53 protein-coding genes and 3 tRNA genes (2 of these 56 only partly in view) are annotated in these 57,671 nt (G+C 33.7%); 35 read left to right on the forward strand and 21 right to left on the reverse strand.

Annotated elements, in window-relative coordinates; genetic code table 11:
• Both LPB88_RS07225 and LPB88_RS07230 read left to right on the forward strand, forming a co-directional pair.
• Positions 1–650, forward strand: the 3' portion of a protein-coding gene (locus LPB88_RS07225) for an aldose epimerase family protein (protein WP_230714061.1). It extends 535 nt beyond the left edge of the window; only the last 650 of its 1,185 coding nucleotides appear in the window; the start codon falls outside the window, past its left edge; it ends in the stop codon at positions 648–650.
• 255 nt (positions 651–905) lie between these two features.
• Positions 906–1,367, forward strand: coding sequence for an OsmC family protein (locus LPB88_RS07230; protein WP_230714063.1), 462 nt, complete (start codon positions 906–908; stop codon positions 1,365–1,367).
• A 117-nt stretch (positions 1,368–1,484) separates the two neighbouring features.
• Here LPB88_RS07230 and LPB88_RS07235 read toward each other — a convergent pair.
• Positions 1,485–1,564: transfer RNA gene (locus LPB88_RS07235), tRNA-Leu, on the reverse strand.
• Positions 1,565–1,868: 304 nt separating this feature from the next.
• On the opposite strand from LPB88_RS07235, the gene LPB88_RS07240 reads away from it, so the two are divergent.
• From LPB88_RS07240 to LPB88_RS07255, 4 genes are all read left to right on the forward strand, one after another.
• Entirely contained in the window at positions 1,869–2,810 is a 942-nt protein-coding gene (locus tag LPB88_RS07240) for a ribose-phosphate pyrophosphokinase (protein ID WP_099710236.1), read from the forward strand.
• 139 nt (positions 2,811–2,949) lie between these two features.
• Positions 2,950–3,561, forward strand: a complete 612-nt coding sequence (locus LPB88_RS07245; protein WP_230714065.1) for a 50S ribosomal protein L25/general stress protein Ctc — start codon at positions 2,950–2,952, stop codon at positions 3,559–3,561.
• Positions 3,562–4,092: 531 nt separating this feature from the next.
• Complete coding sequence (gene pth / locus LPB88_RS07250; RefSeq protein WP_230714067.1) at positions 4,093–4,767, forward strand: aminoacyl-tRNA hydrolase; 675 nt, start codon at positions 4,093–4,095, stop codon at positions 4,765–4,767.
• 138 nt (positions 4,768–4,905) lie between these two features.
• Complete coding sequence (locus LPB88_RS07255) at positions 4,906–5,517, forward strand: superoxide dismutase (RefSeq protein WP_089350163.1); 612 nt, start codon at positions 4,906–4,908, stop codon at positions 5,515–5,517.
• 523 nt (positions 5,518–6,040) lie between these two features.
• Here the strand turns inward: LPB88_RS07255 and LPB88_RS07260 are convergent.
• Together LPB88_RS07260 and LPB88_RS07265 are read right to left on the reverse strand one after the other, a co-directional pair.
• Entirely contained in the window at positions 6,041–7,939 is a 1,899-nt protein-coding gene (locus LPB88_RS07260; protein ID WP_230714069.1) for an amidophosphoribosyltransferase, read from the reverse strand.
• An 82-nt stretch (positions 7,940–8,021) separates the two neighbouring features.
• A complete protein-coding gene (locus LPB88_RS07265) occupies positions 8,022–8,945 on the reverse strand; it encodes a PfkB family carbohydrate kinase (RefSeq protein WP_140503744.1) in 924 nt (307 codons plus the stop codon).
• A gap of 245 nt (positions 8,946–9,190) precedes the next feature.
• Between LPB88_RS07265 and LPB88_RS07270 the strand changes: the two genes are divergently transcribed.
• Positions 9,191–9,772 (forward strand): hypothetical protein, encoded by a 582-nt coding sequence (locus LPB88_RS07270; RefSeq protein ID WP_230714071.1) that lies wholly within the window; start codon positions 9,191–9,193, stop codon positions 9,770–9,772.
• Positions 9,773–9,776: 4 nt separating this feature from the next.
• Here the strand turns inward: LPB88_RS07270 and LPB88_RS07275 are convergent, their stop codons facing one another.
• Together LPB88_RS07275 and LPB88_RS07280 are read right to left on the reverse strand one after the other, a co-directional pair.
• On the reverse strand, positions 9,777–10,172 hold the full coding sequence (locus tag LPB88_RS07275; protein WP_230714073.1) for a hypothetical protein: 396 nt from the start codon (positions 10,170–10,172) through the stop codon (positions 9,777–9,779).
• Positions 10,156–10,743: an RNA polymerase sigma factor gene (locus tag LPB88_RS07280; RefSeq protein ID WP_230714074.1), complete on the reverse strand. Its 588-nt coding sequence runs from the start codon at positions 10,741–10,743 to the stop codon at positions 10,156–10,158. Before LPB88_RS07280 ends, LPB88_RS07275 begins: the two co-directional genes overlap by 17 nt.
• A gap of 372 nt (positions 10,744–11,115) precedes the next feature.
• Between LPB88_RS07280 and LPB88_RS07285 the strand changes: the two genes are divergently transcribed.
• On the forward strand, positions 11,116–11,469 hold the full coding sequence (locus LPB88_RS07285) for a DUF6249 domain-containing protein (protein ID WP_230714076.1): 354 nt from the start codon (positions 11,116–11,118) through the stop codon (positions 11,467–11,469).
• A gap of 64 nt (positions 11,470–11,533) precedes the next feature.
• Here the strand turns inward: LPB88_RS07285 and rnhA are convergent, their stop codons facing one another.
• Positions 11,534–12,010 carry a ribonuclease HI gene (rnhA, locus tag LPB88_RS07290; RefSeq protein WP_230714078.1) on the reverse strand — a complete coding sequence of 159 codons (477 nt, stop codon included), beginning with the start codon at positions 12,008–12,010 and terminating at the stop codon, positions 11,534–11,536.
• Between the two features lie 88 nt (positions 12,011–12,098).
• A complete protein-coding gene (purN, locus tag LPB88_RS07295) occupies positions 12,099–12,662 on the reverse strand; it encodes a phosphoribosylglycinamide formyltransferase (protein WP_230714080.1) in 564 nt (187 codons plus the stop codon).
• A 175-nt stretch (positions 12,663–12,837) separates the two neighbouring features.
• On the opposite strand from purN, the gene LPB88_RS07300 reads away from it, so the two are divergent.
• From LPB88_RS07300 to LPB88_RS07380, 17 genes are all read left to right on the forward strand, one after another.
• Entirely contained in the window at positions 12,838–13,074 is a 237-nt protein-coding gene (locus tag LPB88_RS07300) for an acyl carrier protein (protein ID WP_007137004.1), read from the forward strand.
• 242 nt (positions 13,075–13,316) lie between these two features.
• Positions 13,317–14,570 (forward strand): beta-ketoacyl-ACP synthase II, encoded by a 1,254-nt coding sequence (gene fabF / locus LPB88_RS07305; RefSeq protein ID WP_230714081.1) that lies wholly within the window; start codon positions 13,317–13,319, stop codon positions 14,568–14,570.
• Positions 14,571–14,579: 9 nt separating this feature from the next.
• Entirely contained in the window at positions 14,580–15,320 is a 741-nt protein-coding gene (rnc, locus tag LPB88_RS07310) for a ribonuclease III (protein WP_230714084.1), read from the forward strand.
• 125 nt (positions 15,321–15,445) lie between these two features.
• A complete protein-coding gene (locus LPB88_RS07315) occupies positions 15,446–15,934 on the forward strand; it encodes an IPExxxVDY family protein (protein ID WP_089350153.1) in 489 nt (162 codons plus the stop codon).
• Between the two features lie 5 nt (positions 15,935–15,939).
• Positions 15,940–17,370 carry a pyruvate kinase gene (gene pyk / locus LPB88_RS07320; RefSeq protein WP_230714086.1) on the forward strand — a complete coding sequence of 477 codons (1,431 nt, stop codon included), beginning with the start codon at positions 15,940–15,942 and terminating at the stop codon, positions 17,368–17,370.
• Between the two features lie 603 nt (positions 17,371–17,973).
• Positions 17,974–19,653 (forward strand): arylsulfatase, encoded by a 1,680-nt coding sequence (locus tag LPB88_RS07325; protein WP_230714088.1) that lies wholly within the window; start codon positions 17,974–17,976, stop codon positions 19,651–19,653.
• 78 nt (positions 19,654–19,731) lie between these two features.
• On the forward strand, positions 19,732–20,748 hold the full coding sequence (locus LPB88_RS07330) for an HAD family phosphatase (RefSeq protein WP_230714091.1): 1,017 nt from the start codon (positions 19,732–19,734) through the stop codon (positions 20,746–20,748).
• Between the two features lie 101 nt (positions 20,749–20,849).
• Entirely contained in the window at positions 20,850–21,674 is an 825-nt protein-coding gene (locus LPB88_RS07335; protein ID WP_230714093.1) for a hypothetical protein, read from the forward strand.
• A gap of 31 nt (positions 21,675–21,705) precedes the next feature.
• Positions 21,706–23,055, forward strand: a complete 1,350-nt coding sequence (locus tag LPB88_RS07340; protein ID WP_230714095.1) for a DUF1214 domain-containing protein — start codon at positions 21,706–21,708, stop codon at positions 23,053–23,055.
• A 27-nt stretch (positions 23,056–23,082) separates the two neighbouring features.
• Entirely contained in the window at positions 23,083–24,567 is a 1,485-nt protein-coding gene (locus LPB88_RS07345) for a DUF1254 domain-containing protein (RefSeq protein WP_230714099.1), read from the forward strand.
• A gap of 173 nt (positions 24,568–24,740) precedes the next feature.
• Complete coding sequence (locus tag LPB88_RS07350; RefSeq protein WP_230714101.1) at positions 24,741–26,141, forward strand: DUF2252 domain-containing protein; 1,401 nt, start codon at positions 24,741–24,743, stop codon at positions 26,139–26,141.
• Positions 26,142–26,498: 357 nt separating this feature from the next.
• Positions 26,499–27,077 carry a DUF4136 domain-containing protein gene (locus LPB88_RS07355; RefSeq protein ID WP_230714103.1) on the forward strand — a complete coding sequence of 193 codons (579 nt, stop codon included), beginning with the start codon at positions 26,499–26,501 and terminating at the stop codon, positions 27,075–27,077.
• A gap of 138 nt (positions 27,078–27,215) precedes the next feature.
• Positions 27,216–28,418, forward strand: a complete 1,203-nt coding sequence (locus LPB88_RS07360; protein WP_230714105.1) for an AraC family transcriptional regulator — start codon at positions 27,216–27,218, stop codon at positions 28,416–28,418.
• Positions 28,419–28,474: 56 nt separating this feature from the next.
• Positions 28,475–29,446 carry a transporter gene (locus LPB88_RS07365; protein WP_230714107.1) on the forward strand — a complete coding sequence of 324 codons (972 nt, stop codon included), beginning with the start codon at positions 28,475–28,477 and terminating at the stop codon, positions 29,444–29,446.
• 79 nt (positions 29,447–29,525) lie between these two features.
• Positions 29,526–30,707 carry a BamA/TamA family outer membrane protein gene (locus LPB88_RS07370; RefSeq protein WP_230714109.1) on the forward strand — a complete coding sequence of 394 codons (1,182 nt, stop codon included), beginning with the start codon at positions 29,526–29,528 and terminating at the stop codon, positions 30,705–30,707.
• 226 nt (positions 30,708–30,933) lie between these two features.
• A complete protein-coding gene (locus LPB88_RS07375) occupies positions 30,934–32,130 on the forward strand; it encodes an aminopeptidase C (RefSeq protein ID WP_230714111.1) in 1,197 nt (398 codons plus the stop codon).
• Positions 32,131–32,399: 269 nt separating this feature from the next.
• Positions 32,400–33,089 (forward strand): hypothetical protein, encoded by a 690-nt coding sequence (locus LPB88_RS07380; protein ID WP_230714113.1) that lies wholly within the window; start codon positions 32,400–32,402, stop codon positions 33,087–33,089.
• A 160-nt stretch (positions 33,090–33,249) separates the two neighbouring features.
• Here the strand turns inward: LPB88_RS07380 and LPB88_RS07385 are convergent.
• From LPB88_RS07385 to rseP, 3 genes are all read right to left on the reverse strand, one after another.
• A tRNA-Asn gene (locus LPB88_RS07385) sits at positions 33,250–33,323 on the reverse strand.
• A 38-nt stretch (positions 33,324–33,361) separates the two neighbouring features.
• Positions 33,362–33,435: transfer RNA gene (locus LPB88_RS07390), tRNA-Asn, on the reverse strand.
• 85 nt (positions 33,436–33,520) lie between these two features.
• Positions 33,521–34,861: an RIP metalloprotease RseP gene (gene rseP / locus LPB88_RS07395; RefSeq protein ID WP_230714115.1), complete on the reverse strand. Its 1,341-nt coding sequence runs from the start codon at positions 34,859–34,861 to the stop codon at positions 33,521–33,523.
• 962 nt (positions 34,862–35,823) lie between these two features.
• On the opposite strand from rseP, the gene LPB88_RS07400 reads away from it, so the two are divergent.
• The 8 genes from LPB88_RS07400 (at position 35,824) to hflX (ending at position 46,833) form a co-directional block, all read left to right on the forward strand.
• Complete coding sequence (locus tag LPB88_RS07400; protein WP_230714117.1) at positions 35,824–36,897, forward strand: NADH:flavin oxidoreductase/NADH oxidase; 1,074 nt, start codon at positions 35,824–35,826, stop codon at positions 36,895–36,897.
• Between the two features lie 186 nt (positions 36,898–37,083).
• Complete coding sequence (locus LPB88_RS07405; RefSeq protein WP_230714119.1) at positions 37,084–38,124, forward strand: Gfo/Idh/MocA family oxidoreductase; 1,041 nt, start codon at positions 37,084–37,086, stop codon at positions 38,122–38,124.
• Between the two features lie 415 nt (positions 38,125–38,539).
• Positions 38,540–39,766, forward strand: a complete 1,227-nt coding sequence (locus LPB88_RS07410) for an MFS transporter (RefSeq protein ID WP_230714122.1) — start codon at positions 38,540–38,542, stop codon at positions 39,764–39,766.
• Between the two features lie 424 nt (positions 39,767–40,190).
• Entirely contained in the window at positions 40,191–43,028 is a 2,838-nt protein-coding gene (locus LPB88_RS07415) for a carboxypeptidase-like regulatory domain-containing protein (RefSeq protein ID WP_230714124.1), read from the forward strand.
• Positions 43,029–43,049: 21 nt separating this feature from the next.
• Positions 43,050–44,120: a DUF5689 domain-containing protein gene (locus LPB88_RS07420; RefSeq protein ID WP_230714126.1), complete on the forward strand. Its 1,071-nt coding sequence runs from the start codon at positions 43,050–43,052 to the stop codon at positions 44,118–44,120.
• Between the two features lie 24 nt (positions 44,121–44,144).
• Positions 44,145–44,399: a DUF5017 domain-containing protein gene (locus tag LPB88_RS07425; RefSeq protein ID WP_230714128.1), complete on the forward strand. Its 255-nt coding sequence runs from the start codon at positions 44,145–44,147 to the stop codon at positions 44,397–44,399.
• A gap of 138 nt (positions 44,400–44,537) precedes the next feature.
• Complete coding sequence (locus LPB88_RS07430; protein WP_230714129.1) at positions 44,538–45,407, forward strand: hypothetical protein; 870 nt, start codon at positions 44,538–44,540, stop codon at positions 45,405–45,407.
• Between the two features lie 190 nt (positions 45,408–45,597).
• Positions 45,598–46,833 carry a GTPase HflX gene (gene hflX / locus LPB88_RS07435; RefSeq protein WP_230714131.1) on the forward strand — a complete coding sequence of 412 codons (1,236 nt, stop codon included), beginning with the start codon at positions 45,598–45,600 and terminating at the stop codon, positions 46,831–46,833.
• 169 nt (positions 46,834–47,002) lie between these two features.
• Here hflX and LPB88_RS07440 read toward each other — a convergent pair whose 3' ends face one another.
• The 6 genes from LPB88_RS07440 to LPB88_RS07465 all read right to left on the reverse strand — a co-directional run bounded on the left by LPB88_RS07440 (position 47,003) and on the right by LPB88_RS07465 (position 51,130).
• The gene (locus LPB88_RS07440) at positions 47,003–47,953 is read right to left on the reverse strand and encodes a DUF3078 domain-containing protein (protein ID WP_230714133.1); all 951 of its coding nucleotides are present in this window, start codon (positions 47,951–47,953) and stop codon (positions 47,003–47,005) included.
• A 78-nt stretch (positions 47,954–48,031) separates the two neighbouring features.
• Positions 48,032–48,541 carry a DUF2480 family protein gene (locus LPB88_RS07445; RefSeq protein ID WP_230714135.1) on the reverse strand — a complete coding sequence of 170 codons (510 nt, stop codon included), beginning with the start codon at positions 48,539–48,541 and terminating at the stop codon, positions 48,032–48,034.
• Positions 48,542–48,616: 75 nt separating this feature from the next.
• Complete coding sequence (locus LPB88_RS07450; protein WP_089350118.1) at positions 48,617–48,940, reverse strand: SUF system Fe-S cluster assembly protein; 324 nt, start codon at positions 48,938–48,940, stop codon at positions 48,617–48,619.
• A gap of 108 nt (positions 48,941–49,048) precedes the next feature.
• Entirely contained in the window at positions 49,049–49,474 is a 426-nt protein-coding gene (locus LPB88_RS07455) for a SufE family protein (protein ID WP_230714137.1), read from the reverse strand.
• Between the two features lie 2 nt (positions 49,475–49,476).
• Positions 49,477–49,902: a hypothetical protein gene (locus LPB88_RS07460; RefSeq protein ID WP_230714139.1), complete on the reverse strand. Its 426-nt coding sequence runs from the start codon at positions 49,900–49,902 to the stop codon at positions 49,477–49,479.
• Positions 49,903–49,915: 13 nt separating this feature from the next.
• On the reverse strand, positions 49,916–51,130 hold the full coding sequence (locus tag LPB88_RS07465; protein ID WP_230714141.1) for an aminotransferase class V-fold PLP-dependent enzyme: 1,215 nt from the start codon (positions 51,128–51,130) through the stop codon (positions 49,916–49,918).
• Between the two features lie 221 nt (positions 51,131–51,351).
• Here LPB88_RS07465 and LPB88_RS07470 point away from each other — a divergent pair, with 221 nt between their 5' ends.
• Positions 51,352–52,701, forward strand: coding sequence for a serine hydrolase (locus tag LPB88_RS07470; RefSeq protein ID WP_230714143.1), 1,350 nt, complete (start codon positions 51,352–51,354; stop codon positions 52,699–52,701).
• Between the two features lie 119 nt (positions 52,702–52,820).
• Here the strand turns inward: LPB88_RS07470 and sufD are convergent, their stop codons facing one another.
• From sufD to LPB88_RS07495, 5 genes are all read right to left on the reverse strand, one after another.
• The gene (gene sufD, locus LPB88_RS07475; RefSeq protein WP_230714145.1) at positions 52,821–54,137 is read right to left on the reverse strand and encodes a Fe-S cluster assembly protein SufD; all 1,317 of its coding nucleotides are present in this window, start codon (positions 54,135–54,137) and stop codon (positions 52,821–52,823) included.
• A gap of 65 nt (positions 54,138–54,202) precedes the next feature.
• On the reverse strand, positions 54,203–54,949 hold the full coding sequence (sufC, locus tag LPB88_RS07480) for a Fe-S cluster assembly ATPase SufC (RefSeq protein WP_230714148.1): 747 nt from the start codon (positions 54,947–54,949) through the stop codon (positions 54,203–54,205).
• Positions 54,950–54,963: 14 nt separating this feature from the next.
• Positions 54,964–55,452 carry a flavodoxin family protein gene (locus LPB88_RS07485; protein ID WP_230714150.1) on the reverse strand — a complete coding sequence of 163 codons (489 nt, stop codon included), beginning with the start codon at positions 55,450–55,452 and terminating at the stop codon, positions 54,964–54,966.
• A gap of 7 nt (positions 55,453–55,459) precedes the next feature.
• The gene (sufB, locus tag LPB88_RS07490; protein WP_230714152.1) at positions 55,460–56,908 is read right to left on the reverse strand and encodes a Fe-S cluster assembly protein SufB; all 1,449 of its coding nucleotides are present in this window, start codon (positions 56,906–56,908) and stop codon (positions 55,460–55,462) included.
• A gap of 82 nt (positions 56,909–56,990) precedes the next feature.
• Entirely contained in the window at positions 56,991–57,320 is a 330-nt protein-coding gene (locus tag LPB88_RS07495; protein ID WP_055097560.1) for an iron-sulfur cluster assembly accessory protein, read from the reverse strand.
• A 331-nt stretch (positions 57,321–57,651) separates the two neighbouring features.
• Here LPB88_RS07495 and LPB88_RS07500 point away from each other — a divergent pair, with 331 nt between their 5' ends.
• Positions 57,652–57,671 carry the 5' portion of a hypothetical protein gene (locus LPB88_RS07500; protein WP_230714154.1) on the forward strand. 907 nt of this gene lie beyond the right edge of the window, so the window shows 20 of its 927 coding nt (coding positions 1–20); it begins with the start codon at positions 57,652–57,654; its stop codon lies off the right edge, out of view.

The raw sequence follows: 57,671 nt of genomic DNA on the forward strand, positions 1-57,671 counted from the left end.
ATATGGAAGAAGGATATCCTGGAAATCTTCAGGTTTTTGTAACGTATACATTGACAAATGATAATCAGTTAGAAGTATTGTATGAAGCAACTACAGATAAGAAAACAGTAGTGAATCTAACGCAACATTCATATTTCAATTTATCGGGAGATTTTACAAAAACAATCTTAGATCACGAATTGACTTTAAATGCTGATAAATTGGTTCCAGTTGATGCGACTTTAATTCCAACAGGAAAATTAGAAGATGTTGCTAATACGCCTTTCGATTTTAGAACACCAAAATTAATTGGAAAAGATATCGAAGTGAAAAACGAACAATTAGAAAGAGGAAAAGGTTACGATCATTGCTGGGTATTGAACAATCCTGAAAAAGGAAAAACAATCATTGCAAAAGTATATCACGCAGCCAGCGGAAGAGTTATGGAAATGACAACTGACGAACCTGGAATTCAGTTTTACTCAGGAAATTTCCTTGACGGAACTTTACCAACTCGTGATGGAAAAACATATGCACACAGAACTGGATTATGTTTAGAAACAGAACATTATCCGGATTCTCCAAATCAGAAAGACTTCCCAACAACGGTTTTAAACCCGGGAGAAAAATATAAGACTAAAACTGTTTTTAAATTCTCAGTAAAAAAATAGTTTTAGAATTTGTTTGGTAATTTTAGTAATTCTCTAAGAAACCTCGAAAGGAGTACTTTCGAGGTTTTTTTATGAATTTAAGTTTGCCACTAATTTTTACGAATTGATTTCCTCATTTTTGTCATTTCGACGAAGGAGAAATCTCCGCAAGTAACTCGACAAAGATTGTTCAAAATTTTGCGACTTGGCGACTTTGCGAGACTAAATAGATATGTGTATAAAGTCTTAACTTCGCAATAGAAAATAAAAGAAAAAATGAGACATCTTTTTAAAGCGGAAGTAAATTGGACTTCGAATCAAATTCAAGAAGATTCAACGAAAAGATTTTATAATAAAAGCCATCAAATCAAAATTGAAGGAAAACCTGTTTTAAATGTGTCAGCTGCAAAAGCTTTCAAAGGTGATCCGGAATTATACAATCCCGAAGATTTACTGTTGAGCAGTTTGGTTTCGTGCCATATGATGTCATATCTATATGTCTGTTCTCAAAACGGAATAGAAGTTTTAGAATATTCAGATAATGCAGAAGCAACGCTAGAAGTTTCTCCAGATGGAAGCGGACGTTTTACAGAAGTTCGACTAAATCCGAGAGTAAAAATTTCAAATTCAGATAAAATTGAATTAGCGATTGAGCTTCATAAAAAAGCAAATCAATTATGCTTTATTGCTAATTCGTGCAATTTTCCTGTTTTGCATGAGGCGAGTTGTGAGGTTTGAACCGTATGAATTATATAAGTTTATTTAATAAACGCAACTTAATTTACTTATAGAACTTATTATGGTAAAAAGAAGTATAAAACCAAAAAAACCTCTTCCGTTAAGAAGAGGTTTTTGTACCCGGAGCCGGAGTCGAACCGGCACGGTTTCCCACAGGTGTTTGAGACCAGCGCGTCTACCAATTCCGCCATCCGGGCCTTAGCAAACGAAAAAATAATCAAATAAATCAATCATTTCAACGCAATAAAATAAGTTAATTATGATGCCATAACTGTGCTTATTTCTTTAACACGGTGCAAATGTAAAAAATAAAATTAAATGATCTACTAAAAATACTTAAATTTTTCCTTTCAGTGTCCAATAAATTTTCTAAATTTGCACCTCGTTAAAACGAAGCACACACAACTAACTACACCCGAGGCATTTATACTGGTCTTGCTTTGCTTAAAATTGTAAAGCCGAATCGTGTAGAGCGCAGCGGAGCAAAAACAACAAATTATAATGTCGCACCTAGAACCAGAAGCTAAAATTTTTGCTTGTTCACAAAGTGTTTATCTTGCAGAAAAAATTGCAGAACAATACGGAATTCCGTTAGGGAAAGTAACGATGTCAACGTATAGCGATGGAGAATTTCAGCCATCTTACGAAGAATCAATAAGAGGATTACGCGTTTTTATCGTGTGTTCGACTTTTCCAACTGCTGATAATTTGATGGAATTGTTGCTAATGATTGACGCAGCAAAACGTGCATCAGCAAGACATATTACAGCTGTTATGCCTTATTTTGGTTGGGCAAGACAGGATAGAAAAGACAAACCAAGAGTTCCGATTGGAGCAAAATTAGTAGCTAATTTATTAGATGCTGCTGGAGCGACAAGAGTAATGACAATGGATTTGCATGCAGATCAAATTCAGGGTTTTTTCGAAAAACCAGTAGATCATTTATTTGCATCTACAATCTTTTTACCATACGTAGAAAGTTTGAAATTAGAGAATCTAACAATTGCATCTCCGGATATGGGAGGTTCAAAAAGAGCATATGCTTACTCTAAGTTCTTGGAATCAGATGTAGTAATCTGTTACAAACAAAGAAAAGCAGCCAACGTTATCGACACTATGGAGCTAATTGGTGAAGTAAAAGGTCGTAACGTAATATTAGTAGACGACATGATCGATACGGGCGGAACATTAGCGAAAGCAGCAGATTTAATGATCGAAAAAGGAGCATTAAGCGTTAGAGCAATTTGTACACACGCCATTTTATCTGGTAATGCCTACGAAAAAATTGAAAACTCAAAATTAAGCGAGTTAATCGTTACCGATTCTATTCCGTTAAAGAGAGAATCAAAGAAAATTAAAGTAGTGAGTTGTGCACCACTTTTTGCCGAAGTTATGCACATGGTGCACCACAACAATTCCATCAGTGGAAAATTTATAATGTAATAAATGGCAATATGCTATAGGCTGTAAGCTTTAAGCATTAAAAAAAGTCAATAAATTTATTGCGAAAGAAAGCCTAAAGCCTAGTGCCTAAAGCTTATAGCAAACAAGAATATTTATTAATAACTATATTTTTTTTACAATGAAATCGATTACAATTAAAGGATCAGAAAGAGAAAGCGTGGGCAAAGTGTCAACTAAAGCCTTACGTAATGCTGGAGCGGTTCCTTGCGTGTTATACGGAGGAAATCAGGCAGTACACTTCTCAGCAGACGCTGCAGCGTTCAAAAACTTGGTTTACACTCCAAACGCACACACAGTTGTGATTGAGCTTGGAAAAGGAAAATCATTTAATGCAATTTTGCAAGACATTCAGGTTCACCCAGTATCTGACAAAATTTTACACATTGACTTCTTCCAATTATTTGATGATAAAGAAATCACAATGGAAGTTCCTGTAAAAATCGTTGGTACATCTAAAGGTGTTCTTGCAGGTGGTGTTTTACGTTTAAACACACGTAAATTAAAAGTTAAAGCTTTACCTAAAGATCTTCCTGATTTTGTTGAGGCTGACATTACTCCACTTGAAATGGGTAACAAATTATATGTTACTAAAGTTGGTGCTCCAGAATACAAAGTTATGCACCCAGAGAACACAGTTGTTGCTCAGGTAAGAATCTCTCGTGCTGCTATGAAAGCTGCTCAAGAAGCTGCAAAAGCTGCAAAAGCTCCTGCAAAAGGAAAGAAAAAATAATTTTTTTCAAATCAAATATCAAAGCATCAATCGAAAGATTGGTGCTTTTTTTTTTGAAAAAGATTCTAAGTTGCTAAGATACTAAGGTTCTAAGTTTTCTATGTTGTGTCAGGCTGAGCGGAGTCGAAGCCCTTTCCGGTTAAGATAAATTATCTAATTGCCACATTATCTAATTTTTAAATTTTTCAGGAGCAGAAATTTCCGGTTTCTTCAAGACCAGACTTTCCTGCCATCCGCTATATCTTTTCCTGGCTAAAGAAGCCAGAAAAAGGATACCGCTTCTGTCAGGGCTAGCCAGAGATTTAGTTTTTATAATTTAAAAAAGGTTCAAAGAGGCAAAGCTGCAAAGGGGTAAAGGAAATACTTTTAATCTAAAATGAGCATATTAGAAGTGTAAAACAAAAAAATCAGCATAAATCCGTTTAAATCCGTGTCATCCGCGTACCATTATCTAATTGCCGCATTTCCTAATTATCAAATTATCTAATTGACACATTTTCTAATTACCAAATTAACCCTATTTTTGCAGACATGATAAAATGGATAACAAAACTGTTTTCATCACCACAAAAAGAAGAGAACATAGACAATATGAAACCGGAGGTTCACGAACACCCAAAAAACAATATTAAAAGCGTGAGTAAAAAATATTTAATCGTAGGACTTGGTAATATTGGTGCCGAATACGTAAATACAAGACATAATATAGGATTCAAAGTCCTGGATTTTTTGGCTAGAAAAGAAGGGCTTTCATTCGAAACCGTAAAGCTTGGTGCTTTAGCCGAATATAAGTTTAAAGGAAGAAGCTTTTTTCTTTTAAAACCAAACACATACATGAATTTAAGCGGTAAAGCCGTTAAATACTGGATGGACAAAGAAAACATTCCGTTAGAGAATATTTTGGTTATTACAGATGATTTAAACCTTTCATTCGGAACCATCAGAATCAAACCAAAAGGAAGCGACGGAGGTCATAACGGACTTAAAAATATCAATTTGGTTTTGAATACACAGCAATACACACGTTTTAGATTTGGTATCAGCGATCAGTTCAAAAAAGGGCAGCAAGTCGATTACGTTTTAGGAGATTGGGATGAAGAAGAAAAAGCAAAATTACCGGAACGTTTAGAAGTCGCTTCAGAAATTATTAAATCTTTTGGAACGGCCGGATTAGAAAATACAATGACAACTTTTAACGGAAAATAAAGATTTACAGGTATTTAAGTTTTAAAAAAATAAATTATCAATTAATTAAATTCAATAATAACGAAATACTATTTTCTATTCCAAAGTTAAATGTTTAAATTTGGAATAAATTATTATAAACCATAAAATCCTAATATCATGGCTTTTGAATTACCACAATTACCTTATGCATATGATGCATTAGAACCACATATCGATGCTCGTACAATGGAAATCCATTATACAAAACACCACAATGCATATACAACAAATCTAAACGCTGCAATTGCAGGAACAGATTTAGAAGGAAAAACAATTGAAAATATCTTAATTAACTTAGATAAATCAAACGCAGCAGTTCGTAACAATGGTGGAGGTTTCTACAACCACAATTTATTCTGGACTGTAATGTCTCCAAACGGTGGTGGATTACCAACAGGTGATTTATTAGCTGCAATCGAAGCTTCTTTTGGAACTTTTGATGAGTTTAAAGCAAAATTTGCTAAAGCTGGTGCAACACAATTCGGTTCAGGATGGGCTTGGTTAACAGTACAAAAAGGTGGTAAACTAGAAGTTGTAGGTACTCCAAATCAGGATAATCCATTAATGCCAGAAGTTGCTGGTAACGGTGGTACTCCAATCTTAGGAATGGATGTTTGGGAGCATGCTTACTATTTAAACTACCAAAACAGAAGACCAGATTATATTGAAGCTTTCTTCAGTGTAATTAACTGGACAGAAGTTGCTAGAAGATTTGCTTTAGATAAGTAAGAAGAAAATAGAAGAAAGAGTAAAGAAAAAAGACGAATAGCCTAACGGTTATTCGTCTTTTTTTTGCTTTATTTTTTTTATCAACTTGTATTCTATAGTCTTTCTTCTGCACTCTTGCTTCTTTTTCAGTCGAGACTTTACTCCAATAAAAAAGGCGGAATCTCTTCCGCCTTTTTTGCCCCAAATCTACCATAAACTTAACCTACTAATGTTATGGTTCAGTAAATGTATGGCAGGTATTTCTATGAAAAAAACTTTTCAGACGAATGGTAAATATATCCGATTAATGGAATGTAATTTCTTATTTGGTGCTATAATTTCTTGTGGTAGAAATACTTGACTTTATTCCAATAAAAAAGGTGGAATCACTTCCACCCTTTTTGCCCCAAATCTACCATAAACTTAACCTACTAATGTTATGGTCTTCCAAAAGTATTGTAGCTTTTCAATTTTACCAAACAAACAGGATGAACGGCAAAAAAAACCGATGAAATGCACAAATTAACCTTTTGTTAATATATTTTTAATAAGCTCTAGCGTCTTTTCCTTCGTAAAAATTCATAAAAGCTCTGTTTACAACACGATTTCCACCAGGAGTAGGGTAGTCACCTGTAAAGTACCAATCACCTAAATTTTTAGGACATGCTACGTGTAAATCTTCTACTTTTTGGAAAATAATTTTTACTTCGGCATTGATTTCCGGAGAGCTCAACATTTCTGCAATTTTATCTGAAACTTCTTCAGGAGTAAACTGGTCGTAGATAGCTGTAACATAATTTACTACATCGGTATCAACGTAGTTTTCCTGAGCTTTACATTTAGCATAAACTTCGTCTACGATATGATACAAATTTCTTTCTTTTAATAAAGCCAAAGCTGCTCTAAAAGCAACAAGACCTTCAAGCTTCGCCATATCAATTCCGTAACAATCAGGGTAACGAATTTGTGGTGCCGATGAAACGATAACGATACGCTTAGGTTTTAAACGATCCATCATTTTAATGATACTCATTTTAAGTGTAGTACCACGAACAATACTATCGTCGATAATAACCAGATTGTCAGTTGGTTTAATTACTCCATAAGTAACATCGTAAACGTGAGCAACTAAATCGTCACGGCTGCTGTCTTCGGTAATGAAGGTTCTAAGTTTAGCATCTTTAATAGCAACTTTCTCAGTACGAATTTTTACAGCTAATAATTCCTGTAAAGTTTCAGTTGTAAGTGTATTTCTATTAGCTAAAATATAATTGTTTTTTCTCTGATTTAAGAAATCCTGAGCAGCTTCAACTAAACCATAAAATGAAGTTTCGGCTGTATTTGGGATATAAGAGAAAACAGTGTTATCAGTGTCACTATCAATTGATTCAAGAACCGCAGGAAGAATTAATTTTCCTAAGTTTTTACGCTCTTGATAGATTTCAGCATCACTTCCTCTAGAGAAATAAATTCTTTCAAAAGAACAAGCTTTCTTAACAGTTGGTTCTAAGATTTGTTCCATAGAAACCTTTCCGCTTTTCTTGATAATCAAAGCGTTTCCTGGTTCGATTTCCTGAACACTTTCAAAAGGTACATTAAATACAGTTTGAATAACAGGTCTTTCAGAAGCTACAACGACAACTTCGTCATCCTGATAGAAATAAGCCGGACGAATTCCTGCAGGATCTCTAAAAACAAATGCGTCTCCATGACCTAATAATCCTGCCATTGCGTAACCACCATCAAGATTTTTTGCTGAACGGGCTAATATTTTTGCAATATCCAATCGGTCTGCAATTACCGGAGAAGCTTCTCTTTTAGAATAACCTTCTTGTTTGCAGTCCTGGTAAAGTTGCATTACCTCTTTGTCTAAGAAGTGACCAATTTTTTCCATTACGGTAACAGTGTCGGCCATTTCTTTTGGATGTTGTCCAAGCTCAACTAAGTTTTCGAAAAGCTCTTTAACATTCGTCATGTTAAAGTTACCAGCCAAAATTAAATTACGGTGCATCCAGTTACTTTGACGTAAAAATGGATGTACGCTTTCGATGCTGTTTTTTCCGAAAGTCCCGTAACGAACGTGTCCTAAAAATAATTCTCCTATATAAGGAATGTTTGCTTTTTGTTTAGCAACATCATTTGCGTATTCAGGATGTGAAGTCATCTCTTCGTTGATACGCTCATTGATTTGTTTAAAAACGTCTTGTATAGGTTGTGCGTGATTTGAACGAACTCTGCTGATATAACGTTCTCCAGGTTCAACATCTAATTTAATGCTGGCAAAACCTGCTCCGTCTTGTCCACGGTTGTGTTGCTTCTCCATCATTAGATACATTTTTTGTATCCCGTAAAAAGCAGTTCCGTATTTTTCTTTGTAATATTCAAGCGGTTTAAGAAGTCTAACTAAGGCTATACCACATTCGTGTTTTAAAGCGTCGCTCATTGTGTTTTGTATTTTGTGTTGTTGTAAGTTGTGTGTATTAACGTAATAAAAAAGCCCCGTTATTATCCGAGGCTTTTGGGCATTATATTTCTATGTCAAACTGAGTTAACGACTTAAATTGTTGTAATCGAATCGCTACTTCTGCTTTGCTTAATGTTTCCATCCTTTCAGTTCCAAATTTCTCCACACAAAATGAAGCTAAATTCGAACCGTAAATAATTGCATTTTTCATGTTATTAAAAGAGATGTTTTCGCTTTGTGCAATGAATCCTGAAAAACCACCTGCAAAAGTGTCTCCTGCTCCTGTTGGATCAAAAACATCTTCTAATGGTAAAGCTGGTGCAAAAAACACTTCTCTATTGTGGAATAAAAGTGCTCCATGTTCTCCTTTTTTGATCACCACATATTTTGGTCCCAATTCCTGGATTTTGTTAGCCGCTTTTACTAATGAATATTCTCCAGAAAGTTGTCTTGCTTCTTCGTCATTGATTGTAATAACGTCTACACGTTTAATTACGTCTAATAATTCAGGTAAAGCGCAATCCATCCAAAAGTTCATTGTATCTAAAACAACTAATTTTGGTTTCTTTTCCATTTGATCTAAAACGCTGCTTTGTACTAAAGGATGTAAGTTTCCTAGCATCACAACATCAGCATCTTTATAGTTTTGAGGAACTTTTGGTTGAAAGTCAGCCAAAACATTTAGTTCAGTTACAAGAGTGTCTCTAGAGTTTAGATCGTTGTGGTATAAACCGCTCCAGAAAAAGGTTTTTCCGCCTTTTACAATTTCGATACCAGAGATATCAATATTTTTTGAAGTTAAAAGATCTAAATGTTCTTGAGGAAAATCGTCACCAACTACAGAAACAATGGCCGATTGTAAGTTAAAAAATGACGCTGATAAACCAATGTACGTTGCAGCACCACCTAATATTTTATCTGTTTTTCCGAAAGGAGTTTCAATCGCGTCGAAAGCAACTGTTCCAACAATCAATAATTTATTCATTTTATGAATTTCGAATTAGGGTGCAAAGATACTTCATAAGTTGCAATATTGCAACGGTTTAAGTTCTCAAAATTTTCATAAAAAAATAATATCGTTTTCGGGGTTAAAACTATTGTAAATGAGAGAATTATACTTCAATATTTGAAGAGATTAAAATATGTTTTCCGGATTTAAAATGCAAGGTTTATTTTCAAAAAAAGCTTTGAATCTTTTTGTTAGATTTGTTTAAATATCAAATCTGATTTATGAAGAAAATTTCTATTGCATTAATATTGTTTTGTTTTTTTATTTCATGTGAAAAGGAAAAGCCTAATTTTTCTGAAGGAATGATTGCTGTATTGGCTGATCGTGGAGAAGTTCAGGATGGTGGATTAGTAAGATTACCACCTCCACCGGTAACATTTTTAGCTTTGTTTATTAAGACTGATAGTAATGAGATTCTTTTAACAAGTAGTGATTATTTACTTGATATTTACAAACAGTCATATTCTAATGCATTTCAATCTTTCAAATCTTTTTTAAATGCGGTTTTGAATGATGGCCTTATTATTATAGAAAAAAAGGTGTTTAAACACGTAAATTATCCCAAGCGGTTTAAATTAAATTCAAAAATAGAAAAGGAATATTCAGATTTAGGATTTGATAAGTTTCTAAAAAAATATTCAAAAGAAACGGACTCAAAGAAATTGGCTATTAATCGAGCAAATATAAAAGACGGTGAATACTTAACTATAACATACATTTTGTTTAAAAACAGATATGATATCAGTTCTGATTGTTATTTAGGAATCGATTATATTACGAAAAGAGAAGATTCATTCAAATAAAATTTTACAACTCATACTTCTTGTCAAAATAATTCTTCAATAATCCAATTTGAATCAAAATCATGAATGGAACGATTAAAAGAGCGTACAATATATTTTTAGAAAAATGAATTCCGGAAAATAGAGCAGAAGCTTTATCTGAATATGTTTTGGCTATTTCAAAATTAGAAATATCATTATTTGAATAAATAGCATAAGCAGTTAAAGCAACTAAACTTATACCAATAAATATCCATGTTGATTTAGAAATTAAAGGTTTGTATGCTTTTATTTTTCTTTCTTCGGCCGCTAAAACCTGAGACATTATTTTTGAAGTAAAGTCAATAGATGGCGACTCCAAAGTGTTTTCGGCCATCATTTTATCAATAAGGTTTTCTATATTTTTATCGCTCTCTTTCATAACACGCTACTATTTCTGGTTCTAATTGCTTTTTCAAAATTACAGCTAATTTTTGTCGGCTTCTAAACAATTTTACTTTTACATTGTTTGCTGTAATGCTCATTATTTTTCCAATTTCTTCTAAACTCTGATCTTCAAAATAAAATAAAGTGAGCAAGAAATTCTCATCACTCGGTAATAAATTTAGACAATTCTGAATCGTTTGCTTTCGTTCTTTATCTTCTAAAGCGCTTAAAGCAGTGTCCATTGTTTTAATCAAATGTGACGAAAATTCGTCTATTGATATATTAAGGTTTTCTTTTTTATTTTTCTTTAAACAATCTAAACAACTATTATAAGCTATTTTATAAATCCAGGTAGAAAATTTTGAATCGCCTTTAAACTTGCCCAACGAATTGTAAACTTTGATAAAAGTATCTTGTGCAACTTCTTCAGCTTCTTCTCTGTTTTTAATCATTTTTAGAGCCAATGAAAAGATCATATCCTTATAACGGTCTACCAGCACGGCAAACGCATTGGTTTCTCCCTGCAAAATTTTATCGATATAATGTTGATCATTTATTGTACTCATATTATATAGGACGATATGTTTTGTATTTAGGTTACAAGAAAAAGGAAGAAAATTCCAAATTTTTTAAATTCCAAAATTTTAGAAAACTCCAATTTTTTTAAATCCCAAATTCCAATCTATATATAAGTGTAGATCTTTGTCAAAGTTTAAAACTTTGACAAAGATTATGGACGAGATATACAAATCAAAGTTAATTGAAAATCAGTAGTTTTTTTGGAATTTATCCCGAAGTTTTGAGCTTGGGGTTTTCCAAAGCTTTGGAATTTGGAATTTTTTAATTTTTTTTTAATTTTTTTTAAAAAAGCTGTAACCTGAATTTAAAAGCTGTCGTCATATGGAGTATCAATCAATTAATTAAAAAAATATATCATTATGGGAGGACCAGGCATTTTAGTACCAATTAGTATGTTTCTGATGATTTTCGGAATTGTTTATCTAATTTTTTCAACAAGAAACAGAGAGCGTTTAGCGCTTATAGAAAAAGGAGTTGACGCAAGTATTTTTCTTAAAGGAACAGGAAAAGGATTTTCGGCATGGAAAGTATTTGTAGTAAACTTTGCCTTTTTATTGATAGGAAGCGGTGTTGGAATATTTATCGCTTTATTAATCACAACTTACACTTCATTAAATGATGGAGCGGTTTATCCGTCTATTATTTTTATTATGGCCGGAGTAGGTCTTTTGGCTGGATTTAGAACTGCAAAAGATTTAGATAAAGAAGAATAAAAATCTTTTGCATTAGTGTCTTAATAATAACGTATCAGGAAAATAATATTCCTGGTACGTTTTTTTATGATTTTGACCCGATGGTTTCGTAATAAACATCAACAGAAAGATTTTTCTGCATGGATGCCATAACGGCCAATTCGTCGCAACGTTCGTTTTGCGGATGATTGTTGTGACCTTTAATCCATTTAAAATCGACTTGGTGTTTGCGATAGATGATTAAAAAACGTTTCCATAAATCAGGGTTTTTTTTGCCGGTATATCCTTTTTTCTCCCAGCCAAAGACCCATTTTTTTACAACAGAATCAATTACATATTTAGAATCTGAAACAACCAAAACCTTCATGTTTGGTTTTTTTAGTTTTTCAAGACCTACAATTACAGCAAGAAGTTCCATTCTATTATTAGTAGTAAGACGGAAGCCTTCGTAGAATTCTTTTTTATGTGGAGTTCCAACCAATTCCATCACTACGCCATAACCTCCATTTCCGGGATTTCCTTTTGCAGCGCCATCAGTATATATATGTACTTCGTGATTCATTATTTTAGATTGTAGAATTCAGATTTTAGATTTTTTTAAATTTATCTAAAATTGGAATTTGGGATTTAAATTTTGGAATTTTTTAAGTTTAATCTTCTAATAATCTTGAAATAATTTCCGGAAAGTACTTTTGTTCCAGTTCATGAATCTTTTCGGCCACTGTTTCTGCGGTGTCCTGATCTGTTAAGGCTACATTTTTCTGAAAAATGATACCGCCTTCGTCATAATTTTCATTTACAAAATGAATGGAGATTCCGGTTTCTTTCTCTTTATTCTCGACTACAGCTCTGTGTATGTGCATTCCGTACATTCCTTTGCCTCCATAATTAGGTAAAAGTGCCGGATGGATGTTGATTATTTTATTAGGATAATTCTCGATTATATTTTCGGGGAATTTCAATAAAAAACCAGCAAGAACTATCAGATCCGGGTCGATTTCTTGTATTTTTTGTAAGACGTTTCGCTCTAAAAGTTCGCTTTTTGAGAAGATTTCAACTGGAATTTGATGATTTTTTGCTCTTTCGATAACTTTTGCCGAAGCATTATTGGTAAAAACCGAAACGACGTTTGCAATTTTGGTTTTCGCAAAATATTTTATAATGTTTTCAGCATTAGTTCCTGATCCTGAGGCAAAAACAATAATTTTTTTCATAATCGAGTTAAGTTTGAGAATGCAAAAAACGGAATAAAAATCGAAAATAAATAGTATTAAAAAGTCTTTCTTGAAATTAATTTTATAAATTAGTGTTACATTTATAAACTAAATAGTTGTTTTAAAATAAAGTTTTTTATTTTTGCCAACAAATTAAATTCTAAAATTAAAGATTATGTCAGACATTGCATCAAGAGTAAAAGCGATTATCGTAGACAAATTAGGTGTTGACGAAAACGAAGTTGTAACAGAAGCAAGCTTCACTAATGATTTAGGAGCTGACTCATTAGACACTGTTGAGCTTATTATGGAATTCGAAAAAGAATTTGATATTCAAATTCCAGACGATCAAGCAGAAAACATTGCTACTGTTGGTCAAGCTATTTCTTATATCGAAGAAGCTAAAAAATAATAATACCGCACCCGATTTCTAAAAATACCAATTTTTGAAATTCCAAATTCCAAAATTGGAATTTGACTTTTGATCCTTGTAATTTTTAAGAGTCGGGTGTTATTATTTTTTTTAAAATTTTAAATTTCGATTGATTTTCAATCAAAAAGATATATTTATATTGTAATGCCCATGGCTCTTAAGTAAACAATACAGTTAAGAAAGCGTGGGTTTTATTTGTTTAAAGTACAAAATACATATTTATGGCGTTAAAGCGAGTTGTTGTAACAGGATTAGGTGCTCTTACTCCTATCGGGAATAATATCCAGGATTATTGGGAGGCACTTGTGAATGGGGTTAGCGGAGCCGCTCCTATCACGTATTATGATACAGAGAAGCATAAAACGAAATTTGCCTGCGAAGTAAAAAACTTCAACATTGAAGATTACATGGATCGTAAGGAATCTCGTAGATTAGATAAATTCGCTCAATATGCAGTTGCTGCAAGTGATGAAGCTATTAAAGATGCTGGACTTACTAATGATAATGTCGACAAAACAAGAGTTGGTGTTATCTGGGGAGCTGGAATTGGTGGTTTAGAGACTTTTCAAGAAGAAGTTATTTATTATGCTAAAGGAGACGGAACACCAAAATTCAATCCGTTTTTTATCCCTAAAATGATTGCCGATATTGCACCTGCACACATTTCGATGCGTAATGGTTATATGGGACCAAATTATACTACTGTTTCTGCATGTGCATCTTCTGCAAATGCTTTAATTGATGCTTTCAACTACATTCGTTTAGGAATGTGTGATGTTATTGTATCAGGTGGTTCAGAAGCTGCTATTACTATTGCTGGTATGGGAGGTTTTAACTCTATGCACGCTTTATCAACAAGAAACGAAAGTCCGGAAACGGCTTCAAGACCTTTTGATGCAACTAGAGATGGTTTCGTTTTAGGAGAAGGAGCAGGAGCTTTGGTTCTTGAAGAATACGAACATGCAAAAGCCAGAGGAGCAAAAATTTACTGTGAAATTGGCGGAGGCGGAATGTCGTCTGATGCTTACCATTTAACAGCTCCACATCCGGAAGGAATTGGTGTTATTGCAGTAATGAAAAATACATTGAGAGATGCTGGAATGAACCCTGAAGATGTTGATCATATCAATACTCACGGAACTTCTACTCCGCTAGGAGATGTTGCCGAATTAAAAGCAATTAGTGCTGTTTTTGGCGAACATGCAAAAAACATCAATATAAACTCTACAAAATCAATGACAGGACACTTACTTGGTGCTGCCGGAGCTATCGAAGCAATTGCTTCTATTTTAGCAATGCAACACAGTCTTGTTCCTCCAACTATCAATCATACTGTAGTTGACGAGAACATTGATCCATCATTGAATCTTACCTTAAACAAACCTCAAAAAAGAGAGGTAAATGTTGCTATGAGTAACACTTTTGGTTTTGGTGGACACAATGCTTGCGTATTGTTTAAAAAATTAGTTGACTAATTTCTGTATATGAATTTTATCAAAAAAATATTTTCTAAATCCCGTTCTCTAGAAGACGGGATTTTTTTTGACACTATTCAGAAAATACTTGGTTTTGAGCCCGCTACAATCGATTTTTATAAGAAAGCTTTTACGCATCGCTCTTCAAATAAATTAGACGAAGCAGGACATCCAATAAATTACGAACGATTAGAATTTTTAGGAGATGCTATGTTAAGTGCTGTAATAGCAGCACACTTATTTAACAAAGCACCAAATGGCGACGAAGGTTATTTGACCAAGATGAGATCAAAGATTGTGAGTCGCGAACATTTGAATGAATTAGGTAAAGATTTAAACCTGGTTCGTTTTGTAGAAAGCAAAGTGCCAATTCAGCATTTTGGAGAAAATATTCATGGTAATATTTTCGAATCACTTATAGGAGCAATTTATTTAGATAAGGGATATGCATTTTGCGAGAGATTTATTCAAAAAAGAGTAATCACTCCTTATGTTGATATTGCACGTCTTGAGGGAAAAGTAATTAGTTATAAAAGTTTAGTTATCGAATGGTGTCAGAAAGAGAAGAGAGTCTTTCATTATGACATTTTTGAGGATAATGGTATTGATGGTCAACGCTTATTTGGAGTTAAATTAAGTATAGACGATAAAGTAATCGCAAGAGCGCGAGCAACTTCAAAAAAGAAGGCAGAAGAAAAAGCATCACAAAGAGCTTATTTTGCATTTCAAGAAAAAATAGATAAGAAATAACGACAATTTTACCGTAACTTTCTTAAAGCTATAACGTTTTCGTTTATAAATTAACAAAAACATACACCTCATAACTATTGATGCTCCGATAGAAATAGTATATTTACACCTTGATTTTTCATGATATGGCTATTCATAGATTGGATTTAGACGAATTTGACGAAATTGATTATTATTTAATGGCAATTCATACTTCCTTAGAAGATTATAGATTGGCTTATTTTATCAATAAAAACCTTCCGATAAACTTAAGTAAGAGCAAAAACGAGATCCATGCTCAAACTAAAGAAGGCGAGGCAAATTTTTCGAGATTTTATTATTATGATTCCGAGAAAGCTATTTCATGGAATTTAATTCAGAATAAAAATGAAATCATTTCTGTGAGTAAGAATGATTTTCAAGATTTGTTTTCCAATGAGACAAGTGAGGTCTCCACAACAATTCATTTACTTCCTGAATTCAAAAAAGTAGATTTTTTCCTGAAAATAGAAAATAGTGAAGAGACTATTGATTTTTCAGAAATTCAACAACAATTAAATACCATAGAGAGTATTGCAGCTATATATGCTGTAGATACGAACAAAATAAAATCAAAAAACAATCTAATTTTTTAAAAAAAATGTTAACAAACAAGAAAACCAAAATTGTTGCTACACTTGGGCCTGCATGTAGTACGAGAGAGATTATCAAGGATATGATCGATGCAGGTGTTAATGTGTTTAGAGTCAATTTTTCGCATGCAGATTACGAAGGTGTAAAGGATAAAATTAATATTATTAGAGGTCTAAACGAAGAGTTTGGTTACACAACAGCAATCCTTGGAGATTTGCAGGGACCAAAACTTAGAGTTGGTGTAATGGAAGAAGGAACTGTGGTTCATGATGGTGATACTATCACTTTTACAACTGCAGAAGATATTTTAGGAACAGCTCAAAAAGTGTTCATGAAGTATCAAAATTTCCCAAATGACGTTAACCCGGGAGAGCGTATTTTGCTTGATGACGGTAAATTGATTTTCGAAATTCTTTCTACAGATAAAAAAACAGAAGTTGTTGCTAAAGTAATTCAGGGTGGAGAATTAAAATCTAAAAAAGGAGTTAATCTTCCAAACACTAAGATTTCTTTACCGGCTTTAACTGAAAAAGATATTGCAGATGCAATTTTTGCTATTGAGCAAAAAGTAGACTGGATCGCACTTTCGTTTGTAAAAACACCACGCGATTTACAAGATCTACAAGAATTGATCGCTAAACATTCAGAATATAAAATTCCAATCGTTGCTAAAATTGAAATGCCGGAAGCTCTGGAGAACATTGATAAAATTATAGCATATTGCGATGGTCTAATGGTTGCACGTGGAGATTTAGGAGTTGAACTTCCTGCTCACGAAGTACCGTTGGTACAAAAAGATTTGATCAGAAGAGCTAAAACGGCTAGAATTCCTGTTATTGTTGCTACACAAATGATGGAGACAATGATTACTAGTTTAACGCCAACAAGAGCTGAAGTAAACGACGTTGCAAACTCTGTAATGGATGGAGCTGATGCTGTAATGTTGTCTGGAGAAACTGCTACAGGAAATTATCCTGTACAGGTAATTCAAAGAATGACTCAAATTTGTGAGGCTGTTGAGGATTCTGAGTTAATTCATGTTCCACAAAATACTCCACAAATTAAAACAAAACGTTTTATTACTAAAACAGTTTGTCACCAGGCTGCTTTATTAGCAAATGAAATTAAAGCTAAAGCAATTTGTACTTTGACAAATAGTGGATATACAGCTTTTCAAATTTCGGCTTGGAGACCATCTGCACATATTTTAGTATTTACTTCAAACAAAAGAATCTTAACACAATTGAATTTATTATGGGGAGTAAAATCATACTTCTATGATAAAGACGAAAGTACAGATGATACTGTAACTGATGTTAACGAAATTGCAAGAGAAAAAGGATATGTTGTAAAAGGAGATTATTTGATCAACCTTGCAGCAATGCCAATTAAAGATAAAGGAATGGTTAATACCATGAGAGTTTCTGAAATAGAATAGTATTTCTTTTAAATACACAATACAAAAAACCATCAATTTATAATTGGTGGTTTTTTTATGCCCAAAATTTTTAGAATTGGGTTTTAAACAGGCAACATAAATTAGGTGTGAAAATTTAAATTTTGCCTTAAAATTCATTTTCATAAAAAACTAAAAGCCGTTTTCTACTAAAATTCAGCATGCTTTTTTTTAAATTTTACCGTTCATCGACAATTTTACCAAAATTTACCTCTTCTATTTTTGATTTTTCTGACATAAAACTAAAAATCTAACTTCCTAATTAAATGATTTTTGCATGTTTCATTTTATAAAATGAAACATCATGAAGCAAAAAAAAACGTTTTTAACGTTTCATTTTATAAAATGAAACAATGTCAAGCCCTATAAATACGATTGTTAACTTTTTTATTAGCTAATTTTGAGAAACTTAAGAAAAAGTTAAGAAAATTCCTGTTTCAAATTCCTCCTTAAATAATGATGTTTTAAATTGAAACATTCCATTAAAATTTGAAGTGAATTTTCTTTTCTAAAAAATAAGGAAGCGATTTTTAGCTTTTACAGCAATAACATTTATAAAAGGAATTATTAACAAATTTTATCACCATGAAACAAATCAGATTAAAATGTGGATTTAGGAATGCGATAATACTGCTTGCATTTGTAGGTTTTTCTAGTACACAACTAGAAGCTCAGGATAAGAAAAAACCAAATGTTTTAATACTTTGGGGAGATGACATTGGTACTACTAATATAAGTGCTTATAGCGATGGTGTAATGGGGTATACTACTCCTAATATTGACCGTCTGGCAAATGAAGGATTACGTTTTTTACATTATTATGGAGAACAAAGCTGTACTGCAGGTCGTGCTGCATTACTAACAGGACAACATGGTCTTCGTACCGGTCTTACTAAAGTAGGTTTTCCGGGAGCACCAATGGGAATGAGTCAATTAGATCCTTCTATTGGAGGTATCATGAAAAACTTAGGTTATGTTACAGGTCAGTTTGGTAAAAATCACGTTGGTGACCGTAATGAAAGTTTACCGACTGTTAATGGTTTTGACGAATTTTTCGGAAATCTGTATCACTTAAATGCTGAAGAAGAACCAGAATTGCCGGATTATCCTAAAGATCCAGAATATTTGAAAAAATTTGGTCCTAGAGGAGTCTTAAAATGTACTGCAACAAATGTTGATGATGCAACCACAGATCCTCGATTTGGAAGAGTTGGAAAACAAAGAATCGAAGATACAGGTCCTCTTACTAAAAAGAGAATGGAAACAGTAGACGACGAAACTTCTGCAGCAGCCATTGATTTTATCAAAAGACAAAATGCAGCTGGAAAACCATTTTTCTGCTGGTTCAATGCTACACGTATGCATCTTCGTACACACGTTAGAGCTGAGCATAGAGGGAAATATACTCATGGAGATAGTGAATATATAGATGGTATGATTGAACATGATGAAACTATAGGAAGTATTTTAAAAGCATTAGATGAACTTGGAATTGCTGATAATACTATTGTAGTTTATTCTACAGACAACGGTCCTCACATGAATACATGGCCTGATGCTGCAATGACACCTTATCGTTCTGAGAAAAATACTAACTGGGAGGGGGCGTTCCGTGTTCCGTGTATAGTACGTTGGCCGGGGGTAATTAAACCAGGACAAGTTACAACTGAAATTATGTCTCATAATGACTGGATGCCAACTTTAGCATCAATTGCAGGAGAGCCTGATTTAACAAACAAACTTTTAAAAGGGTATACTGCCAATGGAAAAAATTATAAAGTCCATTTAGATGGTTTTGATCAAAGTAACTTTTTGCGTGGTAAAACACAAAAAAGTGCCAGAGATAAATTTTTCTATACAGATGATGATGGATTATTAGTTGGTCTAAGAGAAGGTGATTATAAATATGTTTTTGCAGAACAGCGTTTGGAAGGAACAATGGGAGTTTGGGCAGAACCTTTTACAAAACTGCGACTACAAAAAATATTCAATTTATACCAAGATCCTTTTGAAAGAGCTGATATTACTTCGAATACTTTTTGGGACTGGCAGTTGAATCACGTTCAGCTGATGTATGGTGCAATACAAGATGTAGTAACATTTGCTCAAACATTCAAAGAATATCCTCCAAGATCAATTCCTCCAAGCTTCTCAGCTTATACAATTATGGAAGAGTCAATGAAAGATATTAAAGCACAGAAATATATTGAGAAGAATGTTCTTCCTAAGCTAAAAGAGGATGAAGCACCATCAAAAAAGAAATAATAAAAAATACAAATAGGAAATAATAAAGCTTGAGTCAGAAATGACTCAGGCTTTTCAATAATTAAAAAAATCAATATTATGTATAGAAAAATATATATGTTGCCCCTGTTTTTATTTTTGTTGGTTTCGTGTAAAAAATCAGATGCAGTTACGACGACAGATCCTAAAGATAATGCAACTGCAGTTGCAACAAGCGGAGATCCATTACCAAGCTGGAATGATGGAGCTTTAAAAAAAGATATTATAGATTATGTTACGAAAGTAACCAAAGAAGGAAGCCCGGATTTTATTCCGGTAGAGGGCAGAATTGCCACTTTTGATAACGACGGAACACTTTGGGCTGAAAAACCTTATGTTCAGGAATTATTTGCTTTTTACAGAGTTAAAAAAATGGTCGAAGCAAATCCTGCTTTGGCACAAAAACAACCTTTTAAAGCCGTTGTTGAAAAAGACAAGACTTTCTTCGAAAAAGGTGGCGATAAAGCTCTTATCGAATTAGTTGCGGCAACTCATACCGGTATGACCGAAGATGAATTTGAAGCAGCGACAAAAGAATTTTTTGCAGAAGCACAATATCCCGGAAGAAATGTTGTTCTAAAACAAGTAAGATATCAGCCACAATTAGAGCTTTTGAATTATTTACGTGCAAACGGATTTAAAACTTTTATTGTAACTGGCGGAACTGTTGAATTAGTTCGTGCGATTTCTGCTGATTTTTACGGAATCCCAAAAGATCAAGTTGTTGGAACTTCTTTCAAATATCAATTTGATGATGCCAAAAATACCATTTTAAGAGAACCTGCTTTAGATCATTTTAATGATAAAGAAGGTAAACCTGTTGGCATACAGTTACACATTGGTCAAAGACCTGTTTTTGCTTGCGGAAACGAAGGTGGAGCTGGCGATCTTGCCATGTTAAGATATTCTCAGGGAAGCAAATATCCTTCATTTCAAATGATAGTAAATCACAACGATTCTATCAGAGAGTATAATTATCAGGAAAAAGATAATCTATCCTTAAATACAGCTGCAAAATACAAATATCATGTAATCAGCATGAAAGATGACTGGAAAAAAATATTCCCAGACAAATAATCTGGTTTAGTTAAAGTTAAAAATGAAAACAGTTTTTAGATTTTAAAGGCTGGTTCATTTTGATTTTAAAATGGTTGAAAATCTTTAAAAGAAAAATAATTATGAAACTACCTATGTGTTCTATTTCAATTAAATATGTGTTTATTGTATTTGGCTTTCTTTTAAATTTTGCAGCCTATGCACAAGAAGAAAAAGCCGGAGCGAGCGCTCAGGAATTGGCAGATAAATTGGCAAACCCTGTGGCGAGTTTAATTAGCGTGCCTTTGCAAAACAACCTTAATTATGGTATTGGCCCTTTTAATGGATCAAAGTACACTATAAACATACAACCCGTTGTTCCTTTTAAATTAAGTGAAAATCTAAATTTAATTACACGATACATTCTTCCGGTTGTTGATCAGAGAGATATTACAGGAGAAAATACGCATCAGTTTGGCTTAAGTGATGCAACAGTAACTGCTTTTTTTGCTCCTAAAACAAAGGGACTCATTTTCGGGTTTGGACCGGCATTTTTGGTGCCAACTGCGACAGAAAAAGTTTTAGGAACAGAAAAATTTGGTATAGGACCAAGTGTCTTAGTTATGCATCAGGGCAAAGGACTTTCGGTAGGTTTTCTGGCAAATCAAATTTGGTCAGTGGCAGGAAATGCAGATCGTGCTGATGTTAATAGTTTTTACACTCAAATCTTCATGTCACACAGTTATAAAAGTGGAGCCAGTTTAGGTGTAAATGCCGAAATCACTCAAAGTTGGGAAGCAAATACAACTATGATTTCTATAAATCCATCTATTGGGGGTATTACCAAATTTGGTGATCAGGTTGTACAGTTTAGTATTCAGCCTTTAATACCAGTTGTTGGCCCGCATGAATCAAGACCCGATTGGGGATTGAGAGCTGTTGTAGCTTTTGTATTTCCTGGGGCGTAAAATTTTTTATTAAAAATTAACTTCCATAATTATGAAAAAATCGATTCTTATTTTAGTGGCACTATTTCTATTTGTAAGTTGCAAAAAGGAAACATCAACATCAACAACCCCAGCTTCTACCACAGAAAGTAGTGCTTCAAATCCTTCAGATCAGGATATTGTAGACGCTTATACCTATTTGTACGGAAGATATTTGGTAATTCAACAGGAAAACCATGATATTAATGTAGAGAAAGTAGGGTATAATAAAATTAAATACAATCCGCTTGGAACGGCTCAATTCGTAAACCCAAATCTTGATGTGGCTTATCTTGAAGCCTGGATTGCGGTAGACAAAGATCATGCTGTTATTTTGAATGTTCCAAAAATAGAAGGACGTTACTATACTGCCGAATTATTGAACGGTTGGGGAGAAGTAATTGTTAATATTAACAATCGTAATTTTCCTAAAACTCCTTACGGGAAGTTTGCTTTAGTTCTAAAAGGAACAAATCCAACAATTCCTGCAGATGCTGTAAAAATCGAATTACCATCAGAAAAAGCAAAAATGCTTGCTCGTGTAGAATTGAAAGGAACTCCCGATATTGCACAAAAACTACAAAGACAATTTACATTTACAGTTCCTGATGGAATCAAAATAGCACCATCTTTAACCATTCCTGAGTTTACTCCGAAAGCACCAATTGGTGGAGAAATATTTAACAATGTAGCAGAAGTTATCGCTTCTTACCCTGATGTAATGCCTAAAGGAAAAGAGTATCAGGATAAAGCACTTGCGATTGAAGCTTATCGTAAAACAGATGATAAGGCCAAAGCACGTGTTGATGAAATAGTAAAAACGAAAGCAATTCCAGGATTTTTAGCCGGAGCAAAAGGTTTTGGAACTCAAAAAGGTGGTTGGTCAGTATCGTATGCTGCCGGTAATTTTGGTGATGATATTCTGGCTCGTGACATTGTGAATTATGGAGGTTTATGGGCAAACCGTAAAGAAGAAGCCGTTTATTTTATTGGATTAATAGATAGTAAAAATCAGCCTTTGACAGGTGATAAAGTATATGAAATCAGATTTCCAAAAGAGGCGCTGCCAGACACTGCCGTTGATGGATTTTGGTCAACAACATTATATAGTGTGCCAGATTACAGAGTGGTTGACAATAAATTGAAACGTTATAATTTAAATAATGTATCTGGTTTAAAGAAAAATGCTGATGGTTCTTTGAGTATTTGGTTGGCATCTTCATTGCCAAAAGGAGCAATAGAAAGCAACTGGTTGCCAACGCCGGCTGGAAAAGGATTCTCTCTAAATTTTAGAACCTATGTTCCTAAAAAAATAGTTCAGGACGGAAAATGGTTTCCTGCGCCAATTGAGCCAAAAAACTAGTTATTGATAATGATCAAAAATAAAATCATGAAAAAAATATTTATTCCTCTATTAGCAGTTTTACTATTAATAAGCTGTAAAAAAGAAACCACAGCGGGAGATCGTGTTGGAAATGGTTTAGTGACCGAGGATTCTTCAGCAGTTAAAACAGGTATTCCTGCCGGTCCAGTGGCAAACACTATTTTGACAGACGAATATGTAAAGCATATTGGGACACTTGCTTATTTGTGGGGTTGGCCAATGGTAAACATTCACAATAGAAAAGTAACTTTTGAGAAACTTCCAGAACCTGTTTATGGAGGAGGGATTGTTCCGTTAAGCCCACCAAACCAGTTATGTATGCTTACAGATTATATGCAAGCAGGAGAAAAAGAAGTCGCTTGTCCTAATCAGGATGTTGTTTATGGTTTTGGTTTAACTGATTTTACAAAAGATGCATTGGTAGTTCAGGTTCCGGATTTTGGAGATCGTTTTTGGGTGTATCAGGTATGTAACCAACGTACAGATGGTTATGCAACTTTAGGAAAAATGTACGGAACAAAACCAGGATTCTATTTATTAACGGGACCAAAATGGAATGGAAAAGTTCCGGATGGAATTACACAAGTATTTAAATGTGATACTGATTTGGGAGTTGTAATTCCGCGTGTTTTTCAAACGGATGATCCTGCTGATAAAAAATCAATTCAGCCACTTATTCAAAAAATAATGATGTATTCGTTAAGTCAGTTCGACGGAAAAGAAAAAACAAAAGACTGGACAAAAATCCCGGTATTGCCTTCTCCTGCAAAAGCTGGAAATGAGGAAACAAAATGGGTAAAACCAGAAGTATATTTTGATGAATTGCCGGCTATTTTAAAAGAAGTTCCACCAATGCCGGGTGAAGAAGCTATTTATGGACAAATACAATCTGTTTTGGCTGCAGCTGCAAAAGATCCAAAGATAAAAGCAATTCTTAAACAAGCTGCAATAGAAGCAGATCAAAAATTAATTACACCATTATTTCAATTTTCGAATGTAGGTTATCCATTAAAAGACAATTGGACAACGCAAGGAAATGGAGCGCAATTTGGACTGGATTATCTAACCAGAACCGCTTGCGCGAAAGCCAATATTTTTGTGAACAAACCAAATGAAACAAAATATTTCTATCAGGATAAAGATGTTTCAGGAGTAAGATTACACGGGAATACCAAGTATACAGTGACTTTTGCAAAAGGGCAAGTGCCACCTGTAAAAGGGTTTTGGTCACTTACGTTATACAATCAATATCATTTCTTTTCTCCAAACTCGATCAATCGTTTTTCTTTAGGAACAAAAAATAAGGACCTAAAATATAACGCAGATGGCTCATTGACACTTTATGTGCAAAACACACCGCCATCAAATGATAAACTGAGCAATTGGTTGCCATCGCCAAAAGAAACTTTTTCGCTTTATATAAGATGTTATTGGCCAGAAGACCGTGTTATAAAAGACAGTTGGCTTCCTCCGGCAGTAACTAAAGGATAAACAGATATTCTATTGGAGATTGAACTACAAGTTTAAAATATGAAACTAATGGAGATTTGATTCGATTTTACGGACCAGACGAAACTATTTTAAACGGAACCTGGAAAGCGCCACAACCGGAATTGGTAAAATAGAATAATGATTTGAACAAGGACAATTAAAACAGATGTATCATGACTGAAAAATTCGAAAACACAAACGAGAATTTATTTGATCCGGTAGCATCAAAAGCGGCACGTTTTGATAAAGGTGTGGCCGTTAGAAAAATTACGCCTCGTTCAAGTCATCAGGAATGGAATCCATCTGAGAATCGTGAAGATCCGATTGAAATTTTGATCAAAACCAGTATTGGGCGAATCGAAGACTTATTACCAATACGATACAGCCGCATGATGGAATCTCCTTTTGCATTCTTTAGAGGATCTGCGGCAATTATGGCAACAGATTTAGCAGAAACACCAAATACAGGAATTGATCTTCAGCTTTGCGGTGATTGTCATCTAATGAATTTTGGAGGATTTGCAACTCCTGAACGTAAACTGGTTTTTGACATCAATGATTTTGACGAAACATTTCCGGGACCTTGGGAATGGGACGTAAAAAGATTAGCAACAAGTTTCGTGATTGCCGGAAGATGGAAAAAATTTTCTAGCAAAATCTGCAAAGAATTTGCCTGGCATGTAGCCGATAGTTATAAAAGACACATGTTGGAATACAGTAAATTATCGGCGCTACAGATTTGGTATGCCGATATTGATCTTGCCGAACTTGTAGAAAGAGGTGAAGATGAAGAGATCAAGGGATTTCAGGAAAAGCGAATTAAAAAAGCCGCTGAATATACTGCTCATGAAAAAGAATTTGCAAAAATGACGTATCAGGAAGGGTCTCGGGCAAGAATAAAAGATGATCCGCCATTAATTTATCATCCGTCAGGAGAAGAAGGGAAAAGGATTTTAAGAGAAGCCGGAATAGTACATACAAGATATCTTGAAACATTATCTGATGAAAAAAAAGTACTCTTAAGCAGATACAGTCTGCATGATCTGGCTATAAAAGTAGTAGGCGTAGGAAGTGTAGGTACACTTTGCGGAATCAGCTTATTGATGTCGGCTACGGGAGAACCTATTTTTTTACAATTCAAAGAAGCCCGAAAAAGTGTTTTGGAAGATAATGTAAAAGCAAAAGGCAAATATCCGCATCAAGGTGAGCGCATTGTAAGAGGACAAAAATTGATGCAATCAGCATCGGATATGTTTTTAGGCTGGACTAATGATGATGAGGGAAAGTTTTTTTATATCAGACAGCTTCGTGATGCTAAAGTAAAACCTGTTCTTGAAATCATGAGAGCAAAAAACATGGCAGATTATGCAAAAGCCTGCGGTTGGGCGCTTGCAAGATCGCACGCACGCACCGGGGATCCATCGGTATTATCCGGATATATTGGCAAAAGCGATGAGTTTGCCAATGCAATTGCCAAATTTTCTGTTTCGTACGCCAATCAGAATGAATCAGATTATAACAAAATGTTAGAAGCAATAAAAGAGGGAAGATTACCAATTTCGACAGAAGTCTAATCTTACATTAATTATAAGATAGAATATATGATCTATAACAACTCCTATTATCAGCAAACTTTAAAAGATGGACAAAGTAGTGATGTAGTTGAAAAAGGTAAATAGTGTTTATAAAGCTCAGAATAGACTATTTTATGAAAAATAACCTACCCTGAAAAATAAGTAAGAATTTTAACCGCTTTATTATGTTAATTAAATAAAATAATTTATCTTTGAATGTACTGTAAGGTGTTGCAATATAAGAGATTGCGATAATTTAACAGTTGTTTAATGTTACATGCCATTCGGATAATATTTATTCAAGATTTTAATAAAGTCAAGTTAAGCTAATTTAATTATTAATTTAAATACCACAAAATGAATATTAAAAGAAAGAATTTTCGCGTAATTTCAATGTTGCTATTGGGTTTATTTTACAGTTGTTCTCCAACCGTAAAAGTTACAACTGATTACGACCACAGCGCTAATTTTAGTGAATATAAAACTTTTGCAGTTTACGATTTAAAAGCACAAGAAGGTCAGGTAAATCAATTAAATGTTGATCGTGTTACAAAAGCAATCCGAAATGAAATGATTGCCAAAGGTTTTACAGAATCAAGTAATCCGGATCTAAAAGTAAATGCAGTATCTATATTAAAAAATAAAACACAAGTATCCGCAAACACTGATTTCTATGGTTATGGCGGAATGTATCGTCCATACGGATATTGGGGTGGCGGTGCTATGATGGGAGGTGCTAATACAACAGTCAATACTTACGATTATGTTGATGGCTCTCTAATAATTGATATTGTATCTACAAAAACACAAAAACTAATTTGGCAAGGAATTGGAAATGCTCAAATTGACAGCAAACCAGACAATCCAGAAGAGTTTGTTAATACTTCAATCAATAAAATTTTGGCTGGATTTCCTCCGGGACTAGCAAAAAAATAGTTTATAACTTCTTAATTAAAGGTACTATACTTATCAATCCCCCGATAAGTATAGTATTTAATAAGTTGATAATCAGTTCTTTTTAGATCTATTTTAAAAAGAAAAAGGAATATTTTAAACAAATCAAGCTTAAAACTCATGATCGATATAGTACTTTCACTTTTCTTTTTTATAGCGACAATAGTTGGTTTTGCAACTTCGTTTATGGTTCTTTTTTCGAAGAAAAATTATTCAAAAAGCTTTTTTCTGGGATTGTTTTTGTTCAGTCTTGCGGTTGTGAGTATTTATAATTTTTACTTATCGGCAGTTGTTTTTAAAAGCTTTCCGGATCTTTTTATGATTACAAAATCTTTTATTTTTTTAGTGGCACCTTCTGCTTTCCTGTATGTTAGGAGTATTTTGTTTTCAGACAAAGTGTTTAGAAAATATGACTGGCTGCATTTTTTACCCTTTATGGTTTATTTTAGTCTAACCGTTTTTGTATGGGCAGGAAATTCTCTGGGTCTTGAATTGGCACATTCTATTTCGACTAAAGTAAATAGTCCATTTTCGATGTTAAGTTTGACGGTTTGGTTATTATATGCTTTTTGTCAAACAATGATGATTTTGAATTATGATTTAAAGAAGTTCAAAGAAAATCACTTTAACAAAGTAAAGGTATTAAGTTGGATAAGAGTATATAATTTAATGGTCTTGTTTTTGTTTTCAACACTTTTTGTCCATTACTTCCTGGTTAATAGGGTAGACAGCATCGATTTTTCATGTTATATTTTAATATCATCAGTACTCATTTTTACGGTAGGGTGGCTCTACTTTAAACCTCAGGTTTTTTATGACATAAATGAGGTAGAAGAGGAATGTGATTATGATTTTGTTGATGATAATTTGATAATAGTTAAAACTCAGGAAACTAAAAGTTCACTACCAATTGTAAAAGAATTAACGACAGAAAAAAAAGAACTATATCTGGCAAAATTAGAGAGTATTTTTAATTCAAAAGAACTCTTTTTAAAAAAGGATTTAGTGATTCGCGATATATCTGATGAAACAGGAATATCAGTTCATCATCTTTCAAATTTAATCAATTCAGAATTTAATCTTCATTTTCAGGATTATGTAAATCTAAAAAGGATAGAATATTTTAAAGAAAAAATAAACGATCCGGAATGGAAAGATTTGTCTTTAGAAGGTATGGCATGGGGCTCCGGATTTAAGTCCAGAACAACTTGTTTCAGAGCCTTTATAAAACATACCGGAAAATCACCTTCTGAATACTTCAAAGTAATTAGGATTAATCCAGAGAAAGCAAATACGTATTATTTTAAGCCAACTTCAAACTAAAAAGAGGTTTGTGAAAAGTAGTTGCATAATCTCATTAATTTTTTAAAATATCAACTATGAAAACAATATTTAATAGTCAAAGGCAAACAACAAAAACTATTCTGGTTTTAATGCTTTTGTTGATTTATTTGCCTGTAAATGCGCAACTTAAAGGAGGTCATATACTTGGCGCAATGGGATTACAATCCGGGACGCAAACTCCGGAAAACACATTGAGCGTATATGTACCGGGATATTTCTATACGGCATCATCCTTAAGAGATGCCAATGGAGACAAAGCTTTGGCAAATCCAGATTTAACAATGAGTATTACAGGTGCAGGAGCATCGTATGTAAGCGATTTTAAAATTTTAGGGGCAAATTATGGCGCAACTGTTTTAATTGCTTTTGCAGCCAATACAATTCAGGGAAATAGTCTAAATGCTACCAATTCATTGGCACTTACAGATACTTACATTCAGCCTGTACAGTTAGGATGGCATAATAAACGAGCCGACTTTGTTTTTAGTTATCAGATGTATTTACCAACTGGAAAGTTTACTGCCGGAGCTTCTGACAATAGTGGTTTAGGAATGTTTATGAATGAGTTTTCTGCCGGAACAACATTGTTTTTTAATGATAAAAAAACGATTCATTTCTCGGCATTAGCCTCTTATGAAATAAACGGAAAAAAGAAAGATACAGATATTAAAACAGGAGATATTTTAAGTATTGAAGGAGGTTTGGGAAAAACCTTTTATATGCTGAATGCTGAAAAAACAGCCCCAACCGGAATCCTGAATGCCGGTTTAATTTATTATCTGCAGTATAAAATGACAAGTGATAAAATACCGGTTCCCATAATTGGAACTGTTGAGGGTGACAAAGATCATATTGGAGGTATAGGTGCTGAGATTAATTATTATCACATAGGATGCAGTACTTCTGCCGGATTCCGTTGGATCGGTGAGATTGATGCTGTAAATAGATTTCAGGGAAATACATTTTTCTTAACGCTTGCGCATGTATTTAGTTTCAAGAAAAAATAGTTTGAAATAATTGGCATAACTGTTTTTCAGTTTGGGTTCATGTTTTTTAGGAATGCAGTAAATTCTAATATTAGTTTAAATGGAAAATAGATCTTCAGTTTCTAATGTGAAAAGCATAAAGCTCTCTCGAAATTTCTTTCTTATAAATGCGCTTTTTATTTTGTTAACCACAACAGTGATGGCGCAAAAGCCGCATATAAGCGTAAAAGATTCTCTGGACGGAGCATTCGATTTAAGCGATTATATTATTTATGCACATGGTTTTCTTGTAGTTCCAACCGTTATTACAGAGCCGGCTTTAGGAGGCATTGGAGGTGCTATTGTACCCGTTTTTCTTAAAAAACACGCACCGGTTGTTGATGAAAATGGTAAAAAGCGATTTATAAACCCTGATATTACAGGAGCAATTGGAATGTATACCGGAAATAAGAGCTGGATGGTGGGGGCATTTCGTTCCAGTACTTTAATAAAACCACGAATTTTATATCGGGTGATGGCGGGCTATGGTAATATGAATCTTTCATTTTATGAAAATATGCCTTCGGGGAAAGATTTAGAATTTAAACTTAATTTTAAGTCCACAGTGTTTTATACACAATGGCTTAAACAATTTCGAAATCCAAAATGGAGTGCAGGACCGCAATATCTTTTCCTGAATTCTAATATTGATCTTCCGGATGCAAATCTTCCTTCTTTTATAAAACCAAAAGATATAAAGAGTACCGTGAGTCAGTTAGGAGGAGCGATTCAGTTTGATGGCAGGGACAACATTTTTACGCCCGATAAAGGGATTAGATTACAATCTGATTTCTTTTGGTCAGATAATGCCATAGGAAGTGATTATGATGCCTGGCGTCTCAATTTATCGGCAATTGGGTATTATCCTATAGCAAAAAAACTAATTGGTGGCCTTAGAATTGAAGGAGAACAATCCTTCGGGAAACCGCCTTTTTATCTTTTACCTGGAATTAATTTAAGGGGAATTCCTGCAGCAAGATATCAGGGAAAAACGAGTATAGTAACAGAAGCCGAGTTTAGATGGGATGTGTACCGAAGATGGAGTTTAATGGGGTACGGTGGTCTCGCAAGTGCTTTTAACGATTGGGATAAGGCTTTTGCCAAACCGGTGGTCTACAGCTACGGAACGGGTTTTAGATATTTACTGGCCCGAAAATTTAAACTTAGAATGGGGGTAGACGTTGCAAGAGGTCCTGAAGACTGGGCTTATTACGTTGTTTTTGGGAGCAACTGGATGCGATAATACAATTATTAGTACTAAATATATAAAGAACTTGGTTAGTTAGATTTTTCGATGTAAAGCCTCGATAGCATTGTCTATAGGGGCTTTACGTGTTTATTGACGGTATTATAATAAATATTAAGAAAACATTAACTGTTTTACTTCGCACAAATTATTTATTATTTAATTGTTTTGTAACAAAAAATAAATTACAACGACTAATTTATCAAATCATTAAATAATTACTATGAATACATTTTCATTCAAATCAGTACTTGCGGCTTCTGTTTTTTTTGTCGGAGCAACAGGCTGTTTTGCACAGGACATTTTAGTTAATTCACTAAAACTGAATGCAAGCGAAAAAAGTAAAGAAGCTTTTAAATTCACAGAGCAAATTAATCTGGGAACAACTTCTGTAAAAGCGCAAGGATCTTCTGGAACTTGCTGGAGTTATTCGACAAATTCTTTTTTAGAGTCAGAAATGATTCGTTTAGGAAAACAACCGGTTGAATTGTCTCAAATTTATTCTGCAAGAAATGTTTATGTTGAAAAAGGTGTAAATTATGTTCGTATGCATGGTGCAGTTACTTTAGGTGACGGTGGAGCCTTGCATGATGTAATTAATATGTATAAAAAATACGGAACTGTTCCAAGAGAAGTTTACACAGGATTAAACTACGGAACAGATAAAAATAAATTTGGAGAAATGTCAGCTCTCATCGAAGGAGTTTTAGCAGCTGTTGTGAAAAATCCAAATGGAGAATTGACTCCAAACTGGCAAAAAGCGTATGCTGCAGTTATTGATTCTTATTTAGGAAAAGTACCTGAAAACTTTACCTACAAAGGAAAAAACTATACACCACAAACTTTTGCTAAAGAAGTAGTAGGAATCAATCCTGATGAGTATGTTGAAATGTCATCATTTACAACATCTCCATACTACCAAAAAACAACAATGATGGTACCGGACAACTGGTCGTTTGATCAGGTTTACAATGTAAAAGTAAATGACATGACTGATGTTATTGACAATGCATTGAAAAAAGGATACACTGTAGCTTGGGCAACTGACGTAAGCGAGAAAAGCTTTAGCTGGAAAAATGGAGTAGCATACGTTCCAACAAAGAAATTTGATGATATGACTGCCGAAGAAAAAGCAGACATGTTTAACGGACCAAAAGCTGAACCGGAAATTACTCCGGAAATGCGTCAGACTGCGTTTGATAACTACACAACAACAGACGATCACGGAATGCACATTATTGGTCTTGCTAAAGATCAAACCGGAAAAGAATATTACATCGTAAAAAATTCTTGGGGAGAAACAAACGACTACAAAGGTTTCTTGTTTGTGACTAAGAATTTCGTGAAATATAAAACTACTGCCTTAATGGTAAACAAAGGTGGAATTCCATCGGATATCGCTAAAAAATTAGGAGTTTAATTTTATTCTGATTTTTAAAAAATAATAAAAAAGCGCTACAAGAGATTGTAGCGCTTTTTTTTTGTAGTAATTTAATCACAGTTTAATTGGAGTGCGAAAAAAGGCTAAACTTGATTTTTTCCTCTTCTAAATTTTTATAGCTATTTAATCGATGATGATGATTAAAAAAACAGCACTTAAACGATTTTTAAAGCCGTTCATAGGCATTATAAAATTAAAAAGAGAACATGAAGTACCTTTAAGGTTGCAAACAACTTAATTAAGTCATTATGAAAACTTTTACACTACTTTTTATTGAAATTGTATGTGTGTTTTCTTTTAACTGTTTTGCTCAGCGTACCAACCGCGCTCCTGTCATTGCAGCAACGGGAAATGCACATTTGCAACCCGGCACCTCAGAGGGTAATGATCTTGTTATACAAGCTTACCTTGTTGAAGAAACAGTAAATATGGCTTTTGGTCAACGAATGATTACATATGAAGTGCCAAAATTAGAAATGGTCAATACTCATGATCTGGGTCCAAATAATACCAGAAAGGTAACACCAATATATGGAAAACCAAAAGTAAAAACAGTCGAAGTAGGATTGCAGTCAAAAGCTGTCATTGATACTGCAACTACAGTCATTAAGCCGGTTAAAATGGAAGTAATTGCTCCGGCACAAAAAGCAAAAACAATTAGCATAAATGTATTGAATACTTATGAAAAGGTGATTGATAAAGGTTATAAATCATTGGAGATGCTTAAAAAAGTAGCAGACAGATCTTATTTTGAGAATGACATGGTTGCAGCAGCAAAATATTACTCACAGTTGTTTGAAGAAGCTACAAATTTAGATTCAGTATATTATTACCGATATGCACAGGCACTCAAAGGGACTAATCAAGTAGACAAAGCAAATGAAATGATGGTATTGTTTGAAAGTAAAAACCTGGCAAATCAAGTGGCTAAAAAGTAAAATTTAAAACCTTATTCTATAACCAAAAAAGACTATCATTTTCATGATAGTCTTTTTTTAATCTCTTTCCCTTGTGCCGATGGCTATCGGGCTCTGATTATAGTTCAGGTTTTTTCGCAAAAAAAAATACCACTTACATCTGTAAGTGGTATTTAATAAGCTCCCTCTCTTGGGCTCGAACCAAGGACCCTCTGATTAACAGTCAGATGCTCTAACCAACTGAGCTAAGAAGGAATCACCTTAAAGGTAAATATGTTTGCTAAAAAAAGTTGCTCCCCCTCTTGGGCTCGAACCAAGGACCCTCTGATTAACAGTCAGATGCTCTAACCAACTGAGCTAAGGAGGAAGTTGTTGTTCTTTTTAGCGAGTGCAAATATAGAGGATTTTTTAGTTTCTCAAAAACATTTTTGCACTTTTTTTAAAATATTTTACTACTTGACAATTGCCTTATAAATATCGTTTCCGTTAGCAAACAAAAGTAGTGCTATAAGTAGAACGAAACCAACCATTTGGGCGTTTTCAAGGAATTTGTCACTTGGTTTTCTTCCACTAATGATTTCGTATAATAAAAACATTACATGACCACCATCAAGAGCAGGAATTGGCAATAAATTCATAACTCCAAGCATAATTGACAATAAAGCAGTGATTGACCAGAATGTTTCCCAGCTCCATGAATTAGGAAAAATGTTAAAAATAGCTGCAAAACCACCCACTTGTTTGTAAGCTTTAGTTTCAGGATTAAAAATCATTTTAAGCTGTTTTCCGTAACCTACTAATTGATCTTTACCTTTTTTTAATCCAACCGGAATTGATTCAAAGAAGCTGTAGTTTTTAGTGCTAATTTTATAGTAACCTAGTTTCTCTAATGATTTCATATCTAATCCACCAGCAACTACACCTAAAGTACCTTTGTCAGAAACTTTAACTGTAATTGGTGTTTCTTTTAAATCACGTAAAACAACAGCAGGAATTGTTTTTCCTTTATTATTGCTTAGAATAGCTTTTGCTTCATCGAAATATTTTACTTTTTCTCCGTTAAGCGAAAGAATCAAATCTTTAGCCTTTAAATTTTGATTTGGAGATGCATCATCAACTTTTCCAATTGCAAAAGGTACACGAATACTAACCAACAAACCTTTCTCTTGTTTAGATAACTGGTCAACAAAATCATTTGGGATATTGATCGTTTCCTGTTGTGCGTTTCTTTCAACCAAGACTTGTTTAGCCATGATAATATTCATGTTTAAACTATTGTCATAGTTTTCAACCTTTTTTCCGTCTATAGAAATAAGTTTATCTCCAGTTTTAAAACCCGCTTTAAGCATAGCAGGATTTTCAACAAAGACACCATCTTTCAAATCAGAATTTGCAATGTAAGTATCGCCATAAGCAAATGCCATTCCTATATATATAATGAATGCCAAAATAAAGTTCACTGTAACACCACCAAGCATGATGATCAAACGTTGCCAAGCCGGTTTAGAACGAAATTCCCAAGGTTGTGGAGGCAAAGCCATTTGCTCTTTGTCCATACTTTCGTCGATCATTCCGGAGATTTTTACATAACCTCCAAGCGGTAACCATCCGATTCCGTATTCAGTTTCGCCAATTTTCTTTTTTAATAGAGAATATTTAACATCGAAAAATAAGTAAAATTTTTCGACTCTTGTTTTAAACAATTTTGCAGGGATAAAATGCCCTAATTCGTGAAGAATAATAAGTAAAGATAAACTCAATAGAAATTGAGAGAGTTTGATAACTATATCCATTTTGTATTTTTAGTTCGTATTTAACGCACAAAAGTAACGTTTTCTGATTTAATATAAGACCGCAATATAATACTTAAGGCTTTAAATGTTTGTTAATAATTGATTCTTACTTCTAATAAAGTAAGTAAAGGTTATTTCGTGTCTACTTAATTAGTAACTCTTTTGCCTATAATGTTACAAAATGGTTAATTTCGATATTGTGAAAATTTATTGTAGATGTTTTTATAAGCTAGCCTTGTGAGTTTATATGTTGGTTTAAAATAACTTAGTAGGATTTGGCTAATAAAGTTATGAGAATAATAAAAACTTCAGTAAATTTGGGTTAATTTATTTAGGAAGTCAATGTGCAAAATATTATATAAACAATCTAAGTAGCTCAATATGAAGATATAATTTTAATAATTTACCAAAATATGAAAACCAAAACTTACCTTATACTATTATATGCATTCGCAATTTTCGCATTGTTTATTATTTATGTATTCAAAAAAGGGATAATTTTTGGTAAAACTTTAGCACATTAGAATATAAACATCAGGACTATTTTAACGAGAGTAGCCTCAGATCTAATCTATTATTTATGAAATCAAATACAATAAGTGAAATTTTTTTAGGAAAAGAACATAAACAAATGTTCGCTATAATTTACGCAATAATAATTGGTATGTATTTTTTTTATTTTTGTGGTATGGCATGCGGTAAGGCATTGTTTTATTTATTGAATTAGAGATACTTTAGAATATTAGCGGTGAAAAACAGTGCTATTACTGAATCGGGATATCATCTTAGTTTATTAGAACAAAAACAGGAATACTATAATCTGTGGAATAAACGGAATTTGCTTTAAATGTTTGTTAATTAATAAACATTTAGATTTCTACTTTTATGAAGATGCTGTAACTTTACTTTTTTAAAGACTATCGTACCCAATTGATAGCCTAAAACCATTAAAAGTTACAAACATGGCTTCATTATTATTTTCTCCACTTACTATAAAAAACATCACATTAAAAAATAGAATCGTTATTTCGCCCATGTGTCAGTATTCCGCAATTGACGGATTTGCAAACGATTGGCATTTGGTTCACTTAGGAAGCCGTGCCAGTGGCGGAGTAGGTTTGATTATTCAGGAAGCAACTGCGGTTTCTCCCGAAGCCAGAATCTCACCGTCTGATCTTGGAATCTGGAAAGACGAACACATTCAAAAACTAAAAACAATCAACGAATTTATCGTTTCGCAAAATGCTGTTCCCGGAATTCAATTGGCACATGCCGGACGAAAAGCAAGTGTTTCGGCTCCTTGGTTGGGCAATAAAAAGTTAGATTTCGCTCAAGGCGGATGGCAGACTGTTTCGGCAAGTGCAATCGCATATCATGACGACGAACCTTTTCTTCCTGAAGCTTTAGACAAAAATGGAATTCAAAAAGTGATTTCAGATTTTAAAGCAGCAACAAAAAGAGCTGTTGAAGCAGGTTATAAAGTACTGGAAATTCACGGAGCGCATGGTTATTTATTACACCAGTTTTTATCACCTTTAACGAATGTAAGAACCGATGAATATGGTGGAAGTTTCGAAAATAGAATTCGATTTACCTTAGAAATTCTCGAAGCAGTTCAAACCGAATGGCCATCAGACTTACCATTATTTGTTCGAATTTCGGCTACAGATTGGGCAGATGGTGGATGGAATCCTGAAGAATCAGTAAAACTTTCAGAAATCTTAAAAGAAAAAGGAGTTGATTTAATAGATGTTTCGTCAGGCGGATTGGTTTCGCACCAACAAATTCCGTTAGAACCAAATTATCAGGTTCCTTTTGCCGAAAAAATCAAAAAAGAAGCAGAAATTTTAACCGGAGCCGTTGGTTTAATAACAAAAGCACATCAAGCAGAAACGATTTTAAATAACGGTCAGGCTGATTTGATTTTGTTTGCCAGAGAATCATTAAGAAATCCTAATTTGCCATTAGATTTTGCCAGAGAATTGAACGAAGAGGTACAATGGCCAAAACAATACGAACGAGCTAAAACAAGATAAATAATAAAACATAAGTTTTTATTTTAACCATTAAGAGATTAAGTTTCAATAAGCTTTGAACTTAGTTTTAATGGTTGTAAAAAAACAAACCAGACATTTTATTAAGCAGTTAAGCTTTATTTTTCTTAATCTCTTAATGGTTAGAAAATAAAATAAAATGTTGAACTTAATTATAAAACATACAAAATGCAAAAAATAAAAACAGCACTATTATCATACGGAATGTCGGGAAAGGTTTTTCATGCACCATTTTTAGATATTCATCCCGGATTTGAATTACTAGGTTCTTGGGAAAGAAGCAAAAAACTAATTCAGGAAGATTATCCAACTGTAAAAAGTTACCCTACAATCGACGAATTATTGACTGATGATGTTGATTTGGTAATTGTAAATACTCCAGTTGGTACCCATTACGAATATGCTAAAAAAGTACTTTTGGCTGGAAAACATGCCGTTGTCGAAAAAGCATTTACCACAACTGTAGCCGAAGCCGAAGAATTGGCAGCAATTGCAAAAGAAAAAGGTTTGAAATTATCTGTTTTTCAAAACAGAAGATGGGACAGTGATTTTAAAACCGTTCAAAAAATAATCAAAGAAGGAGTTTTAGGAGATTTAGTCGAAGCCGAATTTCACTTTGACAGATACAATCCTTTATTGAGCGTTAAAGCACATAAAGAAACCGTAAATGACGGAGCGGGAATCCTGAAAGATTTAGGTCCGCATTTGATAGATCAGGCAGTATGTTTGTTTGGTTCACCAAAGTCGGTTTTTGGAGATATTCGTTATACGAGAGAAAACTCGCTGGTTGATGATTGGATCGATTTATTGCTGATCTACGAAAATTTCAGAGTGAGATTGAAAGCAAGTTTCTTTGTTAGAGAAGCAAATCCTGCGTATACTATTCATGGAAAAAAAGGATCTTTTTTAAAACCACGTGGAGATGTTCAGGAAGATGAATTGAAACTTGGTAAAAAGCCAAATTTAGAATCCTGGGGAACAGAATCTGAAACTTTGCAAGGGCTTTTAAACACAGAAATAGACGGAAGACAAGTTCGCGAGAAAGTACCAACATTGCAAGGGAATTACTTTTCGTTTTTTGATGGTGTTTACGATTCTATTGCAAATAATAAAATAGAACCCGTTACAGCGCAAGATGGTGTAAAAGTGATGCAAATTATCGAAGCCGCAATTGCAAGTAACACACAACAAAAAGTAATTAATCTTTAGTATAATTGCCCACGGATTTAGCGGATTAAACGGATTAACGCAGATTTATTATTCCTTGCGAATTAAATTTAGCAACGGTTAAATCCTTTAAATCTTGGCAAAAAATATTCCAATTTTAAATGTAGAGACGCACAGCAGTGCGTCTTTTTTTATGCAAATAAATAGGATTAGAGATTACCATTTCAAAAAAGAAAATCCGTGTTAACCCGTTTAATCCGTGGGCCAAAAAAGAAACAAAACGAAGAAAAATGCATCTCTACAGAAGACCTTTGTCCCTTTGCACCTCAGAACCTTTGCCTCTTAAAAGAAGAATTTATAAACATACAACGTTATAAATCGTGGAACTAGTAGGGTTTTATAGTCTATAAAATTGCTTTTTAGTACTTTTATAGTATTAAATCTAAAACGCATCACTTTGATAAATTTCAATCCATTATCATTATTTCAGACCAAAGGAAAAATCAAGAAAGTTTATAGAGAGGCAAAAGCATCTTATTTAAACCGAATTCGTTTTGCGGTTGGGATGTTTTATTTCGGAATGGGTTTAAGTTTTGCAACCTGGGCAAGCAGAATTCCCGACATTAAAACGGCCTTACACTTAACAGAAGGAGATCTGGGTTCGATACTTTTTGCATTGCCAATGGGACAATTGGTAATTATGCCTTTTTCCGGAAAAATGGTAACCAAATTTGGGAGTCATCGCATTTTGATTTTCTCCTTAATAATGTATGTTTTATGTCTGGCAAATTTAGGTTTGGCAACTACAGCTTTGCAATTGTCGGTGGGGCTATTTATGTTTGGATTATTCGGAAATCTGGCAAATATTGCGGTAAATACACAAGGCGTTTATACCGAAGTACTTTTTAGAAAAACCATCATGTCCTCTTTTCACGGAATGTGGAGTTTTGCCGGATTTACAGGAGCTTTAGTTGGTTTAGGAATGTTAGCTTTAAACCTCACGCCGTTTCATCATTTTCTAATTGTTGGTGGAATTGTTTTAATTATGATTGTGTTCAATTTTAATTTTTTGGTCAAAGCCAAAGAAAAAATTAAACACAAAACTTCTGAAAAGAAAAAGCTTTTTGTAAAACCTGATAGCACTTTAATTTGGCTTGGTGTAATTGGTTTTTGCAGTATGGCAAGCGAAGGAGTAATGTTTGACTGGAGTGGAGTTTACTTTAAAGACATTGTAAAAGCCCCCGGACCTTTAGTGATTTTAGGATACACTTCGTTCATGATCATGATGGCAAGCGGAAGATTTTTGGGCGACGGATTAATCAATAAATTTGGTCGTGAACGCGTCATGCAAATTAGCGGAATCATGATTTCGGCAGGACTTTTCACAGCAGTTTTTCTTCCCTATATTATTCCTTGTACCATTGCTTTTATGGCAGTTGGTTTAGGAGTTGCTACAATTGTACCAACCGTTTATAGCATGGCAGGAAAAAATCCAACTGTTCCTCCAGGCGAAGCTTTGACGATTGTTTCTAGTGTAAGTTTTCTGGGTTTCTTAATGGGACCTCCGGTTATTGGACATATTGCCGAAACTTTTGGGCTCCAATTTTCTTTTGCCTTTATCGGAATCTTTGGTGTTCTGATTGCCTTTATGGTTTCTAAAATTAGAACAACAGAGGTTTCTTAATCTCGCGAAGTCACAGTCCAGAGGCTTCGGGAGCAAAGTTTTGTTTAGGCAGTTCCGAAGGAACAAAATATATTGTAGGGATGGATTTTAATCCATCATTCGCAATCAAAACCCAATCTTGTCATTTCGACGAAGGAGAAATTTTCGCAAGTAACTCCGCAACGAAAATCCAATCTTTGTCAAGCTTCTCGCGGAGATTTCTCCTTCGTCGAAATGACATAAAATGAAAAAACGCTAATTATTATTATCTTTTTATAAAATTAATTAACAAGAAATAACTCATTTATTAAATTTTATCTATATTTGAATTTCAAATATTCTTTTCCAGAAACCAATTTTATCTTTTGATATAAAAATTAAAATGTTTTGAGAACCAAAGCAATTTTAATCTGAAAACTATTTATCAAAATAAATTGGAATTTTCATGGGCAAAACACACACATTGCTTATTATTTTATTGTCTTTTAAAGTTGCTTTTGCACAACAGAAAACTATTTTTTCAGGAGTAGTAATGGATGCAAAAACGCAAAATCCTTTAGAAAATGTTGTTGTAAGTATTCAAAATTCTACAATAACACAACTCACAACTAAAAACGGAAAATTCGAATTACATTCCTCAATAAAAGGAGAACAATTGCTCTTGCTGCACAGTCAGGGTTATAAAGATTTACTTTTAAAAGTACAATCAAATTTTGAGCAACAGGTAAATCTGGGAATACTTCAATTAGAAGATCGTTTTACAGATGAAACTCCAGGAGCTTTAATTTCTTTATTAGAAAGTGATTTGACAGGTGATAACAGTTCGTCTGAAATGACTTCCGGTTTATTACAATCATCAAAAGATGCTTTTATGCAGGCTTCGGCATTCAATTGGGGACAAGCCCGATTTAGAGTTCGTGGTTTAGACAGCGAAAACGGAACCATGATGCTTAACGGAATGGTCATGAACAAAATCTATGACGGAAGATCGCAATGGAGTAATTGGGGAGGTTTAAATAACGTACTCAGAAATCAGGAATTTTCGGTAGGAGCAGCAGCTTCAAACTACACATTTGGAGGAATTTTGGGAACACAGCAGATATTTACCCGTGCTTCAATGTATAGAAAAGGCACACAAATTACCTTTTCAGGAAATAATACAGCTTATAATTTGCGAGCAATCGGTACTTATGCTTCAGGGATGAATGCTTCTGGTTGGGCATTTGCGATTTTAGCAGGAAAACGTTGGTCTGGAGAAGGTTATTTTGAAGGAACAAATTTTGATGCCGAATCCTTTTTTATAAGTATAGAAAAGAAATTAAACAAAAGGCAATCGTTGAATTTTACAGGATTTTATACGCCAAGTACACGTGCCAAAAATTCGGCAAATACAAATGAAGTAACGCAATTAACAAACGAAAAATACAACTCGTATTGGGGTTTTCAGAATGGCGAAAAACGAAACGCCAGAATCAAAAAAGTTGAAGAACCATTGCTGATGCTTAATCATTATTTTAAGATTGATGAAAAAACAAATCTTAATTCGAGTGTAATGTATCAGTTTGGAAAAGTAGGAAACAGCAACATCGATTATCAGAGAGTCAATAGTCCGGATCCTGTTTATTATCGAAAATTGCCCAGTTATTACAGTTCGCTTTATGCAAAAGACAATGGAGAATTTTCAGGAGAATTTACACCAGATTATGAGAATGCCGAAAAAAGTAAAGCGTTGTTTCTTGAGAAACCTCAAATAGAATGGGATGTGATGTATCGGGCAAATCAAAGATCTGTTATCAATTCTAATGGAGTGACGACAGGATATGAAGCTGCACAAAGTCATTATGTTTTGTATGAAGATCGAACAGACGATAAGACACTTGCAGCAAATTCAAACTTAAATATACAGCTTTCAGAAAATAGTGCTTTTGATGGCGGAATTACTTTTAGGAATCTAAAATCACATCAGTTTCAATATCTTTTAGATTTACTTGGAGGGCAATATTTTGAAGATATAGATGCTTTTTATACCGGAAACGAAGCGCAATCAGATTTGCAAAACCCAAATCGTCAAGTTAAAGAAGGAGACGTTTATGGTTACAATTATAATTTTATAGCCACGACAATTGATGCTTTTACTCAATTCAGATTCTCCTATAAAAAAGTTGATTTCTATTTAGGGCAATCGTATTCTGTTTCAAATTATCAAAGAGAAGGATTGTATCAAAACGGAATTTACCCGACATCTTCCCTCGGCAAAAGCCAAAAAGTAGACTTTGAAAATTTTGGATTTAAAGGTGGGTTTACGTATAAAATTTCAGGAAAACAATGGTTATTTTTTAACGGAATGCATCTTACGAGAGCACCATCACTTCGAAATACATTTTCAAATTCACGTTTGAATAATTCAGTTGTTAACGGAATCGAAAATGAGAACATCAGCAGTGCTGAAGGAAATTATGTTTTTCATTCGCCAAGACTTAAAATGCGTTTTACAGGGTATTATACTTTGATAAAAAACACCACTAAAACTTCCTTTTTTTATGCAGAAGGAATTTTTGACAGAGGAGCAAGTTATAATAGTACGGATGCTTTTGTTAGTCAGACTTTAACTCATTTAGATAAGAAAAACATTGGAACAGAACTAAGTTTTGAATATCAAATATCGTTAACGCTAAAAACTACTTTGTCCGCTGCTTACGGTAATTATACCTACAACAGTAATCCAAATGTTTCGATTACAAACGATGCGAATGCGGCAAAAGGTGATACACAACTGACTTTTGATTTTGGAGAATCTTATCTCAAAAATTATAAGCAGCCCGGAATGCCACAACAAGCTTACTCGTTTGGATTAGAATATAGAGATCCAAAATATTGGTGGTTGGCCGCAAATATTAATTATATGACTGAAAGTTATATTGATGTCTCGCCAATAGCCAGAACAGCACGTTTTTATAAGAACTCAATAAGTGGTCTCGTTTTTCCTGAAGCTACAGAAGAGCGAGCAGCTGCTTTATTAAAACAAGAAAAATTTGATCCAATTTCTTTATTGAATGTTTCAGGAGGAAAATCATGGAGAATTTCCCGCAAATATATTGGACTTTTTGCGAGTGTAAACAATGTTCTCGATTTAACGTATAAAACAGGCGGTTTTGAGCAAGCACGAAATGCCAATTTCAGGGCACTTAATCAAGATGTCTCTAGTGGAACACCATCATTTGGCCCCAAATATTTTTACGGATATGGACGAACTTATTTCGTGAATTTAACTGTCAGTTTGTAAAATTTAAAAAACACATTTGTAATGAAAAATACATTTTTAATTCCTTTTTTTGCGTCGATATTCACCTTGCTTTGTAGTTGTAACAATGAAGTCGAAATTCCAAAATTGTCTTGTACACAACCTGATTTAGCTGTAAATCAAACTGTTCAAAAAGTTAAGGATCTCTCAGGTTCAGTTCCTAAAACATATAGTTATAATGATGTAATCGAAGCTTACGTAGTATCGAGCGATGAAGAAGGAAATTTTTTTAAAGCAATTTCTTTTCAAACTTTGGCGACTAAAGAAATGCCTGCGATAGGATTTAGTATTCCGGTTGATGTTTCAAATAGTTATATAGATTTTCGTGTTGGTAATAAGGTTTATATAAAACTTAAAAATCAATTCACAGATTTATATTTCGAAGGTTTACGGATTGGCAGCTTGTATGTAAGTAATTCAGGTGATCCAACAATTGGGAGAGTTTCTCAAAATGATTATAAAAATGTATTAAATGCTTCCTGTACAGTTATTGATGAAAGTCAATTAGTGCAGTCAGTCTCTGTTGAAGAAGCGTTGAATGATAATAAACTCAATACATTAATAGAATTAACAAATGTGCAGTTTACAGAAGCTGCAGTTGGACGTCATTATTTTGAAGAATCAAATAATATAGGTGGTTCCACAAATTGGAATCTAAGAGACAAAACAGGTAATCAGATTATTTTTAGAACTAGTGGTTATGCCAGTTTTGCAGATCATCTTGTGCCCGAAGGAAGTGGAACGGTAAGAGGAGTTTTGACGAAATTTGGATCAGATTATCAGCTGATGATTAGATCAGAAAAAGATATAGTAATGAACGGAAAAAGAAATGTTCCTTTCTTTTCAGAAGATTTTCAATCTGTAAAAAACAATGTGAATTTTACTTTGCCGGGCTGGAGCAATATTGTAGAAAAAGCTTCAAAATTATGGAAAAGTATGCTGTACGCCGGAAACGGTTATGCTGAGTTTAATACAACAAGTACAACAGCTGCCGAAAATATTGCATGGCTGGTAACTCATAAAATCAATATTACTGATTATAAAAATGCTGTATTGTCATTTAGAAGTGCGTAACATGATTTAAAAGTTGATTCTCCATTGAATGCTTTAGAGGTTTATATCTCAACAAATTTTGATGGGTCAAGTATTACTAAAGCAAAATGGACAAAATTAGAAGCAAAATTTCCTTCATTGTCAACACCTTCGAGACAGTTTATAAGTTCTGGAGGAATTGATTTGTCTTCGTACTCAGGAAATATTCATATTGCGTTTAAATACATCGGATCCGGTAAGGATAAAACCCTTAATGGTGCTTTTATGGTAGATGATGTTAGAATTTTTGGCGAAAAGTAGGTTGTGTTTTCTTTAAAAATATATTTAATATATTGATTTTCAGATAATAATTTAATAGTGTGCTATTTTTGAGATTTAAACTGTTAAAATTTGATAGAATTTTGTATTTTGGTCATCCCAAACTAATACAAATACTACATGAAAACCTATTTTATCGCCATCATGATGATGGTTTTTCCTTGCTTGCTGCACAGTCAGAACGAAGACACAGCGCCTGTTCGATTAAAACAGATCAACATTGTTAAAACAAATTATCAAAATTCTAAAGACGGTGAAATCGTTAATAAAACGGTTTTATTCAAAGACGGAAAAATTCAAACCATTACTACTTCAGATGTTATTCAGCATTTCTTTTACAATTCTAAAGGATTATTGGATATGACTGTAAAAGACAAAGTGGGAAGTGATTGGAAAGAAGTCGTGAATTACACTTATAATGCAGATAACAACATCACAAAATTTGTCAAAAAATACCAGGAAGGACCTGATTATATTACTAAAGTAGTGACTTTTGGTTATGAAGGTGCGAGAGTAAAAGTAACCACTAAAAAAAGTACGAACCATCAGGATTTAGTTGATGATATCGAATATATAGTTGAAAATGGTATTATCGTAAGACGTACTTCACGTGATAGAAATAAAGCAATTATTGGTAAAATCGAATATGTTTACACAAATGATAATGTTGTGAAACATAAAGGATTGGTTGGAGATAAAATTTCTAAAACCTATACTTTTGACGACAAAAAATCTGTTGACCAGTTAATCGTTCAAAGTCTTTTTGGTGATAACTATAAAGTAATTGTACCGATGATTTCGTATCACGAAGACGAATTTAGCTTTGAAGCGATCTCTTATAATAACGAAGTAAACTTTAGTCCATCATCTACAGTTTTAGTTGGTGTAAGTAGAAAATACAAATACAACAAATTAAATTTCCCAATTTCATGTTCTCAAATTGAGGAAAACGGAATTGTAAAAACGGAAAAAACATTTATCTACGAATAATTTTCTGTTTTTAAACTTATTTAAAACCATCTAAAAATTAGATTTTATTGAGATTAAGTTCTTAATATTCTTAATTTTTAGATGGTTTTGTTTTGTGGCATTATGATAAATTGCCAATAAGAACTTAAAAAAGAAATTCTATAAGTGTTAGTACCTTACAAATCATTAAATTTGCACCTTATTCAAAGCTATGTTAGAAAAAGAAGTTATAAATTTTGAAAGAACTGCGATTGTTGGTATTGTGACTCAAAATCAAAGTGAGGAAAAACTTAACGAATATCTGGATGAACTGGAGTTTTTGACTTTTACCGCAGGTGGTGAAGTTATAAAGCGCTTTTCTCAAAAAATGGAACGCCCAAACCCGAAGACTTTTATGGGAACGGGAAAAATAGAAGAAATCAATCTTTTTGTAAAAGAAAACGACATATCGACTTTAATTTTTGATGATGAATTATCGCCATCTCAGCAAAAAAATATTTCTAGAATTATAGATTGTAAAATTTTAGACAGAACCAATTTGATTCTGGATATTTTTGCGCAAAGAGCCGAGACTTCATACGCAAGAACTCAGGTCGAGTTGGCGCAATGTATCTATTTATTACCACGACTTTCCGGTTTGTGGACGCACCTTGAACGTCAAAAAGGTGGTATTGGTATGCGTGGTCCTGGGGAAACGGAGATCGAAACCGATAGACGTATTGTACGTGATAGAATCTCATTGTTGAAAGATAAAATCAAGACGATCGATAAACAAATGGGTGTTCAACGCAGCAATCGCGGAGCAATGGTTCGTGTGGCTCTTGTTGGGTATACCAATGTTGGTAAATCGACTTTGATGAATGCGGTTGGTAAAAGTGATGTTTTTGTGGAGAATAAATTATTTGCAACGCTGGATACAACGGTTCGAAAAGTGGTTATTAAAAACCTGCCATTTTTGCTTTCAGACACAGTAGGTTTCATTAGAAAACTACCAACACAATTGGTTGATTCTTTTAAAAGTACATTGGATGAGGTTCGCGAAGCCGATCTATTATTGCATATTGTAGATATTTCACATCCTGATTTTGAAGATCATATTGAATCTGTAAATCAAACTTTGCATGATATAAAAGCGCACGAAAAACCGGTTATAATGGTTTTCAATAAAATTGATGCTTACAAGCACTTGACGATCGACGAGGATGATTTAATGACAGAGAAAACACCAAGACATTATACACTTGAAGAGTGGAAAACAACCTGGATGCATCGTTTAGGAGAAGAAAATGCATTGTTTATCTCGGCTACAAATAAAGAAAATTTTGAGGAGTTTAGAGAAAGGGTTTATGAAGCAGTTCGTCAGATTCATATTACCAGATTCCCATATAATAAATTCTTGTACCCTGATTATAAGGATGCAGTCGAAAAAGAAGAAGAGCAGGAATAAACAATTTACCGCAAAGAGCGCTAAGATTTTATTAAAGTATCTTCATAAAACACAAAGTTCGCAAAGCTAAATCTACATATAGCTTTGCGAACTTTGTGTTTTTATATAGCCTAACTTATATAAACTTTGCGTTCTTTGCGGTAAAATATAAGTAGTTTCCAGTTTCAAATTAGAATCCGAAGTTAATTCCTAAACCAAAAACTTCTCTGGTTTGGAAGCCTTGAAAAGCATTGTCGTCATAAATAGCCTGGAAGGATAAATTGGCAGATAGAAATTTGTTTACTTTCATGATTATATTTAATGAGTAATTGATATCTACGTTTTGAGGATCTTCTAGGTAATTGGAATATAAATTCAATGTATTTTCAGCCGTTACATTGGTCATTAAGGCTAATTTGTAATAAACGGATGCATAGAAACCTAATTCGTAACGCATGGTTTTGTTAGCATCTACTCCAAAATAATCACCATCAACATACGGAAGGCCAGTTGCAGGATCAATTCCAGAAGTATAGGCGCCATCTACAAAAGTAAATTTAGAAGTTATAGGGGCAAAGTTTATTTTTAAATTTTCATCTTTTGACCAATAAATACCGGGACCTGTAGTAAGATAACCCGGAGACATAAATCGAGTATTTTCGGTTCTGATTTCTTTTCCGTTTTCATCCTTGCCATACAAATAACCTGTTGAAAACTGAGTTCTGAAATTTAGAAAATAAGAGTAATACCAGTTACCAAAAGCTTTTTTTCCGACGATTGAATTAAATTCCAGACGGTCATCGGTCTTTTTTTCATAGTCGGCGTTTTTAGTTTGCAAAAGCCCGTAAGAAGCTAAAACTTTGTTATCCCAGGTAACATCATCTTTTTTGTAATTGAAATCATAGTTGATTCCTAAAGTTCCTGAAAAGCTATCTTCACCTCCTGCAATCCAGTTATTAAAGCTTGATTGATTTAGTAAAAGTGATACTGTTCCTTTTGCTTTCCAGCCTTCTCCCTCGATAGTATCATTTATTTTCTTTACTGCTTTTTCAGTATTCTGAATTAATTCTTTTTCTGAATTTTGGGCTTGAACAAAAGTTAAGTTTGCTAAAATAAAAAGTAATAAAGCTAGCTTTCTCATGGTTTTTAAGTTTAAGTGTAGTAACAAATATACTAAAAACCGCGAAAAGGTGTAGGATTTATTGTCTGTAAAAGAAAGTTATTTCTTAGATTCTTTGTATAAAGGTACCGCCGAACAAGCTTCGCCATACATGATACTTCTTGCAAATGGCTGTAAATAAGTTGTAGCCAAAATGTAAGCACGCATTGGAACAGGTTTTCTCGAACATCCTTTTACAATAACAGGTTTGTTTTTGTATGCCGAGTAATCAATTGTAGGTAAAATTTCTTCGTATAAACTTCCGTCCAAATCTTCTATGGTTCCATTAACTACTTTTTTGGCATAAGGTGCCAATTGAACAGCAACTAAAATTAATGCCCAAGCCGGAACTATAGCATCTGTACTGCAATTAACAGCCACATATTGATCTTGATATTGCGACCAGTCATGATTTTTTAAATGCTCTCTAAAGTCTTTTTCTTTCAATAAAAAACCTTCCAAAAGCCATTGCGAAATATCAATTTGTACACGCATCCCTTTTGGATAATAATCCTCAAGATCAAAAACTTCTAATGCACTATTGGCAACTTTATTGATGATTTCTTCCATAAGAAATTTAGTTTCAAGTTTCAGGTTTCAAGTTCAGCAATGTGAAACTTGAAACCTGAAACTTGGAATATTTTTTTAAAGCATTCCTAATTCTAATTTTGCTTCTTCGCTCATTAAATCTTTACTCCAAGGCGGATCAAAAGTAATTTCAACATCAACATCCTTAATGTTTTCAATTGTTTTTACTTTTTCTTCAACTTCTCTTGGTAAACTTTCCGCAACCGGACAGTTTGGAGATGTTAATGTCATCAGGATTTTTACTTCGTAATCAGTATTTACCATTACGTCATAAATTAAACCTAATTCGTAAATATCTACAGGAATCTCCGGATCGTAAATGCCTTTTAAAACCTTTACAATTGATTCTCCTAATTCGTTTGTGTCTATTTCTTGTCCCATTTTTTTGTTTTTTATTTTTTCGCTACGAATTTTACAAATTTCCCGAATTAAGTATTTTGCGTAATTAAAAAATTCATGCTAATTCGTGAAATTCGTGGCAGAAGAAATTTAATTTTTGTTTTTTGCGTCAAAAGCCAAAGCGTACATTTTGATGTTTTTTATCATCGAAACCAATCCGTTTGCACGAGTTGCTGATAAGTGCTCTTTTAAACCAATTTCGTCAATAAATTCAGTATCAGCATTTATAATATCAGCTGCTTTTTGATTAGAGAAAGTGCGAATTAAAATCGCAATAATTCCTTTGGTTAAAATAGCATCACTATCTGCCGTGAAAACAATTTTGTCGTCGTTTTGTTCGCCTTGCAGCCAAACTTTAGATTGACAGCCTTTAATTAGATTCTCGTCAATTTTATATTCTTCTTTAATTAACGGAAGAGTTTTTCCTAATTCGATGATGTACTCATAACGTTGCATCCAATCATCAAACATCGAAAATTCGTCTATTATTTCGTTTTGTATTTCTTTTATTGTCATAATTATTCTTTCGTAAAAGCCAGCAGCAAATTTACCAATTTTTCTATTTCCTTTGGAGGATTACCATTGTCGAAACCTTGAGTTTCGTATGTTTTCTGATTCTGGACTATCTTTAAATTTGCAATTGCAGCGCCATCATAGAAACGTTTTTCTGTTGGTGCTTTTAAAGTTGGAATACTTTCCAAATTAATTTTCGAAAATTCTGCTGCAATCTGTTTCCATTTTGCATCACTTATTTTGCTTTTTACAGGTTCTGTATTTTTACCATTAATAACAGAAACTGTTTTATTTTCAACAATTATCTTTTTGTAAAGACCGCGGGAAACCGCAGAATATTCCATTTGAGTAGTTGTCATGTCGGTTATTTTTTGGCTTGAGCAACTTGTCCCGATGAAAATCGTCAAGAGCAATAAAGATAGTATTCTCATAAAAAAAGTTTTTTTAGCTTAACATGGTTTTTGCCTTTTTAACTGCTTCAACCATTGCGTCAATTTCTTCGATTGTATTATAAAAAGAAAACGAAGCACGAATGGTTCCCGGAATACAGAAAAAGTTCATAATAGGTTGTGCACAATGATGTCCGGTTCTAACGGCAATTCCTAATTTATCGATAATTGAACCAATGTCATAAGGATGAATTCCGTCAATATTAAACGAAACTACAGAGGCTTTATTTTTTCCGGTTCCGTAAATTCTTAAGCCTTCGATTTCCAGCAAACGTTTTGTAGCGTGTGCTAATAATGCTTCTTCTTGCTTTTGAATATTGTCAAAACCAATGTTGTTTAAATAATCAACAGCAGTTCCTAAAACAATTCCGCCAGCGATATTTGGAGTTCCTGCCTCAAATTTATGAGGAAGATCTGCGTAAGTTGTTTTCTCGAAAGTAACTTCTTTAATCATTTCACCACCACCTTGATAAGGAGGTAATTTGTTTAACCATTCTTCTTTTCCATACAAAATCCCTGTCCCGGTTGGGCCACACATTTTATGTCCTGAAAAAGCATAAAAATCACAATCTAAATCCTGAACATCCGGTTTTAAATGCGGAACAGCTTGTGCACCATCAATTAAAACTGCAGCTCCAACAGCATGCGCTTTTTCAATTATATATTTAATAGGATTAATGATTCCTAATGCGTTCGAAATATGATTTACCGTTACAACTTTAGTTTTTTCTGATAACAGAGCATCAAAAGCTTCCATGATTAGTTCACCTTCTTCGTTCATCGGAATAACTTTCAATGTTGCTCCAGTTTTCTCGCACAACATTTGCCAAGGCACAATGTTGCTATGATGCTCTAAAGACGAAACCACAACTTCGTCACCAGGTTTCAAAATAGAAGCAAAACCATTTGTTACTAAATTGATTCCGAATGTTGTTCCGGAAGTAAAAAGCACTTCATGAGAAAATTTAGCATTAATATGATGTTGGATTTTTACTCTCGAAATCTCATAAGCATCAGTTGCCAATTGACTTAATGTATGAACGCCACGATGAATGTTGGCATTTATTTCTTGATAATATGTTGCAATCGCATCAATCACGATTTGTGGTTTTTGTGAGGTTGCTCCGTTGTCGAAATAAACCAAAGGTTTTCCGTTTACTTTTTCCGAAAGTATCGGAAAATCAGCTCTTATTTTTTGGATGTCTAACATGTCTTATTTAGAAAAATTCTATTTACAAAAGTACTAAAACTAAATTGGTTTCTCCATCAAAACTATAATTTCCTTTTATGGTACCATCAATTACAATTTTGAATATTGATTCTGTATAATTTAATTGCATTTAGTGAAATATGTGAATTTAAAATATGAATTTGATGCTAAATTCGTGAGCTTAAATTATTTATATTGCAGTAAAAATATCTTTTAACAATATGAAAAAATTTCTCAAATTACTTGTACTTGTTTTAGTTCTTGCATTTTTGTATTTCGGATTTACAACATATCCAAAACTTGATTTGATTTCCGGCTTTTCAGCCAAAAGTGTTGCTTCGGGACATTTTTTAGATCATCGATCGAAAGAGTTAATTGAAAAAACGGACAATGATATTGATATGATTGATTTGGCAAGCAATACAATTGATGATGCCGGAAAATTTGCTGCTTCTAATGTTTATGGTTTAAAAGAGCGAAAAGCTATTTATCGAGAAGGCCTGGGTGCAACGTTAATCAATGATGATTTTGATATTTCGAAGCCATATTTGCTTCCAAAAAGAACGAAATTAGTCAATAATCTTCCTTTCCCTTATGGGAATAATGCGCCAAAAGATACTTTGTTTTCAAACGTTGATTACACAAAGTTGAAAAGCGCTGTTGAAAATTCATTTGATAAAGATGGGGGAAAAGCAAAACGTACGCGCGCCGTTGTGGTTCTGTATAAAGATAAATTGATTGCTGAAAAATATGATACCGGTTTTAATAAAGACAGTAAAATTTTAGGTTGGTCGATGACAAAAAGTATCACAAGTTCTGCTTTTGGAGCTTTGGCTAAACAAGGAAAAATTGACATTTATAAACCGGCACCAATTGCTGAATGGCAAAAAGATGATCGTAAAATTATCACCATAAATGATTTACTTCACATGAATTCAGGTTTAGAATGGGAAGAAAATTACAGTACGATTTGTGATGCTACAAAAATGCTTTTTCAGGCTGAAGATATGGGAAAAGTACAAATGGATAAACCGGCTCAGTTTAAGCCAAATACGCACTGGAATTATTCGTCAGGTACAACCAATTTATTATCCCGAATTTTAAGAAGCCAGTTTAAAACGCAGCAAGAATATCTTGATTTTTGGTACAGTGCAGTAATTGATAAAATCGGAATGAATTCGATGATTGTGGAACAAGATATGTCAGGAACTTTTGTTGGTTCGTCTTACGGGTGGGCAACACCAAGAGATTGGTCTAAATTTGGACTATTATATCTTCATAAAGGAAACTGGAACGGCGAACAAATCCTTGATGAAAGTTGGGTGAAATATACTGCAACACCAACAAATACTTCTGACGGAAAATATGGAGCACAATTTTGGCTAAACACCGGAGGGAAATTTCCTGATGTTCCGCGCGATATGTTTTATTGCAGCGGATATCAAGGTCAAATGGTGGCAATTATTCCGTCACTTGATATGGTAATTGTTAGAATGGGAGTAAAGGAAGAAGAGCCAGGTTTTGATTTTAATGGGTTTTTGAAGGGGATAATTAATAGTGTGAAGAAATAAAATTTAACCGCAAAGCACACTAAGTAAAAAGCGCAAAGTTCGCAAAGTTTAAAAATATAAACCTTGCGAACTTTGCATAAATCTTTGCTCCCGATAGCTATCGGGATTGCGTTAAACTATTATAAATCGAATCCTAAATTAACGCCTAATTTTGTAGCGATGATTTTAGTAATTCTTTGTTTTAATTCCGGTATTTTAATGCTTTCGATAACGGCATTCGAAAATGCGTACATCAATAAAGCTTTAGCTTCTTTTTTCGGGATTCCGCGAGATTGCATGTAGAACATCGCAGTTTCGTCTAATTGTCCAACAGTGCAACCGTGTGAACATTTTACGTCATCAGCAAAAATTTCTAATTGTGGTTTTGCATTGATTGTAGCTTTGTCGCTCAATAAAATATTGTTACTTTTTTGGAAAGCATTTGTTTTTTGAGCTTCTTTTTCTACCAATACTTTTCCGTTGAAAACTCCTGTTGAGCGATCAGAGAAAATTCCTTTATAATCCTGGAAACTTTCGCAATTTGGTGTTGCGTGATTTACCAAAGTATAATGATCAACGTGTTGGTTATCGTTTAAAATAGAAATTCCGTTAAGCGTACTTGTTAATCTTTCTCCAAAGTGATAAAAGTTCAAATTGTTACGTGTTAGATTTCCTCCAAACGAAAAAGTATGTACATAAACATGACTCTCTTGTTGTTGTGAAACATACGTATTATCAATTAGATTTGCTCCTGTATTGTCATTTTGAATTTTGTAGTAGTCAGCAATGGCACGTTTTTGAGCAAAAATCTCTGTAACCGAATTGGTTAAAACAGGATTTTCATTCAAACTTTGGTGACGCTCAATAATTTGAACATGTGAATTTTCTCCAACAATAATAAGATTTCTAGGCTGAACCAATAATGCAGCTTCGTTTCCTGTTGAGAAATACATGATTTCAATAGGTTTGTCGGCTACTTTCTTTTGAGGAATATTGATAAAAGCTCCTTCACTTGCAAAAGCGGTATTTAACGAAGTCAAACTTTCGTCTTTACTAGCAATTTGATTGAAGTATTTATCAATAATCATTTTATATTTTGGTTTGGTCAATGCCGATGACATCAAGCAAACATCGATTCCGTCATGTGTTGTAGAAGACAAATGCGAACTAAAAACACCGTCGATAAACACTAATTTATAAGTGTCGATTTCGTGTAAAAAGTATTTTTTTACATGGTTAAATTCTATTGCATTTTCCTGCTTAGGAAAAACCGTAAAGTCATTTTTTAAGATGGCATTTAGCGATGTATATTTCCAAGCTTCTTCTTTTTTGGTTGGGAAACCTTTATTTTCAAAGTTTTTTAGTGCTTTGGTGCGAATATCATGTAAATCTGAATGTACATCGACACGCTCTTCAAAAGCCATAAAAGACGATACTAATTTTTCTTTTAAATCCATTTCTGTAGTTATGAGTTATGAGTTATAAGTTATGAGTTTTGTAAACTGTAAACTGTAACTGTAAACTAGTTTTCTGCTTTAATCCAGTCGTATCCTTTTTCTTCCAGTTCGTAAGCCAATTCTTTTCCACCAGATTTTACAATTTTTCCATTGTAAAGAACATGAACGAAATCCGGAACGATATAATCTAGCAAACGTTGGTAGTGTGTGATTACGATAATTGCGTTTTTCTCGCTTTTTAATTTGTTAACTCCGTTAGCAACAATTCTTAAAGCATCAATATCAAGACCAGAATCGGTTTCGTCAAGGATTGCTAATTTTGGTTCTAACATTGCCATTTGAAAAATTTCGTTTCTTTTTTTCTCTCCTCCAGAAAAACCTTCGTTTAAAGAGCGAGATAAAAATTTACGATCGATTTCTAATAATTCAGATTTCTCACGAATCACTTTTAGCATTTCGTTTGCAGGCATTTCTTCCTGACCGTTTGCTTTACGAGTTTCGTTGATTGCAGTTTTCATAAAGTTAGTTACACTAACTCCAGGAATTTCTACAGGATATTGAAACGAAAGGAAAACTCCTTTGTGTGCTCTTTCTTCAGGAGCAAGATCAGCAAGATCTTCTCCGTCAAGGAAAACTGCTCCGTCTGTAACTTCGTAGTTTTCGTTTCCGGCAATTACAGCCGAAAGTGTACTTTTTCCAGAACCGTTTGGTCCCATGATGGCGTGTACTTCGCCAGCTTTAATTTCTATATTAATTCCCTTAAGGATTTCTTTATCACCAATTCCGGCGTGAAGGTTTTTTATTGATAACATTGTTTTTTTATTTTTTATATAAATGTCAATTCTATTTTTGTTGTTTGGTTTAGAACGTTAGCATTAAAATGCGCGTGTCCTAAATATTCCATGCCTAAATAATCGGCTGATTTTTTGAACGGAATGTAAAAACTATCTTCGATTTCATCGTCGTGTGAATTTGATATCACGCCAATTTTCTTTCCTCTAAGTTTTCTTCCGGTTTCTTTTTCAATTCGGATTAAATCCGAAAAACGATCAAAGAAAACCTTCATGATTCCGCTCATATTATACCAATATATGGGCGTTGCAAAAATTAAAGTGTCGTACTTTTCGAGTATTCCTTTTATTAAGGGTAAAAAATCGTCTTCGATGTTTTTGCTTTCGTAATCATAATAGGAAATATTATAATCACTTAAATCAATTACATCAATTCCCGATTCTTTTGAAATTTCATCGACAATTTTTGTTGTGTTTCCGTTTTTTCTGGACGAACCTAAAATGATGACTTTTTTGCTTTCCATCTTTCCATTATCCAACAGATCCTTCTAAAGAAATCTCTAATAATTTTTGAGCTTCAACAGCAAATTCCATTGGCAATTTGTTCAGGACATCTTTACTGAAACCGTTTACAATTAAGGCAATCGCTTTTTCAGTCGGAATACCTCTTTGGTTGCAATAAAATACCTGATCTTCTCCAATTTTACTTGTAGTTGCTTCGTGCTCGATTTTTGCCGATGGATTTTTACTTTCGATATAAGGGAAAGTATGCGCTCCGCAATTGTTCCCCATTAAAAGAGAATCACATTGCGAAAAGTTTCTTGCATTATCTGCTCGAGCACTTATTTGCACTAATCCACGGTAACTGTTTTGTGATTTACCAGCCGAGATACCTTTAGAAATAATAGTCGATTTAGTGTTTTTACCTAAATGGATCATTTTAGTTCCCGTATCTGCTTGTTGGTAATTATTGGTAACGGCAATTGAATAAAATTCTCCTACCGAGTTATCTCCTTTTAATACACAAGAAGGATATTTCCAGGTTACAGCTGAACCTGTTTCTACTTGTGTCCATGAAATTTTAGCGTTTGTTTCGCATAAACCTCTTTTGGTTACAAAATTAAAAACCCCACCCTTACCTTCTTTGTTTCCTGGATACCAGTTTTGAACGGTAGAATATTTAATTTCGGCATCATCCATAGCGATTAATTCAACTACAGCAGCGTGCAATTGGTTTTCGTCACGACTTGGAGCAGTACAGCCTTCAAGGTATGAAACATAACTTCCGGCATCTGCAATAACAAGAGTTCTTTCAAATTGTCCTGTTCCTGCCTGATTAATTCTGAAATAAGTTGAAAGTTCCATTGGGCAACGAACGCCTTTCGGAATATAACAGAAACTTCCGTCAGAGAAAACTGCGGAGTTTAATGCTGCATAGAAGTTGTCTCTTTGAGGTACAACAGTTCCTAAATATTTACGAACTAATTCAGGATGTTCTTTTATAGCTTCTGAAATTGGACAGAAAATAATTCCTTTTTCAGCTAATGTTTTTTTGAAAGTAGTTGCCACAGAAACAGAATCGACAACAATATCCATAGCGACATTGTTCATCATTTTTTGTTCGTCGACAGAGATTCCTAACTTTTTGTACATTTCTAAAAGTTCAGGATCTACATCATCCAAAGTTTTGCTTGGATCTACTTGTTTTGGAGCTGAGTAATAAGATATCGCCTGAAAGTCCGGTTTTTCATAATGGACATTTGCCCATTCTGGCTCGATCATTTCTTTCCATGCACGGAAAGCTTCAATACGCCAATCGGTCATCCATTCAGGTTCTTCTTTTTTAAGCGAAATAGCTCTTACGATATCTTCGTTTAGGCCAATAGGAAATGTGTCCGATTCAATATCGGTGTAAAATCCGTATTCGTATTCTTTAGTTTCCAGTTCGATTTTTAAATCGTCTTCTGTGTATTTGCTCATTTTTGATGTAAAGATTTAAAGATGTAATTATTCAAAAATTTCAAAGAATTACTCTTTATTAGTCTTGGTATTCTTTATTAATTTATAGGGAAAATGATTCTCCACAACCACAAGTTCTGCTTGCATTTGGGTTATTAAACACAAACCCCTTTCCGTTTAATCCGCCTGAAAATTCAAGAATTGTTCCGGCTAAATATAGAAATGATTTTTTTTCAACTGCAATTGTTATGTCGTTGTCTACAAAAATTTTATCGTCGTCGCCTTTGGTTTTGTCAAATTTTAAATCATACGACAAACCAGAGCATCCACCACTTTTTACGCCTACTCTTACATAGTCGCTAGCGGCATCAAAACCATCATCTTTCATTAAGTCGATGATTTTCTTTTTGGCTGTATCAGAAACTTTTATCATTGTTTATGGTATTTGTTTTTATGCTTTCATTTGAAATTACTGCCAAAAAAGTAATCCAATGGTTACTTTTTAAAGTGCTGTACCTCAATGTTGAAATGAAATTATCCGCAAAGATACGACTTAAAAACCTTTTTCCATAACGGTTCGCATTATTATAACAAATGTTAAAATAGATAGAACTTATTTTGTTGTTTTAAGCCTTTAACTATAAAATCATATTGTTTTATGTTTTATAATTTTATGTTTTACGTTCTAGAAAGTTAAAAAACCGTATTTATACCTGTTTCTAGTGATAGAATATTAGTATTTTTGCAAAAAATTGTGAGTAATTATGAAAAAACATTACCAGAA

This window comes from Flavobacterium sp. JAS (assembly GCF_020991455.1).
In the GTDB taxonomy this organism is placed as follows: domain Bacteria; phylum Bacteroidota; class Bacteroidia; order Flavobacteriales; family Flavobacteriaceae; genus Flavobacterium.

Bases quoted from the DNA above. Each gene is read 5' to 3' on its own strand.
- LPB88_RS07245 (WP_230714065.1), top strand. From the start codon at position 2,950: ATGAAATCGATTACAATTAAAGGATCAGAAAGAGAAAGCGTGGGCAAA.
- LPB88_RS07335 (WP_230714093.1), top strand. From the start codon at position 20,850: ATGAAACTACCTATGTGTTCTATTTCAATTAAATATGTGTTTATTGTA.
- LPB88_RS07260 (WP_230714069.1), bottom strand. From the start codon at position 7,939: ATGAGCGACGCTTTAAAACACGAATGTGGTATAGCCTTAGTTAGACTT.
- LPB88_RS07270 (WP_230714071.1), top strand. From the start codon at position 9,191: ATGAAGAAAATTTCTATTGCATTAATATTGTTTTGTTTTTTTATTTCA.
- LPB88_RS07365 (WP_230714107.1), top strand. From the start codon at position 28,475: ATGAAAACAATATTTAATAGTCAAAGGCAAACAACAAAAACTATTCTG.
- LPB88_RS07465 (WP_230714141.1), bottom strand. From the start codon at position 51,130: ATGTTAGACATCCAAAAAATAAGAGCTGATTTTCCGATACTTTCGGAA.
- LPB88_RS07450 (WP_089350118.1), bottom strand. From the start codon at position 48,940: ATGGGACAAGAAATAGACACAAACGAATTAGGAGAATCAATTGTAAAG.
- LPB88_RS07440 (WP_230714133.1), bottom strand. From the start codon at position 47,953: ATGAGAAAGCTAGCTTTATTACTTTTTATTTTAGCAAACTTAACTTTT.
- LPB88_RS07315 (WP_089350153.1), top strand. From the start codon at position 15,446: ATGGCTATTCATAGATTGGATTTAGACGAATTTGACGAAATTGATTAT.
- LPB88_RS07300 (WP_007137004.1), top strand. From the start codon at position 12,838: ATGTCAGACATTGCATCAAGAGTAAAAGCGATTATCGTAGACAAATTA.
- LPB88_RS07415 (WP_230714124.1), top strand. From the start codon at position 40,191: ATGGGCAAAACACACACATTGCTTATTATTTTATTGTCTTTTAAAGTT.
- LPB88_RS07420 (WP_230714126.1), top strand. From the start codon at position 43,050: ATGAAAAATACATTTTTAATTCCTTTTTTTGCGTCGATATTCACCTTG.
- LPB88_RS07495 (WP_055097560.1), bottom strand. From the start codon at position 57,320: ATGATAAAAGTTTCTGATACAGCCAAAAAGAAAATCATCGACTTAATG.
- sufC (WP_230714148.1), bottom strand. From the start codon at position 54,949: ATGTTATCAATAAAAAACCTTCACGCCGGAATTGGTGATAAAGAAATC.
- rseP (WP_230714115.1), bottom strand. From the start codon at position 34,861: ATGGATATAGTTATCAAACTCTCTCAATTTCTATTGAGTTTATCTTTA.
- LPB88_RS07265 (WP_140503744.1), bottom strand. From the start codon at position 8,945: ATGAATAAATTATTGATTGTTGGAACAGTTGCTTTCGACGCGATTGAA.
- LPB88_RS07400 (WP_230714117.1), top strand. From the start codon at position 35,824: ATGGCTTCATTATTATTTTCTCCACTTACTATAAAAAACATCACATTA.
- LPB88_RS07285 (WP_230714076.1), top strand. From the start codon at position 11,116: ATGGGAGGACCAGGCATTTTAGTACCAATTAGTATGTTTCTGATGATT.
- LPB88_RS07345 (WP_230714099.1), top strand. From the start codon at position 23,083: ATGAAAAAAATATTTATTCCTCTATTAGCAGTTTTACTATTAATAAGC.
- LPB88_RS07330 (WP_230714091.1), top strand. From the start codon at position 19,732: ATGTATAGAAAAATATATATGTTGCCCCTGTTTTTATTTTTGTTGGTT.
- fabF (WP_230714081.1), top strand. From the start codon at position 13,317: ATGGCGTTAAAGCGAGTTGTTGTAACAGGATTAGGTGCTCTTACTCCT.
- LPB88_RS07360 (WP_230714105.1), top strand. From the start codon at position 27,216: ATGATCGATATAGTACTTTCACTTTTCTTTTTTATAGCGACAATAGTT.
- LPB88_RS07455 (WP_230714137.1), bottom strand. From the start codon at position 49,474: ATGACAATAAAAGAAATACAAAACGAAATAATAGACGAATTTTCGATG.
- LPB88_RS07255 (WP_089350163.1), top strand. From the start codon at position 4,906: ATGGCTTTTGAATTACCACAATTACCTTATGCATATGATGCATTAGAA.
- LPB88_RS07325 (WP_230714088.1), top strand. From the start codon at position 17,974: ATGAAACAAATCAGATTAAAATGTGGATTTAGGAATGCGATAATACTG.
- LPB88_RS07370 (WP_230714109.1), top strand. From the start codon at position 29,526: ATGGAAAATAGATCTTCAGTTTCTAATGTGAAAAGCATAAAGCTCTCT.
- LPB88_RS07280 (WP_230714074.1), bottom strand. From the start codon at position 10,743: ATGAGTACAATAAATGATCAACATTATATCGATAAAATTTTGCAGGGA.
- pth (WP_230714067.1), top strand. From the start codon at position 4,093: ATGATAAAATGGATAACAAAACTGTTTTCATCACCACAAAAAGAAGAG.
- pyk (WP_230714086.1), top strand. From the start codon at position 15,940: ATGTTAACAAACAAGAAAACCAAAATTGTTGCTACACTTGGGCCTGCA.
- LPB88_RS07405 (WP_230714119.1), top strand. From the start codon at position 37,084: ATGCAAAAAATAAAAACAGCACTATTATCATACGGAATGTCGGGAAAG.
- LPB88_RS07350 (WP_230714101.1), top strand. From the start codon at position 24,741: ATGACTGAAAAATTCGAAAACACAAACGAGAATTTATTTGATCCGGTA.
- sufB (WP_230714152.1), bottom strand. From the start codon at position 56,908: ATGAGCAAATACACAGAAGACGATTTAAAAATCGAACTGGAAACTAAA.
- LPB88_RS07275 (WP_230714073.1), bottom strand. From the start codon at position 10,172: ATGAAAGAGAGCGATAAAAATATAGAAAACCTTATTGATAAAATGATG.
- rnc (WP_230714084.1), top strand. From the start codon at position 14,580: ATGAATTTTATCAAAAAAATATTTTCTAAATCCCGTTCTCTAGAAGAC.
- LPB88_RS07470 (WP_230714143.1), top strand. From the start codon at position 51,352: ATGAAAAAATTTCTCAAATTACTTGTACTTGTTTTAGTTCTTGCATTT.
- LPB88_RS07230 (WP_230714063.1), top strand. From the start codon at position 906: ATGAGACATCTTTTTAAAGCGGAAGTAAATTGGACTTCGAATCAAATT.
- LPB88_RS07485 (WP_230714150.1), bottom strand. From the start codon at position 55,452: ATGGAAAGCAAAAAAGTCATCATTTTAGGTTCGTCCAGAAAAAACGGA.
- hflX (WP_230714131.1), top strand. From the start codon at position 45,598: ATGTTAGAAAAAGAAGTTATAAATTTTGAAAGAACTGCGATTGTTGGT.
- LPB88_RS07380 (WP_230714113.1), top strand. From the start codon at position 32,400: ATGAAAACTTTTACACTACTTTTTATTGAAATTGTATGTGTGTTTTCT.
- sufD (WP_230714145.1), bottom strand. From the start codon at position 54,137: ATGGATTTAAAAGAAAAATTAGTATCGTCTTTTATGGCTTTTGAAGAG.
- purN (WP_230714080.1), bottom strand. From the start codon at position 12,662: ATGAAAAAAATTATTGTTTTTGCCTCAGGATCAGGAACTAATGCTGAA.
- LPB88_RS07240 (WP_099710236.1), top strand. From the start codon at position 1,869: ATGTCGCACCTAGAACCAGAAGCTAAAATTTTTGCTTGTTCACAAAGT.
- LPB88_RS07375 (WP_230714111.1), top strand. From the start codon at position 30,934: ATGAATACATTTTCATTCAAATCAGTACTTGCGGCTTCTGTTTTTTTT.
- LPB88_RS07430 (WP_230714129.1), top strand. From the start codon at position 44,538: ATGAAAACCTATTTTATCGCCATCATGATGATGGTTTTTCCTTGCTTG.
- LPB88_RS07445 (WP_230714135.1), bottom strand. From the start codon at position 48,541: ATGGAAGAAATCATCAATAAAGTTGCCAATAGTGCATTAGAAGTTTTT.
- LPB88_RS07355 (WP_230714103.1), top strand. From the start codon at position 26,499: ATGAATATTAAAAGAAAGAATTTTCGCGTAATTTCAATGTTGCTATTG.
- rnhA (WP_230714078.1), bottom strand. From the start codon at position 12,010: ATGAATCACGAAGTACATATATATACTGATGGCGCTGCAAAAGGAAAT.
- LPB88_RS07460 (WP_230714139.1), bottom strand. From the start codon at position 49,902: ATGAGAATACTATCTTTATTGCTCTTGACGATTTTCATCGGGACAAGT.
- LPB88_RS07340 (WP_230714095.1), top strand. From the start codon at position 21,706: ATGAAAAAATCGATTCTTATTTTAGTGGCACTATTTCTATTTGTAAGT.